Consider the following 57,671-nt stretch of genomic DNA (forward strand, 5'->3'; position numbering starts at 1 on the left):
GCGGGTGAGCTTGGCGGCCAGCGGATATTGCGCAAAACTGACGCGATCGATGATGGCCAAAGAGCGCGGATCGACAGCCACGGCGTCCACCTGCACCGGCCAACGGTGGTCGATTTCGCTGACCGTCCACGCTAACCCGGCTTTCAACGGCTGTTTGATTTCAATTTTTCCGGCATCAATCCCTGCCTGGCGGGCGCTGAGCAAGATGCGATCGTAGAGCGCGGCATCACCATCGCCCTCAACCGCAGCCATCGTCTGCATATCATGGCCGTGGTGCAGCGCATGTTCATCGGCCGGCGGCGCCGTATGCTCTCCCAATGCGGTCGACAACGTCGGCGTTGCCCAGCCGAACTGGTGCCGCCACGTCCCAATGTTGCCGCCGGCCCATTTCGACCAGGTTAACCCAGTGGCGGAAAAGAACAGCAGCCCAATCAGCAGCAAGCCCCCTGCCCGCGCATGCCACCGGCGCAGCCCCGTTTTCTTTCGCGCATGTTTTTTCCCGGCGCACCACTGCATCAATCCACCAAGCGCCAGCAGCCATAGCCAGGAAGCGGCAAGCTCACTGTAAATACGCCCCGGTTCACCTAACTGCAGGCTGCGGTGCAGTCGGTCCAGCCAGGTGCGCAGCGGCAGTATTCCGCTGGTGCCGTACGCCGCCAACTGCCCATGAGGCTGCGCCGTGATCGGATCAATAAACACCGCCAGGCGCTCAAACTCGCCTAATCCCGCCAACTGGAACAAAACGCGGGTGTTTTCACCGGCGGCAGGCGCCGGGCGCACCGCAGATAACAGCGCACCCGCCGGCGCCACCGCCTGGGCTGCCGCAATTTGCTGTGCCAACGGCAGTTCTTCACCTTGGCTGTGGTGGTAGAGCTGCGCGGCATAGATACGAGATTCAAGCTGCGGCGTCAGGGCGTATAAAATCCCACTGAGCGCGGCGATCAGCAAAAAAGGGCCGGCAAACAGGCCGATATAAAAATGAAGCCGCATCAATAGTGGAATAAACCCGCTCTGGCTTGCCCCCCGTGGTGCGGCATGAAATTGGGCGGCATCCGCCAACGGGGAACCCCGGCTTTCAGGCATGGTGACATTGTCCGTGTAAAAATAGGCGCCTGCGGAATTTATCCTATTCGGTTGGCATTAACAAATTAGCGCGCCGCAGCAACACTAGAAACCAAATTCGCCCAGCTCAGGAATATCCGCCGGGCGACGGCCTAATGGCCAATGGAATTTTCGCTCGTGCTCAGCAATGGGCAGATCGTTAATGCACGCATAGCGTTCGGCCATCAAGCCCTGTGGGTTGAATGCCCAGTTCTCATTGCCGAAACTGCGGAACCAATTGCCGGAATCATCACGCCATTCATAGGCAAAACGCACGGCGATACGCGTATCGTCAAAGGCCCACAAGCTTTTAATTAGCCGGTAATCCTGCTCTTTTGCCCATTTGCGCTGCAGGAACGCCACCACTTCATCGCGGCCATTAATAAATTCGGCGCGATTGCGCCAGCGCGTATCCGCCGCATAGACCTGGGAAACCAGAGCCGGATCGCGGCTGTTCCAGGCATCTTCCGCCATACGGACTTTAGCGATAGCCGATGCCAGGGTGAACGGCGGTATAGGGGATTTGATTTTCATAGCGGCACCTTATTTTTAGGTAGACAGAATTGTCTACCTATTTACGCTAGCGCAAGTAGACAGAGCTGTCTACAATAGACTGACATTCTTTTTGCCGGTAGCCACCATGCTTCACCCAACGGAAACATTACCTGCGCGCCAGCGCATTCTTTTGACCGCCCACGATCTTTTTTATCGTGAAGGCATTCGTGCCACGGGGATTGACCGCATCATCAAACAATCCGGGGTAACCAAAGTCACCTTTTACCGCCACTTCCCCAGCAAAAATGCCTTGATTTTGGCCTTTCTCGACTACCGCCATGCGCAGTGGTTGGCCTGGTTCCAGCAGACGCTGGCCAGGCAAATGCAACGGCATGGCGATGTGTTCACAGCGTTGCCCGGCTGCCTGGCCGAGTGGTTCAGCGATCCGCACTTTCGCGGCTGCGCGTTTATCAACACCGCGGTAGAGCTGGCCGATTTGCTGCCGGAAAGCCTGGCGATAGCCCACGGCCACAAGGCGGACATGGCGCAAACACTGGCGAGCCACCTGCCGGCCAACGCACACAGGCAGCCACGGGCCGCCACGTTGGCGATGCTGATAGACGGTGCGATCGTTAAGGTGCAAATAGACCAGCAAGCCGAGGAGGCGCTACAAGCGTTAGGTGAGGCGCTGCGGGCGCTGGCGTTAGCCTGGCATGAAGAATAGAAAAGAAAAAACGCGGCCCGAAGGCCGCGTTGCATGATAAACGCTTACGTTGCTGCTTAGAACTGGTAAACCAGGCCAACGCCAACCACGTCGTCGGTATTGGTACCGGTCGCACGGGTGAAGTCGTTTTCATCCAGCAGGTTGATTTTGTAATCAACGTAGGTAGACATGTTTTTGTTAAAGAAGTAGGTAGCGCCGACATCCACATATTTCAGCAGATCCTGATCGCCCCAGCCGCGTTCGATGTCTTTACCTTTCGACTGCAGGTAAGCCACTGATGGGCGCAGACCGAAGTCGAACTGATACTGTGCGACCACTTCAAAGTTTTGCGCCTTGTTAGCAAAGCCATACTGTGAACTGCTGGCGGAGCCAATACGGGTAGCGTTGTACGACTGGGTGTACATGGCAGCCAGGTACACGTTGTTGGCGTCGTATTTCAGACCGCCGCTATAGGCTTCAGCCTTGTCACCCTGGCCCAGAAGCGTTGCGGAGTTTTGATCGTTAGTACGATCGGACGAGAAGTAGGCACCGGCGGCGCTAACACCCCAGCCCAGATCGTAAGACAGCGACATACCGTAGCCGTCGCCGTTCTGCGCCAGTACGCTGCGGCCATTGTTGGATTCGGTGGCGCTGCCGTTTTTACCTTGATACTGAACGGCAAAGTTCAGGCCATCAACCAAACCGAAGAAATCGCTGTTACGGTAGGTTACTACGCCATTGGCGCGCTGGAACAAGAAGTTGTCCGCGCCGTAGGTATCGCCGCCGAACTCAGGCAGCACGTCGGTCCAGGAACCGACATCGTACAGGATACCGTAGTTACGGCCGTAATCCAGTGAGCCGTAGTCGCCAAAACGCAGACCGGCGAAGCCGACACGGGTGAAGGAGTTGTTTTCTGACTCGGTGTTATTCAGCTGAACCTGATATTCCCACTGGCCGTAACCCACCAGTTGGTCGGAGATCTGGGTTTCCCCTTTCAGGCCAAAACGCATGTAGGACTGATCGCCATCCAGCCCATTGTTATCCGAGAAATAGTGAAGCCCGTCGATTTTACCGTACAAATCCAGTTTATTACCGTCTTTGTTATAGATTTCCGCCGCACCTGCGGTGCCTGCGACCAGCAGTGCGGGTACTATCAGAGAGAGAACTCGGAGTTTCATCTTTATTATCCTCATTTATTACGTCGAGCTAGGGCCACTGCTCTTCTGAGCATATTAGCGCGACAGTGCATTACCATTCTGGCAACAGGTGGATATTAATCCATAAAGAAATTGATACCAAGCATCAAATAGTGTTTCATGACCTACGCAATTCGTTTAAAAATGTAAAAACACGGGAACTATCACAAAAGATTACAGTCATCAGAAATAGGGCACGGAAACACAAAAAATAAATTTAACAAACAAAATCAACAATTTATAAAGTTCAAACAAAAACTTTTCATAACTATACAAAACCGATAAAAATAAGCACGTAGTGATAAAAAAACTGACGAAAATCGGATCTATACTCAGCCTGCTATCATCATTATTTTCATTATTACCTTCATTATCTTATTCAGTACATTAACCGGCCAATGGCCGGTTTTTTTATTCCCTCATCACACACTGAGCGCCATAACCCCAGGCCGCACTTATTGCTAAAAAAAATAATAACATGCAGATATTATCCCACGAATAAACTGGCGCACAATATGTTAAAAAAAATACCAGCACGGATAATCAAACAATTCATAAAAAATAAAAATAACAACCCACTACGCATATATGCCAACGTCATTCACGCTGCAGGATAAAGGTGTTGAACCGCGTATGTGCCGGCTCTGTTTGGGTTAGGGCCCGATGATCTGTTATCCTGTTGTGGTTATTCACCCGGCCAGAAACCCGCAATGAAACTCGATTCCGAAGCACTTTGGCGGCGGCTGCAAAGTTCGCCGTTCCGCGCCAAATTCCGCCTAAACACAAAAGACCAACACTATTTTGCCGCTAAGGGCATGCCGATAATCCTCAGCCATGCGCGCGATTTTATCGATCGGCGCCTGGCGGCGGCATACCCTAAAAACGACGGTAAACAAACGCCGATGCGCGGCCACCCGGTATTTGTGGCGCAGCATGCCACCGCCACCTGCTGCCGCGGCTGCCTGGAAAAATGGCATGGGATCGCACAGGGAAAGGAACTGAACGAAACGCAGAAAGGTTACATTGTTCAGGTCATCGCACTATGGCTAACGCGCCGTGCCACAGACGGCGGCGGCGAGTAGAGCGAATCTTTTCGACCCGGATCGCGGTTTGTGATAAAAACAGGCTTCATTTTTAGCAAACTGCCGCTGTTGATGCCACGATTGAGCCCGGTTCACGCCCACGCGCGGCATCGGGCACGTATTGCCTACCGGGCAACGGCGTGCCAACGCGCCGCCATCATCGGCATTGTCAACACAGGAACGCACCGTCAACCATGCAAAACAAACAACTGACGATCAGCTCAACCAATCTGACCCGCTGCTTCCTGCTGTTTATCGTACTCCTGCTGGTCTCACTTGGCCTGTACGGCTATAACTACACCAATTCCTGGCTGGCGGAAAAAAAGTACGCCTTGAATGCCATCAGCAACAGCCTGCAGCAGCGCATTGACTATTACCGCTATGTGACCTACCAAGTCTACGATCGCTTTGGCAACGCTTCGGTACTGACGGCCACCCCAGATCTGCAGGAAACCCGTCTGCGCCCGGACGTGTATTACGTCGAAAAACCATATAAGAAAACCGACGCCGTGATTTTCGGCACCCATGACAGCAATACGCTGGCCATGATTGCCGGGGTTTCGGACTATCTGGACATGCTCTGGGGGGCGGAAAAAGAGCAGTACACCATGTACTACCTCAACGGCCTGGATAACAGCCTGAGCATGGTGACCACCCAACCGGTGAAAGAGCTGATTTCCCGTTATAAGGAAAACTACCTGGCCAATTCGGCCGAAGACCGCCGAGCGGAAATGTTGCAGCAGGCCAATATGCTCGACGAACGCGAAAGCTTCTCTGAGCTGCGTAAGCAACGGGCCCCCAACGCCTATTCATTCTCTATCCATACCACATTCAACCAACCGGGGCATTTGGCGACCGTCATCGCCTTTGAACTTCCGGTCAACGACATTATTCCCGCCAACATGGCGCGTGCCAACTTTGCGCTGCTGCCGAACAATGTCGATCCGGAAAGCACGGCCGAGCCAAACGCGGCCGCCGGCAGCACCGCCCTCACCGGCAGCTGGCTGGAATTCAATATCCCGTTGGCCAACGCGCCGCTGAAGCTGGTCTACCATGTGTCCAGCATCAGCCTGGCGTTCGATCTGCTGCACAACAATATTTGGCTACTCGCCATCCACCTGCTGCTGTTGCTGCTCTCCCTGCTTGGCATCTACTTTATTCGCCGCCAATATATCCACCCCAGCGAAAGCATGGCCGCAGAGCTGGAAACCGAACGCGCACTGTGTAAGGAGATCGTCGCCAATCTGCCTTCCGGCCTGTTGGTATACAATTTCGCCAGCAACACCGTCATCGCCAGCAACCAAACGGCGGAGCACCTGCTGCCCCATCTCAGCCTGCAAAAAATCGCGCATATCGCCGAGCAACATCATGGGGTGATCCAGGCAACGGTTAACAATGAAGTGTATGAAATCCGCCTGTTCCGCAGCCAGCTGTCGCCGGACATTTACCTGTTCCTGCTCAACGATCAGGATAAGGAAGCCATCGTCAATAAACGGCTACAGCAGGCGCGGCGTGAATACGACAAAAACGTGCAGGCGCGCAAGCTGATGCTGCACAATCTGGGCATTGAACTGAACCAACCGGTGCGCCAGATCCACGATCTGGCCGGCCAATTGCACAATCAGCCGGATCCGCAGCAACAACAGGCGCTGCTGGGCCAATTGTCCACCGCCTCCAGCGCGGTGCTGGCGCTGATCGACAACATTACCTTGCTCACGCGCCTTGAAACACAAGATTGGCAACCTTCGCGGCAATCATTTACCCCCGTTCAGTTGATCGACGATCTGTTGCTGGAAGCCTTGCCGATGATCAACCAGAAAGGGCTGGCGCTGTTCAACCATTGCCAGTTGGCCGCCGATCAAAACTATGTCGGCGATGTGAATGCGCTGCGCAAAATCCTCTCCATGCTGCTGCACTACGCCATTATCACCACCGCCTGCGGCAAAATCTCTGTGGTAGCGGAAACCGATCCGGCAAGCCCGGATCGCTTGATATTCCACGTTAATGACACCGGCGCAGGCCTTTCCAGCGATGAGCTCAGCAACCTGGATTACCCGTTCACCAGCCAGGCGCTGGCCGATCGTTTCAATCAGGGTTCCGGGCTGACGTTCTTCCTGTGTAACCAACTGTGCAAAAAGCTTAACGGCCAACTGGATATCCGCAGCAAACCAGACATCGGCACGCGCTATATCATCCACGTGACGATGGAAGCCGAGCAAAAGGAAGAAGAAGAGCCGGAAAAATTGCTGGACGGCGTCAAGGCGTTACTGGATATCACCTCTGAAGAGGTGCGCAGTATCGTTACCCACCTGCTGCACACCTACGGCGCGGACTGCCTGATTGCCGAAGAACATGCGGCCAACCACGACTACGACATTCTGCTGACCGACAACCCGCAGCGGGCTGATGACTATACCCTGCTGCTGGCCAGCGACGAACCCGGCTGGCAGCAGTTGGAAAAACGTTATATTCGGGTGAATTACAACCTGAGCAGCGCCATGCTCGATGCCATTCTGGTGCTGATGGAGCAACAAATGGCCGCTCTGGAGCAGGAGGACGATCTGCTGTCGTTAACGGCAGAAAATCTGCAACACTATGAAAAACAATTGAAATCAAGTGATTACTATGGCTTGTTTATTGATACAGTACCCGACGATGTCAAAAAACTGTATACTGAGGCGGGCAGTAGTGATTTCGAGGCTCTGTCACAGACCGCACACCGCCTGAAAGGCGTATTTGCTATGTTAAATCTGCTTCCGGGCAAGCAACTGTGTGAATCGTTGGAACAGCTCATCGCAGATGGTGATGCGCTTCAGATAGAGAACAACATCAGTCAGATTGATTTTTTCGTCAGTAGACTGCTGCAGCAAGGTAGCCAACCACATGAATAACCTGAACGTAATTATTGCTGATGATCACCCTATCGTGCTTTTTGGCATCAGGAAGTCACTTGAACAAATTGAATGGGTGAATGTCGTTGGGGAGTTCGAAGACTCAACGGCGCTGATCAACAATCTGTCCAAACTTAACGCCGACGTATTGATCACCGATCTCTCAATGCCGGGTGACAAGTACGGCGACGGCATTACGCTGATCAAATACATCAAGCGCCACTATCCGCAGTTGTCGATCATTGTTCTTACCATGAACAATAACCCGGCGATCCTGAGCGCCGTCCTGGATCTGGATATCGAAGGCATTGTGCTGAAGCAAGGCGCCCCGACCGATCTGCCCAAAGCGCTTGCCGCATTGCAGAAAGGCAAAAAGTTCACCCCGGAAAGCGTTTCCAAGCTGCTGGAGAAAATCAGCGCCAGCGGCTATGGCGACAAACGCCTGTCACCGAAAGAAAGCGAAGTGTTGCGCCTGTTTGCTGAAGGTTTCCTGGTAACGGAAATTGCGAAGAAGCTTAACCGCAGCATCAAAACCATCAGTAGCCAGAAGAAATCGGCGATGATGAAGCTGGGCGTCGACAACGACATCGCTCTGCTCAACTACCTTTCCTCCGTCAGCATGACGCCGGTGGACAAAGACTAACCCCAAAGGCCAGCCAACGCCGGCTGGCCGTTTTTAGCTACGCCCCACCGGGTTCAACACGCTTTCCCCCTGAAAGAGCTTATTGACGCACCGCGTTTACCCTCACGTCGTTGGTCTGCCACAGGCGGTATTTCACTTCCACATCTTGCGGCACATACACCACGATCGGCAGGCGGCTGTTGTAGCGTTGCATCGCGGCTTCACCCAGGTTTGCGGCGACAAACTGCGTGTGCTTGCTGCTATCCGGGCAGGCCATTCGAGTGGATGCCGGCGGCGAGAGTTTTTCCAGCACCAGATAATCGTAGCCCCATCCTTCCAGCGTGTTGCGCTCAAGGTTGCCCCCCATGAAATGGCGGTTGCAATCCACCTGCAGCGTTTTACCGATCAGCAATTCCACTTTCATGTTCTCTTCGTGCTCCTGCGGCGGCAGGAAGATCACCTGGCGGCTCATACCCTGTTCCGCCTGCGGATAGGGAGCAATACTTTCCAGCGACGGTTGGCCTGCGCCAGCCGTTGCGGCCGCATTCGCCCCTGCACAAGCAGCCATCAGCAGGCCAGTGAGAACCAGAGAAGTCGTTTTCATCCGCAATATCCTTATAATCTTGATAAATGGTAAAATTCAGCTAAAACGTTACGTTCACTGCACAGCCTACCACAAGCCAAATTAAATAAACCCTCAACAGCCCCCCAGATTAAGCGCCCTTCCCTTTACTCGCTGGCACCATACTTTTATGGTTAACCGCATTTTTGGCTTACTTGTCAGCGGGTTGCTACTTTCGAGCCATGCTGTTCGCTGGCAGCGCCTCGTGCCGCCAAGGGCAGCAGCGGGAATGGCTAATCAACTGGCTGTTTATTGGTGGGCAAACGGCAGGCAATACCCACTGTGAGGGAAACATCATGGAACAACTGAATCACGTGCTTTTCATCGCGATCGATGCCACCCCGGCATCCCCCAAATGGCTGATTGAATTCGCCCTGTTCCTGGCCCGCGATATGATTGCCATCGTACCGCTGCTGATCGTTGGGCTTTGGCTATGGGGTCCGAAGGATCACCTGGTATCACAGCGTGAAGTGGTCAGCAAAACCACCATCGCGCTGCTGTTTGCCATGGCCACCGCCACGGCGATCGGCATGCTCTTGCCCTATGAAAGGCCGTTTGTCCCCGGTTTTGGCTATACCTTCCTCGCACATAATCCGGATAGTTCATTTCCCAGCAACCACGGCACGGCCATCTTTACCTTTGCGCTAGCCTTCCTGTGCTGGCACCGGGTGTGGTCCGGCATTCTGCTGATGGCGATCGGCGTGGGCATCGCCTGGGCGCGGGTGTACCTTGGCGTGCACTGGCCGCTGGACATGGTGGGCGCGTTCTTGCTGGGCATCGTCGGCTGCCTGTTCGCCCAGTTGGTCTGGAACCTGTATGGCGATGCCATCGCCAGCACGCTCGGCCGCCTGTATCACGCCCTGTTCGCCTTGCCGATACGCAAAGGGTGGGTAAAAGAATAATCCGCAAACGGTCAGAATGTTAATATCAAAACATTAAATGTTATAAAAATCACAACTTAAGCGTTAAAAGCTATGTATATAAGCCTTTTTAGCGGTTGATGTATTATTTTCTCACGAAAATGTTATGATAATAACATCACTACTTCACCGTATCAGGGATCACAATGACGACCGAACACATTGATTATGCGCGCTATATCGACCACACCTTGCTCGCCATGGACGCCACGGAAACGCAGATCGCCAAGCTGTGCGAAGAGGCCCTACAGCACCATTTTTATGCAGTCTGCGTGAATTCGGGCTACGTCCCGCTGGCGGCGCAATTGCTGCAGGAAAGCGACGTGAAAATCTGTTCGGTTATTGGCTTCCCGCTGGGCGCAGGCCTGACCATTGCCAAAGCGTTTGAGGCCAAAGCCGCTATTGCCGCCGGCGCGCAAGAGATCGATATGGTCATCAACGTCGGCTGGTTGAAAAGCGGCCTGCTGGACGCCGTGAAGGCAGACATCGCGGCAGTACGCGAAGTGTGTGACGCAATCCCATTGAAGGTGATCCTGGAAACCTGCCTGCTCAGCGATGAGCAGATCGTTCAGCTGTGCGAAATCTGCCGTGCGCTTGACGTCGCCTTTGTGAAAACCTCTACCGGCTTCAGCACCGGCGGCTCCCGGGCCGAACATGTTGCCCTGATGCGCACCACCGTCGGCGAGCAAATGGGTGTGAAAGCCTCTGGCGCCGTGCGCGATCGCGCGACTGCCGAGAAAATGATCCAGGCCGGCGCCACCCGTATCGGCACCAGCTCCGGCGTTGCCATTATCGCCGGTGAAAAAGCTGCCGACGGCAGCTACTGACGTAACTTCGGCGCCCTTCCAGCAAGCGCCTCCTTACACAGGCATTTTTTGAGTAGCAGAAACCAATGGAAACCCGGCGCGCAGAACGTATCAAGCAGCTAAGCCTGGCCCTGAAAAAAGCGGACAAGCTCCATGTGAAACAGGCCGCCGCCCTCTTGGGCGTTTCGGAAATGACGGTGCGCCGCGATCTTAGCGCAGGGCATGCCGCTGTCACGCTGCTGGGCGGGTATGTGGTGGCCGATTTACGCCACAGCGCCGCCACGCGTTATTCGCTCACCGATCAGCAAACCCGGCGGCTGCCGGAAAAACGCCGCATCGGTGCCCTAGCCGCGGCTCTAATTAACAGTAACGATACGGTTTTCTTCGACTGTGGCACCACCACCCCAGCCATCATTGATGCGATTGACGACAGCCGGCCTTTTACCGCCATCTGCCATGCGCTAAATACCTTCCTGGCCCTGCAAAGCAAGCCCAACTGCCGCGTGATCTTGTGCGGCGGTAGTTTTAATCCCGGCAATGCCATCTTCAACAGTCTTGGCCAGCATAGCGAGCTGGATCATATCTGCCCAACGCTCGCTTTCATTTCTGCCGCCGGTCTAAGCCTGCAGCATGGCGCCACCTGTTTTAACTTCGACGAACTGGCCATGAAGCACCGCGCCCTACGCATGGCCCAGCAGAAGATCCTGGTGGCCGATCACAGTAAATTCGGCGTAGAAAAGGCCGCCGTCATCGCCCCATTGCCCCAGTTTGATCGGGTGATAACCGATCGTCCGCCAAACGCTGAATTTAGCGATTTCTTCACCGAACACGGCATAACGCTCCATTGCTAATGGCCATTGCGTTCTTCCCTGCGCGCAGTAGCAAAAGCCCCCTGCCCCGCATTGTATTTACATGCCATATTTCATGAAAACGTGACACCAATCACTAAAAAGGCTTAATCCGGGTTTTTAGCTAGATCTACACGAGCAGTTAAAATATATTTCCACCCATAAATAAAAGGGTAGTTTTTTGTATGGTTAATTATCCACCATGCAGAATGAAAAACAGGCAACAAACTTTCGCCCCCGCAAGATAAAACATCCGTTACCCGCGCCGCATAACGCACAAAAAAACGACAAAATAATAAATTTATGCACAAATAACGCACAATAGAGCAAGATCACAGTTGTTTATGCCAAAAGCAGCTATCTTGCGGCCATCAAAATCGGGCGCCTTCACCCTAGCGGCGATGGCGCCTGCGTTTTCGATTTTATGTTTCGCCTTGGACGTTAAAAAAACGTGTTCACTTCGGAGATATCTATGGACACCATACAGACCGGCACGATTGCCTCTACAACAGTGGAATCCAGCAGTACCTGGCGTAAAACAGATACCATGTGGATGTTAGGCCTGTACGGCACCGCGATCGGCGCCGGCGTGCTGTTTCTCCCGATCAACGCCGGTATTGGCGGCCTGATCCCATTGGTTATTATGGCGATTATTGCTTTCCCAATGACCTTTTTCGCCCACCGCGGGCTGTGCCGCTTTGTGCTGTCGGGTAAGAACCCCGGTGAAGACATCACCGAAGTGGTGGAAGAGCACTTTGGCATCAGTGCCGGTAAGCTGATTACCCTGCTCTACTTCTTTGCGATCTACCCCATTCTGCTGGTTTACAGCGTTGCCATTACCAACACCGTCGACAGTTTTATGACCCACCAATTGGGCATGACGGCACCGCCGCGCGCCATCCTGTCGCTGATCCTGATCACCGGCCTGATGACCATCGTACGCTTTGGCGAACAGGCCATTGTGAAAACCATGAGCATCCTGGTGTTCCCGTTTGTCGGCGTACTGATGCTGCTGGCGCTGTATCTGATTCCCAACTGGAGCAGCGCCATTTTTACCGATGCCATGCTGCCCGCCAGCGGCAATGCGATGGGCCACGGCCTGATGATGACCCTGTGGCTGGCGATCCCGGTGATGGTATTTTCCTTCAACCATTCACCGATCATTTCCGCTTTTGCCGTGGCAAAACGTAACGAATACGGCCCGGCGGCAGAAAAAAAATGCACGCGGATTCTGGCTTATGCACACATCATGATGGTGCTGACCGTCATGTTCTTCGTTTTCAGTTGTGTACTGAGCCTGTCGCCGGCGGAGCTGGCCGAAGCGAAAGCGCAGAACATTTCCATTCTGTCTTACCTTGCCAATCACTTTCACAACCCGATGATTGAATACATCGCGCCGGTGATTGCCTTTGTGGCGATTACCAAATCCTTTCTTGGCCACTATCTGGGTGCGCGCGAAGGTTTTAACGGCATGATTGCCAAATCGCTGAAAAGCCGTGGCAAGACCATCAGCACGCATCGGCTTAATCGCATCACCGCGGTGTTTATGCTGGTGACCACCTGGGCTGTCGCCACGCTGAACCCCAGCATTCTGGGCATGATTGAGACACTAGGCGGCCCGATCATCGCCATGCTACTGTTCCTGATGCCGATGTACGCGATCCGTAAAGTGCCGGCCATGCGCAAATACAGCGGGCATATCAGCAACGCTTTTGTGGTCGCCATCGGCTTGATCGCCATGTCGGCCATTCTGTATAGCCTGTTTAGCTAGTCAATTATCGGGGGGATCGACGGATTTGGTTCCCCTCACCCCAGCCCTCTCCCACCGGGAGAGGGAGCCCCCCGAGTCCTGCTGAAACATTAGCGTTCATTTGCCAAACCTGACGCAAACTATTTCCTCACCCTTAGGGAGAGGATTAGGGTGAGGGCGAAGTTAGCAGACCGTTGCCCCAACCGAGCTCGGACCGTCCCCTCTCCCTTGGGAGAGGGTCAGGGTGAGGGCGAAGTTAGCGCACCATTGCCCAAACCGGGCGCGAACTGTCCCCTCTCCCTTGGGGAGAGGGTCAGGGTGAGGGTGAAGTTGGCGCACCGTGGCCCAAACCGGGCGCGAACTGTCCCCTCTCCCTTGGGAGAGGGTTAGGGTGAGGGCGAAGTTAGCGTACCGTTGCGCAAACCGGGCGCGAACTGTCCCCTCTCCCTTGGGGAGAGGGTTAGGGTGAGGGCGAAGTTAGCGCACCATTGCCCAAACCGGGCGCGAACTGTCCCCTCTCCCTTGGGAGAGGGTTAGGGTGAGGGCGAAGTTAGCGCACCGTTGCCCAAACCGGGCGCGAACTGTCCCCTCTCCCTTGGGGAGAGGGTTAGGGTGAGGGGGTTAATCAGCCAAAGATACTGCTAAACCACTGGGTCACCGTCATCACGATGCGGTCCCAAATCCGGCTAAAGAAGTTGCCTTCTTTCACTTCCTGCATCACCACCAGCGGCCGCTGCTCAATCGTTTTGCCGTCCAGTTGAAAATCAATCGTGCCGACCACCTGGTTCTTCGCCAGTGGCGCTTCAAGCGTTGGCTGGGTCAACTTGTAGCTGGCCTTCAGATTTTTCATCTGCCCTTTCGGGATGGTGATCGCCGCATCTTTCGCCACACCCAACGGCGCTTCGCTCACCTCGCCGAACCACACCCGCTGGGTCACAAAGGGTTTGTCAGCCTTGATCGGCGTGACGGTTTCATAAAAACGGAAGCCCCAGGTCAGCAGCTTTTCGCTTTCACTAAAGCGCACGCGATCGCTCGGCGCGCCCAGCACCACGGAAATCAAACGCATGGGGCCATCGGTGGCGGAAGCCACCAGGTTATGCCCAGCGCCGCTGGTATAGCCGGTTTTGATACCGTCTACATTCAGGTTGGAGCTCCACAGCAGACGGTTGCGGTTTACCTGGCGAATCTTGTTAAAGGTAAACTCTTTTTCTTTATGCAGCGCATATTCTTCCGGCACATCGCGGATCAACGCCTGGCTCAGCAGCGCCATATCGCGCGCCGTGCTGTATTGCCCTTCCGCATCCAACCCGTGCACCGTCAGGAAATGCGTATTCTGCAGCCCCAGGCTGTTGGCATAGTTGTTCATCAAGCCAACAAAAGCGTCCTGGCTGCCGGCCACATAATCGGCCAATGCGATGCTGGCATCGTTGCCGGACTGTATCACCACCCCTTTGTTCAATTCAGACACCGGCACCTGATCGCCCGGCTTGATAAACATCAAAGAGGAACCCCGCAGCACTGGGTTGCCGGTTGCCCAGGCGTCTTTGCCCACGGTAACAATATCGGTCGGCTTAATCTTGCCGGCCTTAACCGCCTGGCCAATGACATAGCTGGACATGATTTTGGTCAGGCTGGCGGGATCCAGACGGGAATCAGGGTTGCCTTCGGCCAGAATCGTGCCGCTGTTATAATCCATCAGCACAAAGGCTTTTGCGTCAATCTGCGGCGCGGCCGGGGGCTCTGCAGCTTGCACGGCGGGTACGGCCAATAAAAGAACGCCGACGCAAAACGTCAGCCGTTTTAATGAGTGGGGAAAGTGTCTTTTCATCATGCGTCGCCAGAGTATCCATTCAACCTATTGAAGTAGCGTTAACTTTCAAACATGTTTACGTTTTCAGCCAACCAGCGAAAGCAGCCCGGTGCGCCTGCATCTGCCGCAGACTCCCTGCGGCCGCACTCAAAGAAAGGAGCGCACCCGAAACGCCTTTTAGTGAGTTTATTAGATTCATCTTATTTTTGCAGGGTTTAGCATCAATTTTCAGCATTTTTACATAACTGTACATGTGCAGAAAAATGGCCAGCCTGTTATGTGAATCGTCAACAAACTGCCGCCGAATTGTCATGCGCTTTTTTTATCATGACCAGAGCGCCGTTTAATCAGCATCTTTGCTGGCTGGCGGTAAGCGTTATCCGCTATGCTGAGTATTCACAGACAGCCGGAGAAAACCGATGGATTTAGCCCTGTTCGATCTGGATGAAACCCTGATAGATGACGACAGCACCAGCCTGTGGCTACGCTGGCTGGTGGCCCAGGGCTTTGCGCCTGAAGCCTTGCAGCAGCAGGAACAGCAACTGATGCAGCGCTATTATCAGGGGACGCTGGCGATAGAGGATTATATGCGCGCCACCCTGGCCCCGCTGGAAGGGCTCAGCGCCCAGACCGTTGCCGGTTGGATTGCCCGGTACGTGCAGCGCGACATTCTGCCACGCGTCTACCCAGCGGCGCGTGAACGCCTGCAATGGCACCGTGAACGCGGCGACTACATTCTGATCGTTTCCGCCAGCGGCGAACATCTGGTGGCGCCGATCGCCAGCCAATTGGGCGCCGATGGCGCACTGGCGGTTGGCGTAGAGATCAAAGAGGGGCGCTTTACCGGCAGCATCTATGGCACGCCAACTTATCAGCAAGGCAAGGTCACCCGCCTGCAACAATGGCAGGCACAACACCCGGCGTTACGTTTCGGCCATAGCCACAGCTATAGCGACTCGATCAACGATAAAGCGCTGCTGGCGTTCGCCGACAGCGCCACGGTGATCAACCCAGACAGCGATTTGCACGCGCTGGCGCTGCAACACGGTTGGGAAATCCGCTACTGGGAACGTTAGCCCACGGGTTTTGCCGGCGTGCGGGGCGCTGGGGGCAGCGGCCCGCACGCACGATTGCCGGCCAAAACCCGGGTTTACGATTCCCCCACGCGCAGCAGTTTGCCGTTTTCCTCGTCGGTCAGCAGGTAGAGATAACCATCCGGCCCCACGCGCACATCCCGGATGCGCTGCCCGCGATCGGCCAACAGGGTTTCTTCCGCCACCACCTTATTTCCCTCCAGCGTCAGGCGCAGCAGCGAACGATGGGCCAGCGCACCAATAAAGAGCGAATGCCGCCAGGCTGGAAAGCGCGTGGCGTTATAGAATGCCATTCCGCTCACCGCGGGGGAGGCCTGCCAATAGTAAAGCGGCGGCTCGGTGCCGGGCGCTTGCGGGCCCTGGGCTTCGGGGATCGCCAGCCCGGAATAGTTAACGCCGTGGGTCGCCAGCGGCCAGCCATAGTTCTTGCCGGCCTGGGGAATATTGATCTCATCGCCACCGCGCGGCCCGTGCTCGTGCAGCCACACTTCCCCGGACCACGGATTGAGCGCCATTCCCTGCGCATTCCGGTGGCCATAGGACCAAATCTCCGGGCGTGCGCCTGCCTGGCCGACAAACGGGTTATCGGCAGGCACGGCCCCCGTAGCCGTCAGGCGCACAACCTTACCCTGCAGTTTGTCCAGATCCTGCGCCGTTAGCCGTTGGTTATTTTCGCCCAGCGTAATGAACAGGTAACCCTGACGATCAAAAACCAAGCGCGAGCCAAAATGGTTGCCGGTCGAAAGCGCGGGTTGCTGGTGCAACAATACCCGAAAATCATCCAACTGCGTGTTGGCCGCGTTCAGGCGTCCCACGCCAACCGCGGTGCCCGCTTTGCCGCCCGGCGCCGCTTGCGCAAAGCTCAAATAGACCAGACGGCTGCTGGCGAAGTCCGGCGCCAGCGCCACATCCATCAAGCCCCCCTGCCCGCGGGCATACACCTGTGGCACACCGGTAATCGGCGGCGACAGCCCCTTGCCCGCTTGCCATAGCCGCAGCCGCCCTGGCCGTTCGGTGATCAATATCCCCTGCTCGCCGGGTAAAAATGCCAGCGCCCACGGGTGTTCAAGCCGATCCTGCAATTGCGTGACGACCGGCGCCGCGTACAGCAGGCCGCTGCTAATCAACAAAAGTCCGCTAATCAGATAATGACGAAGCATGGGCGCCTCCGGGGCGTTGGAAAACGGTCCCTGTCAGTTTAGCCCACGATATGGATAGGCGTGGCGTTTGGCCCGCGGCCAGCGCGCGCGGGCGAAAGTTCAGCTCACCGGCATCCGTGCCGGATCGGGATATTGATATTCAAACCCCAGTTCGCTACAAATCCGGTTGCCGTTGATCAGCCGGCCATCCTGTTCCACCTCATCCGCAAAGCGTGGCGGTTCCAGATGCAACTGCTCGGCCAGCGCCGGATAGAACGCTTTTTTCACCGGGTGGCCCGGCGCACACAGGTTATAGACGTGGCCGCCTTTCGGCCGCTGCAACAGCAGTTGGATCGCCGCGATCACATCATCCTGATGCACCAGGTTAACCCCCTGCGAGCCGCCCTTCACATCCACTTTTCCCGCCAGGAAGCGCCCCGGGTGGCGATCGGCTCCAACCAGCCCGGCCAGCCGCAGGATATCTACCGAGGTATTCGGCAGCTCATGCAGCCAGCGTTCCAGCTCAACCAACACCCGGCCGGAAGGCGTATTCGGCCGCAAGGGCGCATCTTCGCGCAGCGTGCCGGTGGTTTCACCATAAACGGAGGTGGAACTGGTGAAAATAATGCGAGGCACGCCAAAGGCCATGGCGCTATCCACCAGCATTCGTACCGCTTCAAAGTACCCTGCGCTGCCCTCGACCGTGCGCCGCGCCGGCAACGTGATCACTAACGCATCGACGCGCAGCAGTTGCTCCAGATCGTCCGGATCGCAAACCAGTTCCGGCGTCAGCTCCAGCCGGTAGCATTCAATGCCGCTCATCCGTGCGGCTTCAACGCCGTCCGGCGTGGTTTTACTGCCGACCACCTTATAGCCGCGCCCCATCAACGACAGCGCCAACGGCATACCCAACCAGCCAAGGCCAACAATGGCTACTTTTTTCATATCTTCCTCTCCTGAAGATCGCCGCGCCTAGGGGTTTCAGGCTACGCCTGTCCTGCGGGTGATACAATCTGCGGCGCGTAACGTTCGGTAAATCAGCATCCACCTTATATATGTCATATTACCAGCCGCAAAGGCATTGGCCGCCACGCCAGTTATTTCAGGGATTAATTCATACTGTTTCAATAAATTAAAATTATGCGGGCAAAAAAGGGTTGCATAAAACCCCCTGTATAGTTTAGGTTAATTAGCAATTCAGTCAGTACGGCATTTTCAAGAGAAAACACAATGACACGCATTCAGTTCAACCACCATCATCACCATCATCCTGACTAGTCTTTCAGGCGGATGTGTGCTGGAAGACGGTTTACGGATCTTCCAGTGGCTAGCAGAATGCAAGAGAGAGCCCTCGGAAGATTCCTTCCGAGGGTTTTTTTTTGGATCCGGACAGACAGATTAAGCGTTATTTTTAATAAATTCATAAAATTACAGGTTAAACAGAGGTTACCATGCTGGACAAAACACGTTTACGGATAGCAATGCAGAAGTCAGGCCGCCTGAGCGAAGATTCCCAGGAGCTGCTGGCGCGTTGCGGTATCAAAATCAATCTGCAGCAGCAACGCCTGATCGCCTTTGCGGAAAACATGCCGATTGATATTCTGCGCGTTCGTGATGACGATATTCCCGGCCTGGTAATGGATGGCGTGGTCGATCTGGGCATCATCGGTGAAAACGTGCTGGAAGAAGAGTTGCTCGATCGCCGGGCACAGGGCGAAGACCCACGTTACTTCACCCTGCGCCGCCTGGACTTCGGCGGTTGCCGCCTGTCGCTGGCCGCACCGCTGGATTGCGAATACACCGGCCCGCAAAGCCTGCAAGACGCCCGCATCGCCACCTCCTACCCACACCTGCTGAAACAATACCTCGATAAACAAGGCGTTCGCTTCAAATCCTGCCTGCTGAATGGTTCGGTCGAAGTCGCACCGCGCGCCGGCCTGGCCGACGCCATCTGCGATCTGGTCTCTACCGGCGCCACCCTTGAAGCCAACGGCCTGCGCGAAGTGGAAGTGATTTACCGCTCCAAGGCTTGCCTGATCCAGCGCGACGGCGAAATGCCGGAAGCCAAGCAGCAACTGATCGATAAACTGTTAACCCGTATCCAGGGCGTGATTCAAGCCCGCGAATCCAAATACATCATGCTGCACGCGCCAAGCGAACGCCTGGATGAGATCGTTTCGCTGCTGCCGGGCGCCGAACGCCCAACCATCCTGCCACTGGCCGGTTCGCAAAACCGCGTGGCAATGCACATGGTCAGCAGCGAAACGCTGTTCTGGGAAACGATGGAAAACCTGAAGGCCCTGGGCGCCAGCTCAATCCTGGTATTGCCAATTGAAAAAATGATGGAGTAACACGCCATGTCGAATTTCAATACCGTCGTCAATTGGGCAGAATGCAGTGCGGAACAGCGCACGGCACTGCTGATGCGCCCAGCGATTTCCGCTTCAGACAGCATTACCCGCACGGTGCGCGAGATCCTCGACAACGTAAAAGCCAACGGCGACAACGCCCTGCGGGAATACAGCGCCAAATTTGACAAAACGGCGGTCGATACGCTGCGCGTTACGCCAGAACAGATAGAACAGGCCAGCGCGCGCCTGGGCGATGAGATCAAGCAGGCGATGGCCACCGCCGTTGCCAATGTGGAAACCTTCCACAATGCACAGATTCTGCCGCCGGTGGATGTGGAAACCCAGCCGGGCGTGCGTTGCCAACAGGTTACCCGCCCGATCGAGTCCGTCGGCCTATACATTCCCGGCGGCTCCGCACCGTTGTTCTCCACCGTATTGATGCTGGCGACGCCAGCGCGCATTGCCGGCTGCCGCCGCGTGGTGCTGTGCTCGCCGCCGCCAATCGCCGATGAGATCTTGTATGCGGCGAAGCTGTGCGGCGTGCAGGAAGTGTTCCAGGTCGGCGGCGCACAGGCAGTTGCCGCCCTGGCCTTCGGCACCGAATCCGTACCGCGCGTGGATAAAGTCTTCGGCCCGGGCAACGCCTTCGTCACCGAAGCCAAACGCCAAATCAGCCAGCGCCTTGACGGCGCGGCCATCGACATGCCGGCCGGGCCTTCAGAAGTGCTGGTGATCGCCGACAGCGGCGCCACCCCGGCATTCGTGGCTTCAGATTTGCTTTCGCAAGCCGAGCACGGCCCGGACTCCCAGGTGATCCTGCTCACCCCGGACGCGGCCATCGCCCAAGCGGTCGCCGGCGCTGTGGAACAGCAGTTGGCGACATTGCCGCGTGCCGAAACCGCGCGCCAGGCTCTGGCCAGCAGCCGCCTGATTGTGGCGAAAGATCTGGCAGAATGCGTCGCCATCAGTAACCAGTACGGCCCGGAGCACCTGATTATCCAAACCCGCAACGCCCGTGAACTGGTCGACGGCATCACCAGCGCCGGTTCGGTGTTCCTGGGGGATTGGTCACCGGAATCCGCCGGCGATTATGCTTCCGGCACCAACCACGTGTTGCCAACCTATGGCTACACCGCCACCTATTCCAGCCTGGGGCTGGCGGATTTCCAAAAACGCATGACGGTGCAGGAACTGACGCCGCAGGGCTTTAGCAGCCTGGCTGCCACCATCGAAACCCTGGCCGCCGCCGAACAGTTAATCGCGCACAAAAATGCCGTGACCTTACGCGTCGCCGCCCTGAAGGAGCAAGCATGAGCATTGAACAACTGGCGCGCCAGAATGTGCGCGAGCTTACCCCTTACCAGTCGGCCCGCCGTCTGGGCGGCAACGGCGATGTGTGGCTGAATGCCAACGAATACCCACTGCCGCCGGCGTTCCAGCTCAGCCAGCAGACGCTGAACCGTTACCCGGAATGTCAGCCTGCGCAGGTGATCGAACGCTACGCCGATTACGCCGGCGTTAAAAAAGAGCAGGTGCTGGTCAGCCGCGGTGCCGATGAAAGCATCGAATTGCTGATCCGCGCCTTCTGCGAGCCCAGCAAAGATGCCATTTTGTTCTGCCCACCGACTTACGGCATGTACACCGTCAGCGCCGAAACGCTGGGCGTTGAGCGGCGCGTTATCCCGGCCAAAGCCGACTGGCAGTTGGATCTGGCCACCATCGCCGACAGCCTGGACCGGGTTAAGGTGATTTATGTGTGCAGCCCGAACAACCCCACCGGCAGCCTGATCAACCCAGACGATCTGCGCACGCTGCTGGATATGGCGCAAGGCAAAGCGATCGTGGCGGTTGACGAGGCGTACATCGAGTTCTGCCCGCAGGCGAGCGTGGCCGGTTGGCTGCGTGATTACCCGCACCTGGCGGTGCTGCGCACCCTGTCCAAAGCCTTTGCGCTGGCCGGGCTACGCTGCGGTTTTACGCTGGCGAATGCGGATCTTATCGCCCTGCTGCTGAAAGTGATCGCCCCTTACCCGCTCTCTACGCCGGTGGCCGATATCGCAGCCCAGGCGCTGAGCCCAGAGGGCATCGCCATTATGCGCCAACGGGTAGCGGAAGTTTCCAGCAACCGCCGCTGGCTGCAACAGGCGTTGCAAAACTGCGCTTGTGTTGAACAGGTTTACGACAGCGAGAGCAATTACCTGCTGGCGCGCTTCACGCCGGCCAGCAATGCGTTCAAGGCATTGTGGGATCAGGGCATTATCTTGCGCGATCAAAGTAAACAACCTGGGTTAAACGGCTGCCTGCGCATCACCATCGGCACCCGCGAAGAATGTCAGCGCGTCGTTGACGCACTTAATGCCCTGCCCGCGAAGTAATTCAGGGCGTTTAATATCATGGCTGTTGCCCGGTTGCGCGGCACAGCCTTAACTCGTCAGGAGCCAATGTGAGTCAGAAATTTCTCTTTATCGACCGTGACGGCACGCTGATTGCTGAGCCACCCGAAGATTTCCAGGTCGACCGCCTGGATAAACTGGCGCTGGAGCCAGACGTGATCCCTTCGTTGCTGGCCCTGCAGAAGGCAGGCTATACGCTGGTGATGATCACCAACCAGGATGGCCTTGGTACCGCCAGCTTCCCGCAGGAAACCTTCGATCCGCCGCACAACCTGATGATGCAGATCCTCACTTCCCAGGGGATCACCTTCGAAAATATCCTGATCTGCCCGCACAAGCCGGAAGACAACTGCGATTGCCGCAAGCCGAAAATCGCAATGGTCAAAGGCTACCTGGAGCCGGGCGTGATGAACGCCGCCAATAGCTATGTGATCGGCGATCGCCAAACCGATCTGCAACTGGCCGAAAACATGGGGATTCAAGGGTTGCTGTACCAACGGGACACCTTTGACTGGAAAGAAATCACCCGCCGCCTTACCCAGCGCGATCGCCATGCGCACGTTAACCGCGTCACCAAAGAAACCCAGATTGATGTTAACGTCTGGTTGGATCGCGAAGGCGGCAGCAAGATTAAAACCGGCGTTGGCTTCTTTGATCATATGCTGGATCAAATCGCCACCCACGGCGGCTTCCGTATGGATATCCAGGTGAACGGCGATCTGTACATCGACGATCACCACACGGTGGAAGACACCGCGCTGGCGCTGGGCGAAGCGTTGAACAAGGCGCTGGGCGATAAACGCGGCATTGCGCGCTTTGGTTTTGTGCTGCCAATGGACGAATGCCTGGCGCGCTGTGCGATGGATATCTCCGGCCGGCCGCACCTGGAATACAAGGCCGAGTTCAGCTACCAACGCGTGGGCGATCTGAGCACCGAAATGGTCGAGCACTTCTTTAGCTCGCTGTCTTACACCATGGGTTGCACCCTGCACCTGAAAACCAAAGGCAAGAACGACCATCATCGGGTAGAAAGCCTGTTCAAAGCGTTTGGCCGCACGCTGCGCCAGGCGATTCGCGTTGAGGGCAACACCCTCCCGAGTTCGAAAGGAGTGCTGTGATGAACGTGGTGATTCTGGATACCGGCTGCGCCAATCTCTCTTCCGTCACCTATGCGGTACAGCGGTTGGGCTATCAGCCCAAAATCAGCCGCGATCCGAAAATCGTGCTCAGCGCCGACAAACTGTTCCTGCCGGGCGTGGGCACCGCGCAGGCGGCGATGGATCAGTTGGAAGCGCGTGAACTGATTGCGCTGATCAAAGCCAGCACCCAACCGGTGCTCGGCATCTGCCTGGGCATGCAGCTGCTGGCTTCGGGCAGCGACGAGAATGGCGGCGTCAAAACGCTGGGCATTATCGATACCCCGGTGAAGCTGATGACCGATTTCGGTCTGCCGCTGCCGCACATGGGGTGGAACCAGGTGACGCCGCAGGCTGGCCACCCGCTGTTCCGCGGCATCGAGGACGATGCCTACTTCTATTTCGTTCACAGCTATGCGATGCCCCTATGCTCAAGCACCATTGCCCAGGCGAACTACGGCGAGCCCTTCACCGCCGCCGTGCAAAAAGACAATTTCTACGGCGTGCAGTTTCATCCAGAACGTTCTGGAGCCGCCGGCGCGCAACTGTTGAAAAACTTTCTGGAGATGTAGGCAGCATGATTATTCCCGCTTTGGATTTGATCGACGGCAACGTGGTGCGTCTGCATCAGGGCGATTACGGCCAGCAGCGCGCCTACGGCAACGATCCGCTGCTGCGCCTGCAGGATTATCAGCAACAGGGCGCGCAAGTGCTGCATCTGGTGGATCTCACCGGCGCCAAAGATCCGGCGGCGCGCCAGATCCCGCTGTTGCGCACGCTGCTGGCCGGCGTGAACGTGCCGGTGCAGGTTGGCGGCGGTATCCGCAGTGAACAGGATGTGGCCGCGTTGCTGGAAGCCGGCGCCAGCCGCGTGGTGGTGGGTTCCACCGCCGTGAAACAGCCGCAGCAGGTGCAAGGGTGGTTCGAGCGTTACGGCGCGGATGCCATGGTGCTGGCGCTGGACGTGCGCATTGACGCCGCCGGCAACAAGCACGTCGCCATCAGCGGCTGGCAGGAGAACTCCGATCTCACGCTGGAACAGGTGGTGGAGCAATACCTGCCGTATGGCTTAAAACACGTGCTGTGCACGGATATTTCCCGCGACGGCACCCTGGCCGGCTCCAACGTGGCGCTGTATCAAGAAATCAGCAGCCGTTATCCACAGATCGCCTTCCAGGCGTCTGGCGGCATCGGCAATCTGGATGATATCGCCGCGCTGCGCGGCAGCGGTGTGGAAGGGGTGATCGTTGGGCGCGCCCTGCTGGAAGGTAAATTTAGCGTTGAGGAGGCAATCGCATGCTGGCAAAACGGATAATCCCGTGTCTGGACGTCAGAGACGGCCAAGTGGTGAAAGGCGTGCAGTTCCGCAACCACGAAATCATCGGCGACATCGTGCCGCTGGCGCAGCGCTATGCGCAGGAAGGCGCAGATGAGTTGGTGTTCTACGATATCACCGCTTCCAGCGATGGCCGGGTGGTGGATAAAAGCTGGGTTTCGCGCGTGGCGGAAGTGATCGATATTCCGTTCTGCGTGGCGGGCGGGATTAAAAGCGCCGAAGACGCCAGCCAGATCCTGTCGTTTGGCGCCGATAAAATATCCATCAACTCACCGGCGCTGGCGTACCCAACGCTTATCAGCCGCCTGGCGGACCGCTTTGGCGTACAATGTATCGTGGTAGGGATCGATACCTGGCACGACAGCGCCACCGGCAAATACCATGTGAACCAATATACCGGCGACGAACACCGCACCCGCGTCACCCAATGGGAAACGCTGGACTGGGTGCAGGAAGTGCAAAAACGCGGCGCCGGGGAAATCGTGCTGAACATGATGAACCAGGATGGCGTGCGCAACGGTTACGATCTGGAACAGCTGAAGCAGGTACGCAGCGTGTGCAAAGTGCCGCTGATCGCCTCTGGCGGCGCGGGTACCATGGAGCACTTCCTGGAAGCGTTCCGCGATGCGGGCGTTGACGGCGCGCTGGCGGCTTCAGTGTTCCATAAACAAATTATCAATATCGGCGAACTGAAAAAGTTCCTGGCCGAGCAAGGCGTGGAGATTCGCGTGTGTTAACAGAACAACAAAAGGCCCAGTTGGACTGGGAAAAAACGGATAACCTGATGCCGGCAATCATTCAGCATGCCGTCTCTGGCGAAGTGCTGATGCTGGGCTATATGAACCCAGCGGCGCTGGCAGCCACCGAAGAAAGCGGCAAGGTGACCTTCTTCTCACGCACCAAACAACGCCTGTGGACCAAGGGCGAAAGCTCCGGCAACTTCCTGAACGTGGTGAGCATCACGCCAGACTGCGACAACGATACGCTACTGGTGCTGGCAAACCCGGTTGGCCCAACCTGCCACCAGGGCACCAGCAGTTGCTTCCACCCGGCGACCAGCGACTGGGGCTTCCTGTACCAGTTGGAACAGCTGCTTGCCGAGCGCAAAAACGCCAGCCCGGATACCTCTTACACCGCCAAACTTTATGCCAGCGGCACCAAGCGCATCGCACAAAAAGTGGGGGAAGAAGGCGTGGAAACCGCATTGGCGGCAACGGTGCACGATCGTGACGAGCTAACGAATGAAGCATCCGATCTGGTTTATCACCTGCTGGTACTGCTGCAGGATCAGGATCTGGATTTAAGTAAGGTGATCGGCTGCCTGCGCGCGCGGCATCAGAAGTAATCGCCTTTCGCCCTCACCCTAACCCTCTCCCGCCGGGAGAGGGGATCTCCGTGCACACATCGGCATCCATCCGCACTGGGTAGCCCCATGCCGCATATGCGCCCCCTCTCCCATTGGGAGAGGGCCGGGGTGAGGGGCAGCCTAATTAAGGGTTAGGGTACCCACGGCCCTTTTACCGCATCACCAGAAAAGCCGTCGGTCAAAATACGCAGCGCAACATCGCGGGGCGTATTATCTCCTTGCCCCTGAATACTGACGATATCCTGCGGACAAGCGGAGAACGCCACAAAACAGGCCATTTCCGCCCGCAAAATAATGTAATCACCAGGCTTGGTGACCGTTGGCAAGGTTTTCAGCGTAATGCCATTCGGCTGTACCTGAATATTCATAAAGATATTCAACGAGGCCAGGTTGCCATGCGGCAACTTAACCCCCAGTTCAGCCATCGCCTCATGCAGATTATCATGGCAGTTGCGGTGCGGTTCTGTGCACCCAAGCAGTTCATAACGCCGGGCATCGCAGGCCGCCATAAAAGTGTCGTGCACGCCCGGCGAAGTGTCTTCCACCAGCGTCAGAATCGGATTGCGTCGGTTGGTGATAAAGCTGTCGCCGACCTGCGGATTCAAACGTTGGTTCCATACACGGCTAGCTTCCATGCACATATATTCATTAACATCGTCAGCATTATAGGCCCAGCAATCCGCCACCTGAGTACCATGCAGATTGATTACCTGGACGGCTTCACCGGCAGCCAGACGAATCGCCTTGCCAAAACGTGCGGGAACCAACTGCTCATCGCGGCAGCTGTAAGACTTAGTCATTATATTCTCCTGAATATTTTCTTGGTTAATGGGGTAAGCGCTGGCTATACCGCGTCATTCGCTGCTCTAACCGGCGCGCCAAAAAATCGATAAAACTACTGATAACCCAGTAGCACAGAGCGACCGTGAGATAGATCTCCAGCGGCGCATAGGTAGCAGAGATGGCCTGTTTCGCTTCGTACATAAACTCCTGCACGGAAACAATCGACAACAGGGCCGAATCCTTGAGTAAGCCGATGAGTAATCCCATCAAGGGCGACAGCATTTGCGGCAACGTTTGCGGCAACACCACATCGCCTAGCGCCCTAAGCCGGCTTAGGCCCAACACACGCGTTGCCTCCCACTGGCCACGGGGCAATGCCTCGATAGCGGCACGAATGACGTGAGCTATATAGGGCGCATAGTAAAGCGTCAGCGCCAATACTCCGACGACGGGCGACGAGAAGGTGATGTTGTATTCCGGCAACACGAAATAGAGCAGGTAAATCACTACCAACAGCGGCAACCCCAGCGTCAAGGCCGTCCATACACGCACCAGCGCTTGCAGAAAAGCTGGCGCACGCATCAGCAACAGCGCCAGAAATGCGCCCAGAGCTAAAGCACAAAACGCAGCGATAGCGCAAAGCTCCAGCGTGATTTGCAGCCCCTGCCAAAGAGACGGCACAGAGGAAATTACCGCTTGCCAGTCCATTATGCCCACCTCCCTTTGCCTTCGAGATAACGCGCCAGGCCAATCATCGGCAAGGCAATCAGCAGATACCCCAACGCGACCAGCAACAGTACCTGAGTGGGCTCATAACTGCGGGCGATCACGATCTGCCCGGCATAAGTCAGTTCCGTCAGTGCGACAACCGAGGCCAACGGCGTTGTCTTGAGTAAGATGGTGAACTCATTAACCAACATAGGAAGACTGGCGCGCATCACCTGTGGGTTAACCACATACCACCAGGTTAACCAACGCCCCAATCCCAAGGTACGACAGGCTTCCAATTGTCCTGGCGCCACCAAGCGGCGGTTTACACGTAAGATCTCGGCAACGTAAGCGCCACTGTTCATCCCGATGGCGATCACCGCGGCCAAAAGCGGCTGCCCGCCAAGCCCTATACGGGGCAAGGCGAAAAACACCACAAACAGCTGAACAATGGCCGGCGTACCGCGCATCAGGCTGACGTATAGCCGCCCCAGCATGCGCGGCAATCGATGGCGGCGCAGTTGCAAATAACAGCCAAGCTGGCCCAACACCAGACTCAACAACGCCGCCAGCACGGTCAGTTCCAACGTGACCAACAGCCCTCTTGCCAACTCCGGCAATCCGGCGCTGACCTGTGCATCCAGCCACATTAGCGCCTCACTCAGATGGGAATCCCATCAGATCTTCTGCCACCGAAAGCCCAAGCGGCGCGGGACGATCGTTACCCTCGATCCCGGTACAGCAGGCTGAAACAATAAAATGCATATCCGCCACCACACGACAGATAACGCTATCCCCCCACCGGGTCAGATTTTCTTGCGGCATAAGGTCGCCATTGCGGGCCAGGCCAACGTGCATAAACAGGTTGATAGGGTCAGGCAATTTCGGCACGTTCAAACCGACACGCGCCAGTTCCAGCGCCAATGACTCCATGCAACCCTGCTGGCCAGCATAGCCTCGTTCGGCAAGCCATGGCGTGGTAGACCCCGGTAACAACAGATCGTGGTGGCGCACGCTGTCCTTGCCCAATACCATTACCGGGCGCCGACGGTTATTCACCATGCGCATGCCCGCCCCCAGCAAATAGCTGTTGCTGAATACCCGGGTGTGATGTACCGACAGCCACACGCCCGGATCGTCAAGACTGAAGCCGAACAGCGACGCAACCGCGCCATCGCCAAGGGCCGTAATACATAGCAACTGCCCGCGCAGCACGCGGATCGAACCGGCTGTTCCGGGTGCCACGACAACGCTGGGCGCCAGGCTGCGTTGCGCGTTTGCACCCACCAAACCGTCTTTCATCAATAACATTTCAGGCCTCCAGCGGGTTCACGTCGCCAATGCGAACGTCAATAGGCGTTACCTGCAGCCCATTGCCGGGAATAATGTCCTGCGGGCAAGAAGAAACCGCACACACCAAATCACACAGCGCCAAAAAGGTGATGCTATCACCCGCACGGCTTTGCGGATCGGTCACTTCCATATGGCCGTCGGGCGTAACAGGGCCGTTTTGGAACAGGTTAAATGGCTCCGGCAGGGTGTAGTAATTCACACCGTAAGCGCTCATGCCCTCCAGCAGGTTGTCCACGCAGTTGCGGTGCCCTTCGACGCCGAAATCAACGCTAAACCGCGTACGATCGCAAGCCGGAACATTGGCATCATGAATACCGACCGTATCGGCAATAATTTGCAGCATGGCGCGGTTTTCGCTCGACCAGAGCGCGTCCCCCGGTTTGAAGAACAGTGAACGCAAATGCTGGCGCGTATGAACCGGTGACAATTTCTCGCGGATATTCGCCGCATTGACCGCCACAAAATCCGCGGCCTGCTGCCCCTGCGTATCAACAATGGTCAAATATTGCCCCTGGCGCACGGCGAATGCCTGGCCGTGCCCAGCCTGAATATGAATGTGTCGCTGGCACACAGGCTTACTCCTGAGGGATAAAATTATCGGCAGGAACCGTAAACGTGGTGCCCAGATAGCGAGTTTGCAGCTTGCTCAGTTCTCCAGAAGCCTGCATCGCGAGGATCCGATTGCTTATCGCTTTATTCAGCGCGGTATCCTCTTTGCGGGTGGCCCATGCCATCCACTGTGAAGGCCCGATTTCGCTCACCAGCGATACTTTTTGTGGGTATTTCTTCACAATAGGCGCCAGAACGGCGATATCGTCGATAACAAAGTCGGCGCGTTTGGTCATCAGCGTGCTGACTGTTTGATCCAACGTGTCCACGCTAATAATGGTGATGGGCTTCAACCCTTTGCTTTTCAGCGTTTCATTAAAGGTTTTCAACAGAGATTCCGGCATGCTGGCGCTTTTTGCCGCCCCGCGTAGGCCAGCCAGATCTTCCACTTTCAGCGGTTTACTGGCGAGCTTAGCGTTTTCATTGCCGCTACGAACCAGCACGCCGTTTACGGTTTTGCTGTACGGCACGGTGAACAATACTTTTTTCGCCCGTTCCGCCGTCACATTCAGTGAAGAGCCTTCGGCATTGAAAGATCCCGCGATCAAGCCAGGTATGATTCCGCTGAAGGCTGTCTTTTGAAATTCGAGTTTCACACCCAGTTCCTGAGCAACAGCGTTCATTATTTCAACGCTATAGCCCACGACCTCGCCTTTTTCATTGGTGTATTCATAGGGGGGAAAGGTAGGATCGATACCCACGGTCATCACCCCGCTGGCTTTAATATCATCCAGCGTGTCAGCCTGGGCCTGGCTACAAAGCGAACCGGCCGTGATTAATGCGGCGATAAGTAATGTAATTTTATGCATTTTAGGTGATTCCCTGGTATTGGTGAAAGACACCAGGAGTAAAGCATCATCCGTGCCATTTCATCGTGATGGCACTCCAGGGAACACCTTGAGAGATTTAATTTTCGTTAAGAATCATCAAGAAATTATTGTTTCATAATGATGTTAATTTTTTTCTTTGGTTTCACATCACTCTGTTTTAGATCTGCCCGTGGGCCAAGCATTGCACCACCATCAGGCAATTCAAGCACTCCACCGCACCGTTTTAGAACGTTTTAGCTGCAACAAGTGAAACATCATTCCAGTTCATCAAGCCACTGGTGAGCAGATTCGATCAGCATCAGTTGGTCATTGCCCGCCTTCCCTCGCGCCCGCGCCACCAGTGAACACAGCAAATTACACACGCCGGAAAGAGAAACCGTGCTGTCAAAAATCAGATCCCCTTCGGTGTGGCAGCGGATCACCCAATCAGCCTGTTTTGAAGGCTTGCCGGAGAGCACATCCGACAAGTAGAGAATAGGCACGTTAAGTTCCGCCAATGCGTGCATGGCCGCCTGCAGGGCTGGCATACGGCGGCGCAACCCGACGCAAATAGCCACATCTTGCGGCCCGGATGTCGCAAGGTATTCCGCCAGTGAATCCCCGGCGCGCGGCAGCAAACGCACATCCGGATGGATATGCACCAGATCGCGGTAAATCAGCGTGGCGAACGTATGGCTGGTGCGCCAGCCGAACACCAGAATCCGGCGTGCGGCCGCCAATGCCTTCACCACTTCATTAAGTTGTTGAACATCCAGGGCACGGTACGAATTCACCAGATTGGCGACTTCGCGCTCCAGATGCCCCTGAACGATCACATCCAGCGGTGATGAAGACTGGAAATGTTGCAGATAGAGCGGCGAGCCGCTATTTTGCATTTCTCGCGCCTGGCGGCGCGCAGCCTCGTAGTTTTCATACCCTAGATGGCGGAAAAAACGCGTGGTGGTAGCCTTTGATACCCCTGCGCTGAGCGCCAGTTCGGTGGCGGTATTCATCGCCAACTGGCCAGGTGCGGCAAGAATAACGTCCGCCAACCGTTGTTCATGGCTGGAAAGCTCATCCCAGCACTGGCGAATGCGGCTTTCAAGAGATGGCGCTTTTACACTCATTGGTATCCCCTGGAAAAAAATATCATCCTGCACAGAGTGTGCCGCCTTGTCATGCTGAAAATGCGAAAGTTCGAGTTGCAGGACAAAGCGTTGCCTTTTTGTTTTGTGCGGCGCAAAGAATGGATGAAGAAGGCGTGTAAAGCGCATTAGTGACGACGGTTCACGATCGTGACGAACCGACGAATGAAGCATCCTATCTGATTTATCACCTGCCGCCGTAGGATCTGGATTAAAGCAAGGTGATCGGCTGCCTGCGCGCGCGGCATCAGAAGTAACCGCCTTTCGCCCTCACCCTAACCCTCTCCCGCCGGGAGAGGGGATCTCCGCGCCCCATGCCACATCTGCGCCCCATCTCCCTCTGGGAGAGCGCCGGGATGGGGGGATCACCGCGCCCCCATCGGCGCTTGCCAATAACACCCCCTATGCCACATCTGCGCCCCCTCTCCCATCGGGAGAGCGCCGGGATGAGGGGATCTCCGTGCCCCATCGGCTCTTGCCAATAACACCCCTATGTCACATCAGCGCCCCCTCTCCCATTGGGAGAGCGCCGGGGTGAGGGGATCTCCGTGCTCCCATCGGCTCTTGCCAATAACACCCCCTATGCCACATCTGCGCCCCCTCTCCCATTGGGAGAGCGCCGGGGTGAGGGGATCTCCGAACCCCTTAGCTCTTGCCAATAACACCCCCTATGCGACATCTGCGCCCCCTCTCCCATTGGGAGAGGGCCGGGGTGAGGGGCTGCGCCCCCAGGGCATGTGATACAGGCTTGACGTTTTTTCCGCCAGACTATTTTACGCTGACCACCGCAATATAATTCAGCTTATGGCGGTTGCGGCGAAAGTGATGAAACATATGCCAAAATGGCTGACGGTTCTCTTTTTTCAATGCATTGCGGATGATGGTCAACGCGCCGCCCAGCCCTTCATCGCGAATCAAACCTCGCGGTGACAACAGGCTCATCGGGCCTGAGATTGTGGTCACCTGGCGAAAACCCGCCGCTTGAAACAATTCAACCCACGCCTCCTTTAGCATCGGCTGTGCTTTTACGTGGATCGCCTGATGCATCTGCGCCAGCAAATCGGCGCGATCCTGTGCCGTTTTCAGCGAAATATCGTGGGTTAGCAAGCGCCCGCCGGGCTTCAGCACCCGCAGATATTCCTGCAGCAAACGGGCTTTGGCTTTATCCGCATACATAGTCAGCATCGCTTCATTAATCACCACATCAAAACTGTTATCGTCAAAAGGCAGCTGTGACGCATCCGCCAGTTGGGTGGAAACCAGGTGGGAGAGGCCCCGTGCAGCGATATTTTTCTCCGCACGGGCAAGCGCCTGTTTATCCATGTCAATGCCGACGATATAGCACTGAAAACGATGGGCGATATCAATGGCCGTGGTGCCCATATTACAGGCGATTTCCAGTACCTTTGCGTCTGCGTTCAACCCAGAATGCGCCAACAGCCATTCCGTTGCTTCCCGCCCGCCGGGGCGCAGCCGCTTTTTACCCAGCCGCGCCAGGAATTTATGACCAGCCTCGTGGTGCGTAGTGGCGTTATCCATAGTGCGTTCCTTATTTCCCATTGGGTTCGCGTAACATGATCAGCAGCATTTTTGCCCGCTCTGGCGCATCGACGGCATGGGGGATATTCGCGGGCATACGCACAATTTCACCCGGCAACGCCGACATAGGCAGACAAATTTGCCGGTTTGCTATATCGCTAAATTCAATAGTGCCCCGCACCATCTCAGTTGCGGCTCTGGCTATGACAATCATAGGAATAATGCATTTTAATATTCTGATTTTCATAGGGTTATTCGTAGCGGGATGATAACAATTACATTGATAATGCGTGCCATTATCACTTATGATCACTTAATTCTAGGGCAAGCTAACAAGGATGACCTATGACATTTGTCAAACACACACTGCCCAGAGAAGCGCAACTGCGCTGCCTTAAATCATGCCCGTTATTCAGCGCACTCCCGGACGTAGGGCTGTCGCTAGGGCTTGAAAACAGCGCTTATGTGCAGTTCAACAACGGCGATATGCTGAACCATGACGGAGATGCCTTTAAATACTGCCCGCTGTTAATTTCCGGTCAGATAGAGGTCTTACGCCATGGCTTTCTGGGGGAGGAAAAAGTATTTGGCATTTTTAACCCAGGTGAGATTGTCGCGATTGCCGCCGTCTTTATGCCACACAATCGTTACCCGATGAACTTGCGAGCAAAAACCGCCGGCGATGCCTTGTTGCTGGACAAACGGGATATACTGCAACTCTGCCACCGCTATCCCATTGTTATGGAGAGGCTACTTTCCCGCTTCAGCCTGAAGCTCTATGAGCATATTAACTACATCGATTGGCTGACTTCCAGTTCCGCAGAACAACGGCTAGCTGCCTATTTACTGGATCTCCGCAAAAACCAGCATAGTGATTTGGTGGCATTACCCCTATCCCGCGGGCAACTAGCGGCTAAATTGGGAATGAGCTATGAAACGCTAAGCCGGTTGTTCTCCGGGTGGCGGCGCAAGGGGTTTATCGATGTGCATAAAGATGCTGTGCATATTAAGGATGATGCCTATATAAACCGGCTGGCAACTTCAGCACAGCGGCCGTTTTAACGCCCCTCAATACGGGGGCCTGTCGATGGTTGATGAGCCCCACCCCATGCATAGAAAAATAATCACAGCATCACAATTCAAAAACCTGTAAGTCAGTAAAAAAAGCATATGTTTTATAAAATGTTTTTTATTCCTATGATTTTCATCCTATTTTTACCCTTATCACTGGTATATGAATGGTAAGTTCATTTTTATTGAACTTATATTCAAGATGAACATCTTGCCGCCTTTGATAATGGAGCGGATATTAAATAATAGTTATCAACCAGACATTATCCAGTATTCAATACAATTCATTGTTATATTTTTACGTAACAAAATAGCAACAAAAAAGCAAATAAACCTAATTAAACACACCCTACGACAAAAAATTTAAAAACCGAGGATAAAAATGAAAACAAACGCACCAAATAACGATAGGTAAGGCATAAAAAACAAACTTTCAATAAAAAGGTTGCATTGTTTTATTGTAAAAATCCATGCTAAATGGAGGAAAAAATGGCTGAGAAAAAACCAAAAAACCAGGCTCAGCGGCTGATCGGGTTTGGTGGTGCAGCATTTCTTATTCTACTGATCTGTTTGCTGCCAACGCCAGAGGGCTTAACGCCGGAAGGGCAAAAAGCATTAGCATTATTCGTTGGGATAATTTTCCTGTGGGCCACAGAGCCAGTACCGCTGGCGATCGTCAGCCTGATTATGGTACCGGTTGTCGTTTCAATGGGCTTGTTGACTGTCGGCAGAACGCTAAATAACTTCTCGACATCATCTATCTTCCTCATCGTTGCTGCGTTATTAATGGCACCCGCGATGTCAAAAAGTGGTTTTGCCGACAGGTTAATATACTGGCTGCTTTCTAAAGTGGGCTGTACCGCCGTTCGTATCACATTTGGGATCACCGTCGCGAACATTGTGCTGGCATTCATTATTCCTTCAACCGCAGCCCGAACCGCAGCGCTGCTGCCCATTTGCCTGGCAATCATCGAGCTTTTCAGAAAGAACAGTAAACAACCGAAGGGGAGCCGAAGCAAGTTTGCGGTGGGGTTGCTCTTAACGCTGGCCTTCACCAATTCGATCATCAGCGCCGGCATACTCACCGCGACGATCCCTAACCCAGTCACCGTAGACTTTATATTTAAAGCCACCGGGCACTCAATATCTTATGCAGAGTGGTTTATGTATGGATTCCCACCGGCGTTAATCATGACGATTTTCGCATGGTGGCTCATCAAGACCGTCTTTAAAGCTGAAGCGAATGAAATACCCGGCGGGAAAGAGATTATCGCAGAGAAACTGCAAACAATGGGGAAAATGTCCCTAGATGAGTGGAAAAGCTGCCTGATTTTCTTATTTGTGGTTTTACTCTGGATGACCGGTAGTATTACCAAAATAGATACCACCATCGCAGCCATCATCGGTGTTTGCCTGATGTTTTTGTTTGGCGTGATCAATTGGGCGGATGCATCAAAAACGGCGGCTTTTCAGTTCATGTTAATCATGGGGGGTGGTTTTATTATCGCAGACCTGTTGATCGTCACCGGGGCGGCCAAATGGGTAGCGACCAGCCTATTTAGCCTGCTGAAATTTGATGGTGGCATATCGATTATTGTCCTGTTGCTGATCGTGATTTTTATCGTGCAATACATGCATATTCCCTTTATGGGAACAACAAAAATGACCACGATGTTGATCCCTATCGTAATTAGTATTGCAGAAGCCGCCAATATCAACCCCATGATATTAGCGATGCCGGCCGGCATGATCATTGGGGGGTTCCCCCTGTTCCTGTTCTATAACACCATTTCCAGTTTATTGGTTTACGGCACAGATGAATTGCGAATGAGTGATTTCCCTAAAGTCGGCGTGCCTATCTGTACGGTTGCGGTGCTGGTTTATAGCCTGATGGCAGCGACATATTGGCGTTGGCTGGGGCTTTTCTAACAACATGCTGATAATGATTTAATCTGAGGAGACTTGAAATGAGTAATATCGGATTTAGAGTTTTTTCAAAAATTAATCGCCCCGATGCAAACCTGGTCAGCAAGTTCAAAGCATTGCCCGTGGCCAATATCGCGGACATGATGAACCGCTCAAATGTTCTGGACGCACGGTTGCGTAAAATCGGCACAAACAATCTTTTGGGGGTGGCTTTTACCGTTAAAACCCGCACTGGCGACAACCTGATGGTGCATAAGGCACTGCAAATGGCGCAGCCAGGGGATGTTCTTATCGTCGATGCCCACGCTAGCCTAACCAATGCCATTATGGGGGAACTGATGGTGCGTACGGCGGAGCAAAGAAACCTGGCCGGCATCATTATTGACGGCGCAGTGCGCGACGTAGCGGTATTATCCACCCTCAAGATCCCTGTTTATGCCTCTGGGGTCACGCCGGCCGGGCCCTACAAGGACGGCCCGGGTGAAATCAACACCCCGATTAGCGTTGGCGGCGTAACGATTCACCCCGGCGATATTCTGGTGGGCGATGACGACGGCATCGTTGTGATCCGCCCCGACGTTGCGCAAGATATCTATGAAAAGACGCTGATAAAAAATAAAAAGGAAGAGGAACTGGTTCGCTTAATCAAGGAAGGGCGCCGGGATAACTCATGGATTGATCGGGCGCTGAGTGAAAGAAAATGTGAGTTTATTGATGATGTCTATACCCAATAGGCGTTTGACCACAAATCCTCAAAAACGCCATTAAACATAGCGGGAATATCACCCAATCCCCTCGCAACGCCCGGCCATGGAAAAGCCGGGTTTGCTCCGCTTTCATGCCCATCACGCACGCCGCGAACATGATGTTATTCTCGGCACTTTAAGATTTCTTTAATTTTCGTGTGCGAGACTCTGCTTAAACCCAGAGGAGCGTTATATGAAACAGAAAAAAGTATGGTCAATCAGTGAATACGTTACGGTGATTTTCTGTACCGCTATAGTCCTGCGTTTCTTGCAAATATGGTTTACGACGTAAAGATTTTTCGTTTTTCACTTAGGGATGTTGAATCGCACCCATGCCCGGCAGCCGGAGCCATGCCTGTGGAGTACGCAGTTCATGGGCCACATCTAAAACAGATCAGGTAGTGAGTTTTTTAAGCTGTTCAATAAATATGGCAATATAGGGGTTGTTGTTTTTGGGGTTATAAACCGCATAAATGCAGCAAAGACAGCGGAAGTCTTCTATTGGCAGGAAAACAATATCCTGGCGATTATTGGGTATCGTCATTTTCCCAACCAGGGTCACCCCTAAACCCGCGCCGACCAACGCAAGCGCCGTATGAATTTCCAAAGCATGGTGGGAAATAGCAGGAACAATACCGTGCTCTTTAAACTTCTCAAAGAGCTTACCGGAAAACCCACTTTTTTGGTCGTTCGGGAAAACGATAAAAGGCGAGTTACAAAAATCGCGTAATGTAATAAATTTCTTGCGGCTAAGGTAGTGATTCTTAGGGATTGCCGCTATCAAAGGATCAACCAGGATGAGTTCATGACGTAGCCCTTCGTCAAGGATATTATCGTTATTCATTTTCCTGATAAAGCCGATATCAATGATGTGATTTATCAAAAGTTCTGGCTGGTATGCCGATAACACCTCCTTAAGATTGATATCAATATGGCCGTGGCTTTCAGAGAAATTTTTTATCGCTTCCGGCAGCAGATTGAACATAACCGAACGGACAGATCCCAGCGTGAGCGTTGTTGATTTCGCATTAACATGCTGCCAAACGTCCCTTTCCAGCTTTTCAAAACCAAATATCACCTCCTGCGCCCGGTGGTAAACAAACTCACCAAGCTTGGTGAGCGTCATTGGCCTGGAGCTACGGTTAAACAAAGCACCGTTAAGCTCCTTTTCAAGCGCCGTTATTTGCATGCTGATGGCTGTGGGAGCAAGCAATAGCGTTTTCGCCGCCTGGCTGGCACTGCCCGCTTCAACGACGCGACAAAAATACTGCAATTGTTTTATGTTCACCGTTAATGAACCCCATCACAGACTGCGAAAACGCCCTGAATACCTGCACGATCACGCTGATGCCAGGCAGCAGGTTACCATGCTGGGGCTGGCTACACCGTTATTCTTCCCACACATTACGCATTTGCCGCTGGTATCCGCCAGCCCAGATTGTGGGCAAAAAAAAGGCCGCCAGGTGTTAGCCGGCGGCCTTTTTATCAACGATCAAACTAAAGCATTATTCCAGCCATTCGGTATGGAATACGCCTTCTTTATCGATGCGTTTGTAGGTATGGGCACCAAAATAATCGCGCTGCGCCTGGATCAGGTTAGCCGGCAGCACCGCAGAACGGTAGCTGTCGTAGTAAGCGATAGCGGCAGAGAAGGTTGGCGTTGGGATACCGTTTTGCACCGCATAGGCCACCACGTCACGCAGCGCCTGCTGGTATTCGTCAGCGATTTTCTTGAAGTACGGCGCCAGCAGCAGGTTAGCGATGTCGGCGTTTTCAGCGTATGCATCGGTGATTTTCTGCAGGAACTGCGCGCGGATAATACAGCCGGCGCGGAAGATCTTGGCGATTTCGCCGTAGTTCAGATCCCAGTTGTTCTCTGTAGAAGCCGCTTTCAGCTGTGAGAAGCCCTGAGCGTAGGAAACGATTTTCCCCAGGTACAGTGCACGGCGCACTTTCTCGATAAATTCGGCTTTGTCGCCAGCAAAGGCAGCCACTTTCGGGCCGCTCAGCACTTTGGATGCGGCAACGCGCTGATCTTTGAGGGAAGACAGGTAACGTGCGAACACCGATTCAGTAATCAGCGACAGCGGTTCGCCCAGATCCAGTGAGCTTTGGCTGGTCCACTTACCGGTGCCTTTGTTAGCGGCTTCGTCCAGGATCACATCAACCAGGTAGTTACCCTGCTCATCTTTTTTGGTGAAGATGTCTTTGGTGATGTCGATCAGGTAGCTGCTCAGTTCGCCCTTGTTCCATTCGGTGAAGGTGTTGGCCAGCTCTTCGTTGCTCAGGCTCAGCGCCTGTTTCAGCAGAGAGTAGGCTTCCGCGATCAGCTGCATATCGCCGTATTCGATGCCGTTGTGCACCATTTTCACGTAGTGGCCGGCGCCGTCTGCACCGATGTAGGCAACGCATGGCTCGCCTTCAGCCACAGCGGCGATTTTCTTCAGGATTGGCGCCACCAGCTCATAAGCTTCTTTCTGGCCGCCAGGCATGATGGAAGGCCCTTTCAGCGCGCCCTCTTCACCACCGGAAACGCCGGTGCCGATGAAGTTGAAACCTTGGTCAGACAGTTCGCGGTTGCGGCGAATAGTGTCTTTGTAATAGGTGTTGCCACCATCAATCAGGATATCGCCTTTATCCAGGTGCGGCGTCAGTGAAGCGATGGTTTTGTCCGTGGCTTCGCCCGCTTTCACCATCAGCAGAATGCGACGTGGTTTTTCCAGGGATTCGACAAACTCTTCAACGCTGTAGTACGGCACCAGGTTTTTGCCTGGGTTCTCAGCAATAACTTCGTCAGTTTTGTCGCCTGAACGGTTAAAGATGGAAACGGTATAGCCGCGGCTTTCGATGTTCAGCGCCAGATTGCGGCCCATTACCGCCATGCCGACAACGCCGATTTGTTGCTTGGACATTTAGTAACTCCTGTCTGAAATATATGTCAACTTCGAGAGAAAATAACCTGTTGAAAGAAGAGGTTATTTTGCATCCAAAGCTGTGATAGCGATCCTAACCATTGTACATGAGTATAACGGAGCATGTACCTATCATAGTCATAACATTCTTCACACATACGGTGGCGACGTCGATTCGTATAACCACCGCACTTGCTCTTAACCGCCCACTAGATTACCGGTAACATTGAGAAATGTAAGCATTAGGATGTGCCACTCATCCAGCCAGGCTTTCACTCCCCTGACATTACGATGATTTTTCTGATGGTAAATTCGCCAAGCAACGTTTGTTTAGTTGATTACGTTGGCGATCATGTAACCACCCCCACTTATTGAAATACCGAATCGCGGAAGTGATATGGTAAAACAGAAAACGGAAGTTAGTGTATGAACGGCGCTGTGATTCGTGAACAACCAACGCGTCCGGGCAATAAGTTACCGGGCATGAGGATTGACATACCCTTCGGGACAAATCGACGTCTTCAAGATACAAGAAGAAACGCGGATCAAACCCTTTCACTTCACGCAACGCCTGGCGGCTAATCAGCATAAAACAGCCGGATAATGAAGGCGCGAAAAAAGGCTTGCTGTAATCAGCCTGTCGCAATTCATAGTCATCATTGATAGCGTGCGAAAAAGTGGACAGAAAGCGCCGAATCAAAAGCTGATACGGGGTTGGCAACAGCTTAGTACCATGCTGCAGGCTACCATCGGGGTAAACCACTTTCGGGATCGATAATCCCGTTTTGTGCTGCAAGCTAAAACGGTAAAGCTTATCGACTTCACCTTTTGCAAAGAAAATATCCGGGTTGCAAATCAGTATAAAATCCGCTTTGTCGCCATATCGTTCAAAGACGACATTGTGCCCAGCGCCAAACCCCTTGTTCTCGGGTAAACGGATTACCTCCAACTTTTCATGGGTGAAGTTGGAAAGCCAATCGCAGAAGCTACCATTGTCAATGAGTACAACCTTCGACACGCTCTCCTCGCCAAAAAGCGAGGATAAAGTCTGCTTAACATCTTGATACTTATGCTTATAAAGCACAAGCGAAGCTATGATTTCCACAGGTTACACCAAATTATATTTTATTAAGCAGCACGTAAGTTAACGTTGTCACACTACCCAGCAACTGCTGGTGATAAATGCCCGATTCACGCATTAAACGCAGTCGGCCTAACAGGCCACTGTTGCGGATACGGCGAAAAGCCCCAAGCGACCGTTTAGCTTTGGGTGTCAAATCATCCGATACACAGTTTAGCACCTGCCAATTTTGATCATTCCATGTTGCTGTACGGCCACCATGGGCAGCAATAAAATTACGTAAACGTACCCAGGGTGCCATGCTATTACCTATCACATTATGGCTATGCTGCCGATAAAGCACCGTTGATTGCGGATCATAATGAACTACCCCGCCACACCCAGTGACAATCTGGTATAAAGACCAGTCATGAATCACCATCGGAGCCAAGCTTGCCTTACTTAACAACATTCTCGCCCGATGATTAAACACCATCGTATTTCCGCTCGCGATATTTTGTAACAGCGCATTCCCAAAACCCGGGGCCTTGGCGTAACCGGGTGAGTATCCCACTGGAGTACCATTACTGTCGATCAACCGCGTCCGCGAGCAATACAGGGCAGGTTTGTCTGGAGGTACCGTGCTTAACCACGCAACGGCACGTTCTAACTTGTCATCAAGCCAAACATCATCTTGATCGGAAAAGGCATAATACTCCGCCTGGATCGCCGTATTAGTAACCAGCGACATGAAATTCTGGCACACCCCCTGTTGCGGACCAGTCAGTAAGTGAGCATTTTGCTCCAACGACCGTATAAAGTTGGCGGCAATGGTTTGGCTGCCATCGGTGGAACCATCATCGGAGATCCATAGAGCCCAATGGTTATATGTTTGGCGACGAAACGACTCTAATTGCGCTTTAAAATACTCAGCACCATTTCTTGCACCAAGAAGGATGGCGACGGTATCACACTGCTTATTCATGTGAACTCATTACGTAAACCCTACAGACACTGGCCGCAGGCTCCCCTGCGGCCACGCTTTTAGCTAATTAAGCCACGGCCACAATAATCATCATCAAGGATGAGTCGTTCCAGCACTTTGCTTTGCAAGCCTTGGGAGTGAATGGTAAACCCTTTGTAAAGTTCATCGGCAAAAGTCAACGATGGTTTGTAGCCGGGGTAAATCGCTTCACGGACTTTCACTGCAGCAGCAACAAATGCAAAACCACCAGCCTGCAATTCATCCCTTACTGGGCGCGTAGAAAGCTCACCTTCTCTCAATGTCTTATAGATCGGTGCTAGCTCACGATCATCCGAAAGAACATACTTCACTATCTGCGGATCGCTCGCGCTCAACAGTTTTTCCAGGTTAAAACTGTCAGAGAAAATACGAGAGTCATTGAAGCAAGCCTCAGACTCATTGACATAACAGCCCTGCGTTCTTGCCAGGGGAGCCATACCATCCCGAACGTTGTTTGCTGTAGCAAAGTAATAACCATGAACAGGCCCCTCAACCAAACGATTAAGGGCTTTTTGTATGGTCCCGGAGTACCCGACATCCACGACAGCGAGATTTTGCTTTGATGTAAACCCGCAGCTCGCCAGATACTGCATCATCGCCTGCTTCTCCTGCCGGGCTTCGTTGAGAATATCCGGCAGCAAGAATTGAAGCAGTGGCTCGATATGCTGAACATTTTTCTGCTGAATTTCCAACAATCGGCCTTTAGCCCACAATCCCTTGTTGTAGATCTCCTGCCAGCGTTGCTCACTCAACTCAAGGCCAAAACGTTCGTAAAGGAAATTGCATATTTCATTCGCGAAGTAATCGGATTGACCAATAGACTTAACATCATCAAATGAAACAATGTTAGGCACGTTAACAGCACGGCGGGACACTTGTAAGTAATGACTCTTAGGCGCGCCAGGAACAGATACGGACCATTGATCATAAATCTCTTTGATGAGCTTACCTTCACGCGCCAAGAAATATAAATTATCGACTTTATCTGCTTTAGCAGCTTCAATAAGCCATTGGCAAAATGCAGATACAACAGGCCCAACAACGTTGAAACCTATTTGATGGGGCTCAGAACCGAACAAGTTAATATCATTCTCAGTAAAATCAGCGATTTTGTTCAAGTTCTCTTTAACAAGTAGACCTGCCGTGATCTCAGTATCAATATTTCCATCGATAACCTCTGGGGAAACATAGGATTCATAAGCAGGCAAAGAGCGCGCCAAGTCATTAGCTCGGAACAAGTGAATACAACGAATACCAAAGAAATCGGCTGGCAACTGTAAATCTGAGCGTTCGTTGTCACCAATCATAACAACTTCACTACCCGTCACAGACTCCTCGGCCATCATCAGCTTATAAAGCTCCCCGGTATCTTTCCTAACGCCCCGATCAGAAGAAAGATAAAGCTTATCCCATCCTTCAATGCCATTATTTTCCAGCATCGCTTCAATCGTGGGTTTTGGCAGGAACATATCGCTAATCAGTACAACGCGCTTACCAGCATCTTTCGCAAGTGATATTAAATCGACAGCTTCTTTCCTTGCGCTAACGGAGCCAAGTTCTACCTGTTCCTCAAGTGAACGAATACGCTCTACCTGATCTTTTGACATCCCGGACACACGCGAAAATTCTACGTAAATATCACCCAGATCTACATCTTTACCTTTTTTATTTCGAGCTTGAGATTCAGCGACAACACGATATTTATCAAAATATTCTCTCGCCACAGGATCCAACTGAAGCGAGACCAATTGCTTCGTGTGTTCAGGGTTAAGCAAAGGCCTGACTAATAAAGTATCAAAGATATCAAAAGCAACAACTTTAGTGCCGCCATCCTCTATCAGATGATTATAAGTTCCTTTATTACGGGGCAGGTATTGGTGATCCAGGCGGAACGGAGACCAAGATAGTGTCTGCATATCTTTGATAATACAAGTTTCATAGCCCGTTGCCGTAGGAACTATACCTAACAGACGTTCGATAGCGTGTGCTGTCGTGCCATCGGTTTGCCCTGCCTCCTCCGGAAAATCGTCCCAGCTCAGGTTGAGCTCAAAGAGTGGACGCATAGCATCCATTCGTGCCCAAAACATTGAACCAGCCGGGAAGTTAAAATAACTCTCCGGCATGGCAACGCCCATACGATGGCAAAGCCGCGCCCCTTCGGCACGGTTTGCCAACCAAGTAAACGCCGCGTAAGGCACCTGAGTAAATACTTGCGGATAAACAATACCTAACTGTGGATTTTTCTCGAAATGAGAAAAAATGCGTTTTACATTGCTTGTTGAGCCTAATAGCGCATTGAATAAGTACTCACGCCACCCAAGAGTCGTCCCTCCATTATAAAGCGACTTTTTGCTCTGGATATGCCCGATATAATCGTACTCTTTTAATTCCTCACCGAAGGCTGCAAACATAGGCGCAATATCTCGGCCACGGTTAGGGACAATCTTAACCACCAACTTACCTATGTGGGTAACTTTCCGCAACTCATGAACACAAACATCGTGGGCTTCCTGAGTGGTCACCGAAACAAATACATCAAAAGTAAACGGCACCGTCGATAAATGTTGTCGAAACTCATCGATCAGATCGTAATAAAAGATATGGCAATGAATTGCCACTTTGCCTGGGGCACCCTGAAGATCGTCACTCAACGTATTGATATCAATCATCAATCCCTGAGTTTTCCCTCCTTGCTCGCCAGAAAAACCTTTCGCCTGAAGAAACTGCGGGTGATGCTGGAACCAGCTCGGCCTAACCTTGAATGCAACCTGCAGCAATGACGCACGAAAACGCACCGGCGTTTTATAATAAAGCTGCTTTAGCTTCTCGCGAGCTATCCCCTTGACCGGTTGCAAGGCAACATGATATTGCCCTCGTAGCAGACGGAAAATGAAACGTAATGGTTTAGTTATTTTCCATGAGCGAGTACTCAGCAGTGCATCTAATTCCCTTTGTTTTTGAATTAATGCAGAACTCAATAACTCTACTTTATCAGAGTGCTTTGATAGATTTATCTGATGGATCGCATCCTGGCTGCTCACTCGTTCTTGATGAGCCATAATTTCTGCAGCCATTTTTTCAACATCAGCGTGTTTTTCCTCAATAATTTTACTCTGAGTCTCAAGTAAATCAGCCTGCTGCTGACACTGTATATTTTTTTGTTCTATTTCTTGCAGGCGCTCGTGGGCTACAGCCTCTAGATGTTGAACATGTTTTTCAAGGCCAGCGGCATGCTCACTTAGTTCAATCTGTACTTTATTGAAATCTTCACGTTCTTTGTTTATCGAGGCGTGTAAAGTAACCAACTCACCAAGACGAGCAAAAACATCATGAAGAATTTCATCACCAGCAATCGCATTTAATTTTTCACTGAGAATCGTATGGCTTTCTTTACCAACAAACAGCACACCTAGCCCATGTGAATGCTTAAACTCAAAGTGGGGATACTGTTTGCATAACTCTTCCCACAATTTCCATACGCCAAAATTACGTTCATGAACGTTGGTATCATGGAATAAAACAATTCCACGATCAGACATCTTTGGCAGCCAATTGTCGAAGTCGTTCTTAACCGCTTCATACGTATGAAGGCCATCAATATGAAGAAGATCAACGCTCTTATCGTTAAAATAGTTCGTTGCCTCATCAAATGTCATACGCATCAGATTAGAGAATGAAGCATAATTTTCCTGATTGTAAGCAAAGAGTTCATTATAGACATCTTCGCCATAATTCCCTGCATGCTCATCGCCCATCCAAGTATCAACCGCATAACACTTTGTTCCAACGGCATTCTCAAGAACAGATTGACACATAGCCAGGTATGAGTTCCCAGAGTGCGTACCTAACTCAACTATGGTTCTTGGCCGTTGTTCTTCGATCAACCAACCGACAAAAGGAATATGACCGCACCAACCAAATGGCCAGGTGAGTTTCCGCGGACGATATAGCATAGTCTTATTCATTTTAAACATTAGTTTTAACACTCTGTTGTTTAGCCGTGAGTTTTATATTTTTCATTGGGATACCAACTAGCCCAGTTACGGTACTAGATGCGTGAGACTTAAACATCACAGCATCATGAATCCAATGATGTTGTACATGATCTTGTTGCGTCCCCTCAGCAACAGCAACACAAATACTGTACGTACCCACAGGCAAAATAGGCATACGGAAATCAAATTCGCATTCTAGCATTTCGTCTTCAGAGAACGAAAGAGGCTGTTCTAAATAGGTCAGGAATGTATTATCACCAAATAATGTTTGCCCTAATCTGTCTTTCACAAAGAAACCAACTATTGGGCTATAAAGTGATTTAATACAATGCGCGGAAACTTTCAAGCAAACGTCCTCACCACCAATAACCCACGATAAGGTTTCTCCTTGGGCATCGTATAATGCGACATTTACAATTTCTACACCTTTGGCACCAAAGTGCTTACCTTCATCGCTAAAGGTAAACAATTCAATATCGTTGCGCAGATTTGTCTTATTAATAAAGTCAAGACGCATATCCTTAAGAGGATGATCATTTTTAAGAGATCTTTCTTCTCCTTTTTTATGCCCAGTGACATTTTTTTGCTTAAACAATGCGGCCAAATAAGATTCAGAAACATCTTTAGCTGGCCCTTCCATTTTTTTCACGCCATGGCTAATCCAAATAGCACGATCACATAAATTAACAATGGAGGCAGTATCATGGCTAACGAACAAAACCGTTCCCCGGCTCATGAAATCACGTAAAAAACGCATACACTTTTGTACAAAGAAAGCATCACCCACTGATAATGCCTCATCAACTATAAGCACATCTGCATCAACATGGGCTATAATCGCAAAAGCTAAACGCACAAACATACCGCTAGAGTAATTCTTAACGGGCTGATCGATAAAATCGCCAATCTCAGAAAAATCTACGATACTTTGGAAACGCTCTTTTATCTGATCGTCAGAGAGACCCATTATTGAAGCAGAGATAAATACATTATCCCGCCCAGTGAATTCTGGATTAAACCCAGCCCCCAGTTCTAACAGCGCAGCAACCCGCCCTTTCACTGAGACAGTTCCCAGAGTTGGCGCCAATGTACCACAAATAATTTGCAATAATGTTGACTTGCCAGCACCATTGGCCCCGATGATACCGACCGTTTCACCCCGCTTGATAGTCAATGAAACATTGTCTAGTGAGCGAAACTCCCGATGAAAAGCACACGGTTTAGCGCCCAACATGCCTCGAATACGATTTACAGTAAACTCTACTAACCGATCTTTCGGTGACTCATAGATACGGAAAACCTTTGAGACATGGTTAACGTCAATCACATTGTCCATAGTTTGCTCAATTTTATTATCAAATGACATCTGCAAACCCTTTTTTAGTTTTTTTAAAAACATAGAAAGCGAAAGCAAAAAAACAAACGCTAATGATATAGAGCATAACAAAGCTCATTAACGGAATAACATTACCCATGATTAGCAATTCACGTGTATTCTCAATAAGAAATGCTAATGGATTTATTGCCATTATTGGCCTGTACGCTTCAGGTATAGCACTTAACGGATAGAATATTGGTGATAAAAACATCAAAAAAGTAATAATAATCGGAACTGCCTGAGAGATATCACGTAAATAAACACCCAAAGAAGATAGAATGAAAAGGAGTGCTATACCAATAATAAATATTGGCAAGAAAAAAACCGGAAATAGTAGAGCAGAGAGAGGAATATGTCCAAAAACAATCAACTCTGCAATCAACAAAATAATAAAACTTACGAAAAAATTAAACAAAGCTGACAATGCAGCACTGATAGGCAAACAGCCAAGAGGGAAAACAACTTTTTTGACATAGTTAACATTACCAGTAAAAACAGAAGGCCCACGCCCAATACACTCAGCCAAAAAGTTAAAAATAATCAAGCCGGCGAAAAGAACAACAGCAAAGACACCTTTGCCTTGAGGCAAAGCCCCCCACTTAGCTTGAAAAACAACTGAAAAAACAAAAGAATACACACACAGCATGATAAGAGGATTGACAACGGCCCACACCGTTCCCATTGCAGACCCTTTGTAACGCGATTCGATATCGCGCTTTGTTAATTTATAAATCAACGATCTATTTCTAACTACAGATTGGAACATGTTTCAATCCTATCAAAGCTTTGCATTAAGAATTTTTTACAATTAAGATTAACAACAACCACTGACTGCACTCGTGCCAAGCACTTAGTAATTACATTGATTAATAAGAAGCAACGAGCGCTCATAGCAATCGCCAACACGCAGACCATGCAATACGTAGCAAAATCAGGATAGCGAGCAACGCCGACTGGCCATAGCACTAATGCTTCCTTGCCCCCACCGTGAGTTCTTATTGACATAATCTCCATTACTTATCATGTAGTTATCTAAAGCAGAACGCAATTATCTGGCACGGATGATATACAAACCACAGTACATGCCAAGACCAGAACCCCCAACAGAGCAGCAAAACAGGCCACTACTCACACCGGGCAGCCTCTCCCCAATGGCCTGATTTTCCAAAGGACATTTTACCCCGTTCCTGGCATCATTCCAAATCAGCTTCCCTCTACCATAAAGTGAGATAGTCGCTGATAAGATCAGTACACGAAATCAGCTAACTCTGAAAATGCTATGGGCCGTAATATACGGATGATAAAGGAAAAATTACAGGAAATTGATAGGAATGGATATATAATCACTGTTAGTTAAACGTCATTACGTTTATATATACTTTCCAAATGAGACATAACGCACTAAATAGTAAACGATTCTACCATTCAATAATACTGTGGGATTAGGCAAATACGATAAATTCTGAAAACTCTCTACTAAATAAGTCGTATGGTGAAATCCAATACTATGATGATATATGCGTTCGTGAACCATTCAATAATCACCATCAATGAAGAAGTTGCATTCATCATATTTATGATTTCTGTTCACTGACTTTCCTTGCCCCGGAAACTTACTGGTGAAAAAATCTCGGGACTCGCTGAATAAAGGGTATGATAACTTATACTCAAACGAACCCCCATATTCAGGTGCTGTAAGCAGCACCTGATAAGTTACAGGATGAAAAGCCAAGCCTATTTATATTGCAGAAATCACATCCACGACTTTAGCTTCCCAATCAGACAAGATAATCCCCAGCGCTTTGATTTTCTCACAATTTAGCACAGAGAATGCCGGCCGCTGCGCTGGCGTTGGGTACTGTTCCGTGGTAATGGCATTTACCCTCGGCACGCGGGCCAATTTTCCCTGTTTCAATGCCGCGGCAAAAATCGCTTCGGCAAACTCATTCCACGCCACTTCCTTATCACCACAGAAGTGATAAATCCCACCCTCGGCTTCTTTCTGCAGCAAATCAATAATCGCCTGGGCGATATCACCGGCATAGGTCGGGCAGCCGTATTGATCGGCTACAATACCCAACGTATCGCGATCTTTCGCCAGGCGCAGCATGGTTTTCACAAAGTTATTGCCATACTCACTGAATACCCAGGCGGTACGGATAATAATCGCTTTCGGCAGTACCTCTGCAACCGCCAGCTCACCGTCCAGCTTGGTTTGGCCATACACGCCCAGCGGGTTGGTCACATCCGTTTCCACATACGGGGTCGTTGCTTTGCCGTCAAAGACATAGTCCGTGGACACATGCACCAGCCGCGCACCCGCCTCTTTTGCCGCCAGCGCCAGGTTCTTCGGCCCGGTGGCATTTATCAAGGCCGCCAGTTCCGGCTCGGTTTCCGCCTTGTCCACCGCGGTATACGCCGCCGCGTTCACGATAACGTCCGGCTGATACTGCGCAACCGCCTGTTTCACCTTGTCCAGATCGGTAATATCCAGCGTGTCCGAATCCGTCGCCCACACATCCCAGCCCGCCGGCAGGCGGTCCTGGAAACAGCTGCCCAACTGCCCTTTTGAACCGGTCAGTAACACTTTCATTTCGCCAGCTCCTTCAGGCGCTTGCCCACCTTGTCTTTTTCGGAAAGCAGCGGGTTATCAATCGGCCAGTCAATACCCACGTCCGGATCGTTCCACAACAGGCAGCCTTCATGTGCCGGGTTGTAGTAATCCGTGCATTTGTATTCAAAATCCGCCGTGTCGGAGAGCACCACAAAACCGTGCGCCAAACCTGGTGGCACCCAGAACTGGGTTTTGTTTTCTTCAGACAGGAGCACCCCTTCCCAGGCACCATACGTGGGCGAATCCGGACGAATATCCACCGCCACGTCAAACACTTCACCACGGACCACGCGCACCAGTTTGCCCTGCGGGTTCACCTTTTGAAAATGCAGACCACGCAGCACCCCTTTGGAGGAACGGGAATGGTTATCCTGCACAAAATCCAGATCGATATTCAGCATCTCCTGGTAGCGTTTCTTCTCAAAGGTTTCCAGGAAAAAGCCGCGCGCATCACCAAACACCTTTGGCTGGATGATTTTTACACCATCAATTTTTGTATCAGTAACCTGCATGTTATTTATCTCCAACCAAATTCGCCAAGTATTGCCCATAAAGTGTTTTGCTCAGCAGTTTAGCTTCGGCAGCAACCTGTTCCCGTGCCAGCCAGCCCTTACGGAAGGCAATTTCTTCCAGGCACGCCACTTTAAACCCCTGGCGTTTTTCAATGGTGTGGACAAACTGCGAAGCTTCAATCAGACTGTCGTGCGTGCCGGTATCCAGCCAGGCAAAACCACGGCCCAGCAATTCAACGTTCAGGTTGCCCTGGTCCAGATACATCTGGTTCAGGGTGGTGATTTCCAGCTCACCGCGATGGGAAGGCTTCACCTGCTTCGCCATTTCCACTACCTTGTTGTCATAGAAATAAAGCCCGGTCACCGCCCAGTTGGATTTCGGTACCGCAGGTTTTTCCTCGATAGACAGCGCGCGGAAATTCTCATCAAAATCCACCACGCCGAAACGCTCGGGATCCATCACCTGGTAGCCAAATACAGTGGCGCCTTCTTCACGGGCCACCACATTTTCTAACTTGCGACCAAAGCTTTCGCCGAAGTAGATATTATCGCCCAATACCAATGCGCAACGGTCGCCATCAATAAATTCCTCGCCAATCAGGAATGCCTGCGCCAAACCGTCTGGGCTGGGTTGCACTTCGTAACTTAAATTAATGCCAAACCGGCTGCCGTCACCCAACAGACGTTGAAAAGACGGCATATCTTCAGGTGTAGTGATAAGCAAAATATCGCGGATCCCTGCCAGCATCAGCACGGAGATGGGATAATACACCATCGGCTTATCGTAAATCGGCAGCAGTTGCTTGGATACGCCGCGTGTAATCGGGTATAGGCGCGTTCCAGAACCACCCGCTAAAACAATGCCCTTCATAGGGTTTTCTCCTGATTATTTAACGGGTTAATCCTAGGCGTTCGCCAGCGTAAGAACCGTCTTTAACCCGGCTCCACCATTTTTCGTTTGCCAGGTACCACTCCACCGTTTTACGGATGCCGCTTTCAAACGTTTCCTGCGGTTTCCAGCCCAGTTCTGCCGCAATTTTAGAAGCATCGATCGCATAGCGCATATCGTGGCCGGGGCGATCGGTTACGTAAGTGATCAGATCTTCATAGTGGCTGATACCCTGCGGTTTGTTGGGCACCATCTCGTCCAGCAGGCGGCAAATGGTTTGCACCACTTCAATATTTTTACGCTCATTGTGGCCGCCGATATTGTAGGTTTCCCCCACTTCGCCTTCGGTAACCACTTTGTACAGTGCGCGGGCATGATCTTCCACATACAGCCAATCGCGGATCTGGGCGCCATTGCCGTAAACCGGCAACGGTTTGCCATCCAGCGCATTCAGGATGATCAGCGGGATCAGTTTTTCCGGGAAGTGATACGGCCCATAGTTATTCGAGCAGTTGGTCACGATGGTCGGCAGGCCATAGGTACGCAGCCAGGCGCGCACCAGATGATCGCTGGCGGCTTTGGAAGCGGAATACGGGCTGCTCGGGGCATAAGGCGTGGTTTCGGTGAACAGATCGTCCGTGCCATGCAGATCACCATACACTTCGTCGGTAGAAATATGATGGAAGCGGAAGGCTTGTTTAGCGTCTTCACCCAGCGTATTCCAGTACTGGCGCGCTGCTTCCAGCAGCGTATAGGTGCCCACGATATTGGTTTCGATAAAGGCCGCCGGCCCATCAATGGAACGATCAACGTGGCTTTCCGCTGCCAGGTGCATTACCGCGTCCGGCTTGAACGCATTGAAGACACGATCCAGTTCACTGCGGTTACAAATGTCGACCTGTTCAAATGAATAACGTTCGCTGCCAACAATCGGGGCCAGCGACTCAAGATTACCGGCGTAGGTCAGACTATCCATAACCAGGATCTGGTCTTGTGTATTGCCAATGATATGCCGTGCAACGGCAGAGCCAATGAACCCGGCACCGCCAGTAACGATAATTCTCATAAATCCCTCTGAACAACAAATTACGGTTATATAAACCATAAATTTTATGTTTAGCAATATAAAATCATGCCGATGACTGCTCGTCAGGGCTCTTGCCACGAACAGATAGCTTGCAATCCCGTAGAGAAAACCCGGAATAATACGCAAAATGATAAACCATCGCTACCTGTCGTTTCTTGATAACGTTACAAAATGCCTCAGCGATAACCCTGTGGGTTTTTGCTTTGCCAGTTCCAGGTATCACGCATCATCGCATCAATACCGCGTTGCACTTCCCACCCCAGTTCCTTTTTCGCCAGGCTGGCATCGGCCCAGAAAGCGGGCAGATCGCCGGCGCGGCGCGGCAACACCTGGTAAGGAATGGTTACCCCAGAGGCCTTCTCAAAGGCGTGCACCATATCCAGCACCGAGTAGCCAACCCCGGCCCCCAGATTATAGGCCCTGAATCCGTTGATTTTCGCTACGTGATCCATCGCCGCCAGGTGGCCTTCCGCCAGATCCATCACGTGGATGTAATCACGCACCCCGGTGCCGTCCTTCGTAGGATAGTCACCGCCGAACACGCCCAGCTTTTCCAGTTTGCCGATAGCAACCTGCGCAATATAGGGCAGCAGGTTATTAGGGATGCCGTTAGGATCTTCACCAATCAGCCCAGACTCATGAGCGCCCACCGGGTTGAAATAACGCAGAGCAATGATGGAAAACTGCGGCTCGGCCTTGGCGAAGTCTTGCAGGATCTGCTCTACCATCAGCTTGGAGGTACCATAAGGGCTGGTGGTGCCACCGATAGGCGTGGTTTCCACATAGGGCACCGGCGCATTTTCACCATACACCGTGGCGGAAGAGCTGAAGATAAACTGGTGCACGCCTGCATGGCGCATTGCATCCAGCAGCACCAGGGTGCCCGCGACGTTGTTTTGGTAATATTCCAGCGGCTTGCGGGTGGACTCCCCCACCGCCTTCAAACCGGCGAAGTGAATCACTGAAGAAATTTTATGCTCCGCGAAGATACGGCCCAGGCACCCGGCATCCTGCACATCCCCTTGGTAAAACACCGGCGCTTTGCTGGCCAACTGCTCCACACGGTGCAGGGACTCTTCGGATGAGTTGACCAGGTTATCCAGCACCACCACATCTTCACCACGCGCCAACAACGCCAATACGGTATGGGAACCAATGTACCCGGCACCGCCAGTGACTAAAATCGCCATTATGACTCCTTAATGTGCGCCACGCCTGTAGCGTGAAAACAATGAGTTAGTGGCCTATTTTACGCCTTAATCTCTCTGCGGCCATCCCCAGGCGGCAAGAACAGAATAAAAGCGCGGCCAACTGATTGCTTAACATACCCGAACGCATAACGAAAAACCGGTGTAACCCTGCGCTTTCAGAAAAGACCTAATCCCACTGGGTTCACACACTGGCGGCACATCACCTGATACACTCTTTGCCAGTATCCCATCTCACCGGAAAAGGAGCAAAGCCCATGGGGAAATACTACCTGTTGCGCATTGAACTGGCAGACATCACCCCGGCAATCTGGCGGCGTATTGTGGTGCCCGCCGCCATTACGCTGGATCGCCTGCACGATGTTATCCAGATCGTGATGGACTGGGAGGAACAGCATTTGCACCAGTTCAGCTACAAAAAACGCTACTACCTTGAAATGCCAGAAGCCCCTGAAGAAGAGAGCGAAGCGGCTGTCAGATTAAACCAACTGCTCACCCGCCGGGGGGCTACGCTCCACTACATGTATGATTTTGGCGATAGTTGGCTGCACACCCTCACCCTGGAGCACAGTAACTACCCGGAACAAGAGCTGTTGCTGCCTATTTTTTGCCTTGATGGCGAACGGGCGGGCCCGCCAGAAGATTGTGGTGGAGCAGCAGGCTATGCCAATTTGCTGGCCGCCGTTGCCGATCCGCAAAGCGAAGAACACGGCAATTATTGTGATTGGCTGGGGCTAGAGGAAGGCCAGCAGGCCGTAGAGGCGATAGCAGAAATTATTTCGTTCTTTTCCGCAGATGAAGTAAACGACCAACTGGCACTCTATCTGCGTTGGTCAAGAGACCGGCAACTGCCGCTATTTGAAAAATAAGATAACGCACCCGCGGGGAAACGGTTTTCGGCAGCGGGTGGTTTTACCCACCTGCCAGCCCCACGCAGACCGGAATACTCTGAATCCCCTCTGTCACACCCCGGCCTTGCTTGACAAAGAAAATCTTTGCATCAAAATATAACCAAACCGTTCAGTTTTAATATGCAAGTAAAAAAAGGTTTAACACATCAGCCAGACCAACCGACTGGGGTTAAACCATCCACCGTTATACGACAAACAATTCAGGTTACGCAGAGCGGTAACCTAAACGTTGGCAGGTATAACGATCGCTTTAGAAGGAGCGCCACTATGAAGAAAATCATCACAACCAGTTGCCTGCTTGCCGTTTTCCTATTGAGCGGATGTATACATGTTGGAAGGCACGGGCATCCAGATAGACACGATAACGACAGACATGGTCAATACGATAAAAGCCATCGCAATGACAGGCATGACAGACGCTAATATCGCTCCCGCATCTATATCCTGTGCAGCAAACGCCGCCCCTTCTTCCACTGAGAGGGGGCGGCGGCAAAAAACCGCCGCCCCAGCAATGTTGAACCATTCCCTATAGGCATTATTGTTGCGGGACAGTGCGCTTGGGCACAACCCAGGTTCAATGCCTAAACGAATAGGCGCTTAGTGGGAGCCGATGTTACGTAGCGGCTTACCGGCCATCAAATTACGTTCAATATGTTCCAGAGAAATGTTTTTGGTTTCCGGGATCAACGCCAGCGTAATGAAGATAAACAGCACGTTAAGCCCCGCGTAAACCCAAAAGGTATGCGCATTGCCGAGTGAATTCAGCATTGTCAGGAAAGTTGCGCCAACGATCATGTTGGCGATCCAGTTGGTCGCGGTAGAGCAAGTGATGCCAAAATCACGGCCTTTCAGCGGTTGGATCTCAGAGCACAGTACCCAAATCAATGGCCCGGCACTCATCGCAAACCCCACAATGAACATCAACAGCATAATAATGGCAACGTATTGCATCACCAGCGAGTTCATTCCGATGCTCATCATGGTGCCCAATGCCCCCATACCCAGCGCCATAACGATGAAGCCCAGGATGAGCGTGGGCTTGCGCCCCCAGCGATCAACCAAGCCAATCGCGATAAACGTGGCCAACACATTCACCAGGCCCACCACCACGGTGCCCCACATTTGTTGCTCCGTACTGGCAAACCCAGCCAGGCCGAAGATCTTCGGCGCGTAGTACATGATTACGTTCATCCCAGTAAACTGCTGCATCACCTGCAGCAACACGCCGAGAAAAACCGCACGCCGGAAGTTTTTATTACCTTTGAATAGCGCCCAACCGCTTTGCTTAAGCTTGAGGCTCTCACGAATTTCATTCAATTCATTATGGGCCTGGGCACTGGTGTCGCGCAGTTTTTCCAGCACCTGGCGCGCCTGTTCATGGCGATTACGTGAGGCCAGCCAACGCGGGCTATCCGGCAGGAAGACCACTCCGACCAACAACAACAAGGCGGGAATTGTGATAACGCCCAGCATCCAACGCCAGGCGCCGGTATAGCTGAATGCGGTGTCAGAAAGATAGGCCCCGAGGATCCCGATAGTAATCATCAATTGGTACATTGAGATCATGCTGCCGCGAATTTTCTCCGGCGCAATCTCAGAAAGATAAATCGGCGCAGTATAAGAAGCGATCCCCACAGCCAGCCCGAGCAAAACGCGCGAAATTAACAGTATTTCAACGTTAGGCGCCAGAGCGGAACACAGTGATCCGACAACAAACAGGATTGCGCCAATCATCAAGCTGTATTTTCGCCCTAAGCGAAAGTTCATCCAGCCACTGCCCACCGCCCCGACTGCCGCGCCGAACATCATTGAGCTGACCACCCACTCCTGTTGAGAACTGGTGATATTAAATGAATGAGTGATAAACGGCAGCGCACCAGCAATAACGCCGATATCCAGGCCAAACAACAAACCGGCTAACGCAGCCAGGAAGCAGACGAAAAAAGTCATGCCGGCATTCGACTGGCTTTTTTCAGCCGCTGAAACTTTGATGGTAGCACCCATACAGCCTCCAATCGGTAGTCTTCATCCACAAGTCAAGTCACTCCTTATGATAGGAAGCCATACCAAGGATATAAGTGAGCGCGATCACACAAGTGATAACGGTTACACAAAAACGGCGAACCCAACGCCGCTTAGAACCAAAAACAAAATACATAATAACATGAAAAATATAAAATAAATTAAGTATCCAATACCTCCCCACAAAACACAAAAATACACCAAAATAAAACAAACCAAAAACCCATTTAAAAATGTAACCGATTACAATAATGAGATACGGCCCAGAACAGCATAAAGCACAGATGCAGGCTTCAAGCGCACTTCCCCCCTCACCGGCACAAAGTTCAAAAAGTGAGCAGCCGATCACGGTAAGCCTGAACCTTCACGCTATATTTGAGTAATCGATTACCCAAAATAAATTAAACATGAAAAGTAAACTTGCAATTCGTGATATTGCTCAGATGGTGGGGGTTTCTACCGCAACTATCTCGCGCTATCTAAATGGGAAATATCACTCTATGAGTAATGAAACACGCCTGCGGATTGAAAAGACCATTGCTCAAATGGGCTACCAACCCAATAACGTGGCCCGTTCACTACGCAGCACGCAGAGCAAGACCATTGCGGTAATTATGGCTGATATTTTCAACCCTTATTCGATGGATGTTCTTAAAGGCATTGAAGAAATATGTTCTAGCTGTGGCTACACCATTTTTATTTGTGATGCCAGAGATTCAGGGGAACGTGAAAGGACGCTGATTGAAGAAATGACCGCTAAATGCGTCGATGGTTTTATTATCAACACCACCGGCGAAAATGACGATTATATTATGGGGCTTTCTCTTGAATACCCCGTGGTATTGGTTGGCAGGAAAATCCAGAACACGCGGATCAACTCTGTATCGGTGGATAACCTTCGCGGCATTACGTTAGCGATGGAACACCTGTGCAGCAAAGGTTGCACCGCCATCACTTTTTTATCGCCCACACCAGGGAACATTTCACCACGTCTTGAACGTATAAAAGCCTTTACCACGCTGGCACAGCAGGCCGAATTTACCACGATTGATTGCCGCCTGGAATTGCTCACGCAAATTGATGATGCCGCGGTGGCCCACATCATCCACCAACTGGGCACGCAGCGCACGGCCAGGCCGGCGCTGATAACCAGCAATGGCAAGCTGTCGCTGCATACCGTAAAAGCATTTAAAGCACTCAACAGGCGAGTGCCTGAAGACATTCTGATGGTTGGCTTTGATGATACCGATTGGGCGCAGATATTGCGAAGCCCCTTAACCGTTATCGCTCAACCGACTTATGAAATAGGCCAGGCCGCCGCCAATAAATTAATCCCCATGCTCACAAAAGAAAAAGGCTTGAAAGAAACTACCGATACCGTACTGCCCCCTACCCTTATTGAACGTGAATCAACATGATTCCGGTGAGGTAATGATGAAAATAACAGAGATTAAAACCTGGGTTCTGAAAGATAAACTAACCGAGAAATTTGGTATGTCCCAGTGGTTTTGGGATACGCGCGCCATTTGCATTGTGGAAGTCCTGACCGACGCAGGCATCAGCGGCTGGGGAGAATGCTTTGGCCCTGCCCACGCCAACGCCGGCTTGATCAACGAACTCTTTGCTCCGCTCCTGGCCGGCCAGGAGCCACTTCGCCGCCGTAGCCTGTGGGAAACCATGTACAACCGCACCCGCGAATTCGGCCGCAA

52 protein-coding genes, 1 pseudogene and 1 other annotated feature (2 of these 54 running past the window's edge) are annotated in these 57,671 nt (G+C 52.4%); of the genes and pseudogenes, 24 read left to right on the forward strand and 29 right to left on the reverse strand.

The window, feature by feature from the left end:
• Window positions 1–1,083 carry the 5' portion of a PepSY-associated TM helix domain-containing protein gene (locus AC559G_RS15675; protein ID WP_498913166.1) on the reverse strand. It extends 336 nt beyond the left edge of the window, so the window shows 1,083 of its 1,419 coding nt (coding positions 1–1,083); it begins with the start codon at window positions 1,081–1,083; its stop codon lies beyond the left edge, outside the window.
• 84 nt (window positions 1,084–1,167) lie between these two features.
• Window positions 1,168–1,635 carry a nuclear transport factor 2 family protein gene (locus AC559G_RS15680; RefSeq protein WP_498913167.1) on the reverse strand — a complete coding sequence of 156 codons (468 nt, stop codon included), beginning with the start codon at window positions 1,633–1,635 and terminating at the stop codon, window positions 1,168–1,170.
• 106 nt (window positions 1,636–1,741) lie between these two features.
• Between AC559G_RS15680 and AC559G_RS15685 the strand changes: the two genes are divergently transcribed.
• Window positions 1,742–2,320 carry a TetR/AcrR family transcriptional regulator gene (locus tag AC559G_RS15685; protein WP_498913168.1) on the forward strand — a complete coding sequence of 193 codons (579 nt, stop codon included), beginning with the start codon at window positions 1,742–1,744 and terminating at the stop codon, window positions 2,318–2,320.
• A 56-nt stretch (window positions 2,321–2,376) separates the two neighbouring features.
• On the opposite strand, the gene AC559G_RS15690 is transcribed toward AC559G_RS15685, so the two are convergent.
• Window positions 2,377–3,477 carry a porin OmpC gene (locus AC559G_RS15690; protein ID WP_438599056.1) on the reverse strand — a complete coding sequence of 367 codons (1,101 nt, stop codon included), beginning with the start codon at window positions 3,475–3,477 and terminating at the stop codon, window positions 2,377–2,379.
• Between the two features lie 728 nt (window positions 3,478–4,205).
• Between AC559G_RS15690 and AC559G_RS15695 the strand changes: the two genes are divergently transcribed.
• The 3 genes from AC559G_RS15695 to rcsB all read left to right on the forward strand — a co-directional run bounded on the left by AC559G_RS15695 (window position 4,206) and on the right by rcsB (window position 8,111).
• A complete protein-coding gene (locus AC559G_RS15695) occupies window positions 4,206–4,577 on the forward strand; it encodes a DUF4186 domain-containing protein (RefSeq protein ID WP_498913169.1) in 372 nt (123 codons plus the stop codon).
• Between the two features lie 194 nt (window positions 4,578–4,771).
• On the forward strand, window positions 4,772–7,468 hold the full coding sequence (gene rcsD / locus AC559G_RS15700; RefSeq protein WP_498913170.1) for a phosphotransferase RcsD: 2,697 nt from the start codon (window positions 4,772–4,774) through the stop codon (window positions 7,466–7,468).
• Window positions 7,461–8,111: a response regulator transcription factor RcsB gene (rcsB, locus tag AC559G_RS15705; protein WP_279024511.1), complete on the forward strand. Its 651-nt coding sequence runs from the start codon at window positions 7,461–7,463 to the stop codon at window positions 8,109–8,111. Before rcsD ends, rcsB begins: the two co-directional genes overlap by 8 nt.
• A 79-nt stretch (window positions 8,112–8,190) precedes the next feature.
• On the opposite strand, the gene eco is transcribed toward rcsB, so the two are convergent.
• A complete protein-coding gene (gene eco / locus AC559G_RS15710) occupies window positions 8,191–8,694 on the reverse strand; it encodes an ecotin (protein ID WP_498913171.1) in 504 nt (167 codons plus the stop codon).
• A gap of 314 nt (window positions 8,695–9,008) precedes the next feature.
• On the opposite strand from eco, the gene ybjG reads away from it, so the two are divergent.
• The 4 genes from ybjG to AC559G_RS15730 all read left to right on the forward strand — a co-directional run bounded on the left by ybjG (window position 9,009) and on the right by AC559G_RS15730 (window position 13,057).
• Window positions 9,009–9,614, forward strand: coding sequence for an undecaprenyl-diphosphatase (gene ybjG, locus AC559G_RS15715; protein WP_498913172.1), 606 nt, complete (start codon window positions 9,009–9,011; stop codon window positions 9,612–9,614).
• 164 nt (window positions 9,615–9,778) lie between these two features.
• Window positions 9,779–10,459, forward strand: a complete 681-nt coding sequence (gene deoC, locus AC559G_RS15720; RefSeq protein ID WP_498913173.1) for a 2-deoxyribose-5-phosphate aldolase — start codon at window positions 9,779–9,781, stop codon at window positions 10,457–10,459.
• A gap of 65 nt (window positions 10,460–10,524) precedes the next feature.
• On the forward strand, window positions 10,525–11,289 hold the full coding sequence (deoR, locus tag AC559G_RS15725) for a DNA-binding transcriptional repressor DeoR (RefSeq protein WP_498913174.1): 765 nt from the start codon (window positions 10,525–10,527) through the stop codon (window positions 11,287–11,289).
• A gap of 469 nt (window positions 11,290–11,758) precedes the next feature.
• Window positions 11,759–13,057 carry an HAAAP family serine/threonine permease gene (locus tag AC559G_RS15730; RefSeq protein WP_498913175.1) on the forward strand — a complete coding sequence of 433 codons (1,299 nt, stop codon included), beginning with the start codon at window positions 11,759–11,761 and terminating at the stop codon, window positions 13,055–13,057.
• 604 nt (window positions 13,058–13,661) lie between these two features.
• On the opposite strand, the gene AC559G_RS15735 is transcribed toward AC559G_RS15730, so the two are convergent.
• Window positions 13,662–14,867 (reverse strand): serine hydrolase, encoded by a 1,206-nt coding sequence (locus tag AC559G_RS15735; RefSeq protein ID WP_498913176.1) that lies wholly within the window; start codon window positions 14,865–14,867, stop codon window positions 13,662–13,664.
• 398 nt (window positions 14,868–15,265) lie between these two features.
• Between AC559G_RS15735 and AC559G_RS15740 the strand changes: the two genes are divergently transcribed.
• Entirely contained in the window at window positions 15,266–15,922 is a 657-nt protein-coding gene (locus tag AC559G_RS15740) for an HAD family hydrolase (protein WP_498913177.1), read from the forward strand.
• Window positions 15,923–15,996: 74 nt separating this feature from the next.
• Here the strand turns inward: AC559G_RS15740 and AC559G_RS15745 are convergent, their stop codons facing one another.
• A complete protein-coding gene (locus AC559G_RS15745; protein WP_498913178.1) occupies window positions 15,997–17,100 on the reverse strand; it encodes a PQQ-dependent sugar dehydrogenase in 1,104 nt (367 codons plus the stop codon).
• 99 nt (window positions 17,101–17,199) lie between these two features.
• Window positions 17,200–18,024, reverse strand: coding sequence for an SDR family oxidoreductase (locus tag AC559G_RS15750; protein WP_498913179.1), 825 nt, complete (start codon window positions 18,022–18,024; stop codon window positions 17,200–17,202).
• Window positions 18,025–18,309: 285 nt separating this feature from the next.
• On the opposite strand from AC559G_RS15750, the gene hisL reads away from it, so the two are divergent.
• From hisL to hisIE, 9 genes are all read left to right on the forward strand, one after another.
• Entirely contained in the window at window positions 18,310–18,357 is a 48-nt protein-coding gene (gene hisL, locus AC559G_RS15755; RefSeq protein WP_110605893.1) for a his operon leader peptide, read from the forward strand.
• Window positions 18,333–18,460, forward strand: a sequence feature (His leader region). (Overlaps the previous gene by 25 nt.)
• Before the next feature lie 70 nt (window positions 18,461–18,530).
• The gene (hisG, locus tag AC559G_RS15760; protein WP_279028106.1) at window positions 18,531–19,430 is read left to right on the forward strand and encodes an ATP phosphoribosyltransferase; all 900 of its coding nucleotides are present in this window, start codon (window positions 18,531–18,533) and stop codon (window positions 19,428–19,430) included.
• 6 nt (window positions 19,431–19,436) lie between these two features.
• Window positions 19,437–20,744: a histidinol dehydrogenase gene (gene hisD / locus AC559G_RS15765; protein WP_498913180.1), complete on the forward strand. Its 1,308-nt coding sequence runs from the start codon at window positions 19,437–19,439 to the stop codon at window positions 20,742–20,744.
• On the forward strand, window positions 20,741–21,805 hold the full coding sequence (gene hisC, locus AC559G_RS15770; protein WP_498913181.1) for a histidinol-phosphate transaminase: 1,065 nt from the start codon (window positions 20,741–20,743) through the stop codon (window positions 21,803–21,805). Before hisD ends, hisC begins: the two co-directional genes overlap by 4 nt.
• Before the next feature lie 68 nt (window positions 21,806–21,873).
• Window positions 21,874–22,941 carry a bifunctional histidinol-phosphatase/imidazoleglycerol-phosphate dehydratase HisB gene (gene hisB / locus AC559G_RS15775; RefSeq protein WP_498913182.1) on the forward strand — a complete coding sequence of 356 codons (1,068 nt, stop codon included), beginning with the start codon at window positions 21,874–21,876 and terminating at the stop codon, window positions 22,939–22,941.
• Window positions 22,941–23,531 (forward strand): imidazole glycerol phosphate synthase subunit HisH, encoded by a 591-nt coding sequence (hisH, locus tag AC559G_RS15780; RefSeq protein ID WP_438596587.1) that lies wholly within the window; start codon window positions 22,941–22,943, stop codon window positions 23,529–23,531. Before hisB ends, hisH begins: the two co-directional genes overlap by 1 nt.
• 5 nt (window positions 23,532–23,536) lie before the next feature.
• Window positions 23,537–24,274, forward strand: coding sequence for a 1-(5-phosphoribosyl)-5-[(5-phosphoribosylamino)methylideneamino]imidazole-4-carboxamide isomerase (gene hisA / locus AC559G_RS15785; protein ID WP_121525643.1), 738 nt, complete (start codon window positions 23,537–23,539; stop codon window positions 24,272–24,274).
• Window positions 24,256–25,032: an imidazole glycerol phosphate synthase subunit HisF gene (gene hisF / locus AC559G_RS15790; RefSeq protein WP_498913183.1), complete on the forward strand. Its 777-nt coding sequence runs from the start codon at window positions 24,256–24,258 to the stop codon at window positions 25,030–25,032. Before hisA ends, hisF begins: the two co-directional genes overlap by 19 nt.
• A complete protein-coding gene (gene hisIE, locus AC559G_RS15795) occupies window positions 25,026–25,640 on the forward strand; it encodes a bifunctional phosphoribosyl-AMP cyclohydrolase/phosphoribosyl-ATP diphosphatase HisIE (RefSeq protein WP_462615597.1) in 615 nt (204 codons plus the stop codon). Before hisF ends, hisIE begins: the two co-directional genes overlap by 7 nt.
• 152 nt (window positions 25,641–25,792) lie before the next feature.
• On the opposite strand, the gene AC559G_RS15800 is transcribed toward hisIE, so the two are convergent.
• The 9 genes and pseudogenes from AC559G_RS15800 to AC559G_RS15840 form a co-directional block, all read right to left on the reverse strand.
• Window positions 25,793–26,461 carry a DUF1989 domain-containing protein gene (locus tag AC559G_RS15800; RefSeq protein WP_498913184.1) on the reverse strand — a complete coding sequence of 223 codons (669 nt, stop codon included), beginning with the start codon at window positions 26,459–26,461 and terminating at the stop codon, window positions 25,793–25,795.
• A gap of 25 nt (window positions 26,462–26,486) precedes the next feature.
• Window positions 26,487–27,152: an amino acid ABC transporter permease gene (locus tag AC559G_RS15805; RefSeq protein WP_498913185.1), complete on the reverse strand. Its 666-nt coding sequence runs from the start codon at window positions 27,150–27,152 to the stop codon at window positions 26,487–26,489.
• Window positions 27,152–27,802, reverse strand: coding sequence for an amino acid ABC transporter permease (locus AC559G_RS15810; protein WP_498913186.1), 651 nt, complete (start codon window positions 27,800–27,802; stop codon window positions 27,152–27,154). Before AC559G_RS15810 ends, AC559G_RS15805 begins: the two co-directional genes overlap by 1 nt.
• A 7-nt stretch (window positions 27,803–27,809) precedes the next feature.
• Window positions 27,810–28,463, reverse strand: a complete 654-nt coding sequence (locus AC559G_RS15815) for an urea carboxylase-associated family protein (protein WP_498913187.1) — start codon at window positions 28,461–28,463, stop codon at window positions 27,810–27,812.
• A 1-nt stretch (window position 28,464) separates the two neighbouring features.
• Window positions 28,465–29,076, reverse strand: a complete 612-nt coding sequence (locus AC559G_RS15820) for a DUF1989 domain-containing protein (protein WP_498913188.1) — start codon at window positions 29,074–29,076, stop codon at window positions 28,465–28,467.
• 4 nt (window positions 29,077–29,080) lie between these two features.
• The gene (locus AC559G_RS15825; protein WP_498913189.1) at window positions 29,081–29,923 is read right to left on the reverse strand and encodes a type 2 periplasmic-binding domain-containing protein; all 843 of its coding nucleotides are present in this window, start codon (window positions 29,921–29,923) and stop codon (window positions 29,081–29,083) included.
• Between the two features lie 275 nt (window positions 29,924–30,198).
• Window positions 30,199–31,050: a MurR/RpiR family transcriptional regulator gene (locus tag AC559G_RS15830; RefSeq protein WP_498913190.1), complete on the reverse strand. Its 852-nt coding sequence runs from the start codon at window positions 31,048–31,050 to the stop codon at window positions 30,199–30,201.
• Window positions 31,051–31,836: 786 nt separating this feature from the next.
• Window positions 31,837–32,607 carry a class I SAM-dependent methyltransferase gene (locus AC559G_RS15835; protein WP_498913191.1) on the reverse strand — a complete coding sequence of 257 codons (771 nt, stop codon included), beginning with the start codon at window positions 32,605–32,607 and terminating at the stop codon, window positions 31,837–31,839.
• 10 nt (window positions 32,608–32,617) lie between these two features.
• Window positions 32,618–32,737, reverse strand: a pseudogene (locus tag AC559G_RS15840) (cupin domain-containing protein); the annotation flags it as partial.
• A 215-nt stretch (window positions 32,738–32,952) separates the two neighbouring features.
• On the opposite strand from AC559G_RS15840, the gene AC559G_RS15845 reads away from it, so the two are divergent.
• From AC559G_RS15845 to AC559G_RS15855, 3 genes are all read left to right on the forward strand, one after another.
• Window positions 32,953–33,669, forward strand: coding sequence for a Crp/Fnr family transcriptional regulator (locus AC559G_RS15845; protein WP_498913192.1), 717 nt, complete (start codon window positions 32,953–32,955; stop codon window positions 33,667–33,669).
• A gap of 498 nt (window positions 33,670–34,167) precedes the next feature.
• On the forward strand, window positions 34,168–35,607 hold the full coding sequence (locus tag AC559G_RS15850) for an SLC13 family permease (RefSeq protein WP_498913193.1): 1,440 nt from the start codon (window positions 34,168–34,170) through the stop codon (window positions 35,605–35,607).
• A gap of 38 nt (window positions 35,608–35,645) precedes the next feature.
• Window positions 35,646–36,338 carry an RraA family protein gene (locus tag AC559G_RS15855; protein ID WP_498913194.1) on the forward strand — a complete coding sequence of 231 codons (693 nt, stop codon included), beginning with the start codon at window positions 35,646–35,648 and terminating at the stop codon, window positions 36,336–36,338.
• 406 nt (window positions 36,339–36,744) lie between these two features.
• On the opposite strand, the gene AC559G_RS15860 is transcribed toward AC559G_RS15855, so the two are convergent.
• The 12 genes from AC559G_RS15860 to galE form a co-directional block, all read right to left on the reverse strand.
• Complete coding sequence (locus AC559G_RS15860; protein WP_498913195.1) at window positions 36,745–37,638, reverse strand: LysR family transcriptional regulator; 894 nt, start codon at window positions 37,636–37,638, stop codon at window positions 36,745–36,747.
• 217 nt (window positions 37,639–37,855) lie between these two features.
• Window positions 37,856–39,262, reverse strand: coding sequence for an NADP(+)-dependent, decarboxylating phosphogluconate dehydrogenase (gene gnd / locus AC559G_RS15865; protein ID WP_498913196.1), 1,407 nt, complete (start codon window positions 39,260–39,262; stop codon window positions 37,856–37,858).
• A gap of 286 nt (window positions 39,263–39,548) precedes the next feature.
• Window positions 39,549–40,367: a glycosyltransferase family 2 protein gene (locus AC559G_RS15870; protein WP_498913197.1), complete on the reverse strand. Its 819-nt coding sequence runs from the start codon at window positions 40,365–40,367 to the stop codon at window positions 39,549–39,551.
• A gap of 13 nt (window positions 40,368–40,380) precedes the next feature.
• Window positions 40,381–41,307, reverse strand: coding sequence for a glycosyltransferase family 2 protein (locus AC559G_RS15875; RefSeq protein WP_121525625.1), 927 nt, complete (start codon window positions 41,305–41,307; stop codon window positions 40,381–40,383).
• 59 nt (window positions 41,308–41,366) lie between these two features.
• Entirely contained in the window at window positions 41,367–45,299 is a 3,933-nt protein-coding gene (locus AC559G_RS15880) for a rhamnan synthesis F family protein (RefSeq protein WP_498913198.1), read from the reverse strand.
• A 13-nt stretch (window positions 45,300–45,312) separates the two neighbouring features.
• On the reverse strand, window positions 45,313–46,707 hold the full coding sequence (locus AC559G_RS15885) for an ABC transporter ATP-binding protein (RefSeq protein WP_498913199.1): 1,395 nt from the start codon (window positions 46,705–46,707) through the stop codon (window positions 45,313–45,315).
• Window positions 46,697–47,485, reverse strand: coding sequence for an ABC transporter permease (locus AC559G_RS15890; RefSeq protein WP_121525622.1), 789 nt, complete (start codon window positions 47,483–47,485; stop codon window positions 46,697–46,699). The genes AC559G_RS15885 and AC559G_RS15890 overlap by 11 nt, the downstream gene beginning before the upstream one ends.
• Window positions 47,486–48,457: 972 nt before the next feature.
• The gene (gene rfbD, locus AC559G_RS15895) at window positions 48,458–49,312 is read right to left on the reverse strand and encodes an SDR family oxidoreductase (protein WP_498913200.1); all 855 of its coding nucleotides are present in this window, start codon (window positions 49,310–49,312) and stop codon (window positions 48,458–48,460) included.
• Entirely contained in the window at window positions 49,309–49,845 is a 537-nt protein-coding gene (gene rfbC / locus AC559G_RS15900; RefSeq protein WP_095845203.1) for a dTDP-4-dehydrorhamnose 3,5-epimerase, read from the reverse strand. The genes rfbD and rfbC overlap by 4 nt, the downstream gene beginning before the upstream one ends.
• Before the next feature lies 1 nt (window position 49,846).
• Window positions 49,847–50,716: a glucose-1-phosphate thymidylyltransferase RfbA gene (gene rfbA, locus AC559G_RS15905; RefSeq protein ID WP_121555637.1), complete on the reverse strand. Its 870-nt coding sequence runs from the start codon at window positions 50,714–50,716 to the stop codon at window positions 49,847–49,849.
• A 19-nt stretch (window positions 50,717–50,735) separates the two neighbouring features.
• Window positions 50,736–51,800 carry a dTDP-glucose 4,6-dehydratase gene (gene rffG / locus AC559G_RS15910; RefSeq protein WP_498913201.1) on the reverse strand — a complete coding sequence of 355 codons (1,065 nt, stop codon included), beginning with the start codon at window positions 51,798–51,800 and terminating at the stop codon, window positions 50,736–50,738.
• Between the two features lie 197 nt (window positions 51,801–51,997).
• A complete protein-coding gene (gene galE, locus AC559G_RS15915) occupies window positions 51,998–53,011 on the reverse strand; it encodes an NAD-dependent epimerase/dehydratase family protein (protein ID WP_498913202.1) in 1,014 nt (337 codons plus the stop codon).
• 275 nt (window positions 53,012–53,286) lie between these two features.
• Here galE and AC559G_RS15920 point away from each other — a divergent pair, with 275 nt between their 5' ends.
• Window positions 53,287–53,898, forward strand: coding sequence for a plasmid pRiA4b ORF-3 family protein (locus tag AC559G_RS15920; protein ID WP_498913203.1), 612 nt, complete (start codon window positions 53,287–53,289; stop codon window positions 53,896–53,898).
• A gap of 639 nt (window positions 53,899–54,537) precedes the next feature.
• Here AC559G_RS15920 and AC559G_RS15925 read toward each other — a convergent pair.
• Window positions 54,538–55,944: a sugar porter family MFS transporter gene (locus tag AC559G_RS15925; RefSeq protein WP_498913204.1), complete on the reverse strand. Its 1,407-nt coding sequence runs from the start codon at window positions 55,942–55,944 to the stop codon at window positions 54,538–54,540.
• A 425-nt stretch (window positions 55,945–56,369) separates the two neighbouring features.
• On the opposite strand from AC559G_RS15925, the gene AC559G_RS15930 reads away from it, so the two are divergent.
• Complete coding sequence (locus AC559G_RS15930) at window positions 56,370–57,380, forward strand: LacI family DNA-binding transcriptional regulator (protein ID WP_498913205.1); 1,011 nt, start codon at window positions 56,370–56,372, stop codon at window positions 57,378–57,380.
• Between the two features lie 76 nt (window positions 57,381–57,456).
• Window positions 57,457–57,671, forward strand: partial view of a mandelate racemase/muconate lactonizing enzyme family protein gene (locus tag AC559G_RS15935; RefSeq protein WP_498913206.1) — the 5' end (the start) only. It continues 847 nt past the right edge of the window; 215 of the gene's 1,062 nt are visible here — the first part of the coding sequence; it begins with the start codon at window positions 57,457–57,459; the stop codon falls past the right edge of the window.

The sequence above is a fragment of the Gibbsiella greigii genome (assembly GCF_039540155.1).
Classification (GTDB): Bacteria; Pseudomonadota; Gammaproteobacteria; order Enterobacterales; family Enterobacteriaceae; genus Gibbsiella; species Gibbsiella quercinecans.

Coding starts and splice junctions, on each gene's coding strand:
- AC559G_RS15800 (WP_498913184.1), bottom strand. CDS start 26,461: ATGACTAAGTCTTACAGCTGCCGCGATGAGCAGTTGGTTCCCGCACGT.
- AC559G_RS15920 (WP_498913203.1), top strand. CDS start 53,287: ATGGGGAAATACTACCTGTTGCGCATTGAACTGGCAGACATCACCCCG.
- AC559G_RS15835 (WP_498913191.1), bottom strand. CDS start 32,607: ATGGATAACGCCACTACGCACCACGAGGCTGGTCATAAATTCCTGGCG.
- AC559G_RS15810 (WP_498913186.1), bottom strand. CDS start 27,802: ATGTGGCTGGATGCACAGGTCAGCGCCGGATTGCCGGAGTTGGCAAGA.
- hisA (WP_121525643.1), top strand. CDS start 23,537: ATGATTATTCCCGCTTTGGATTTGATCGACGGCAACGTGGTGCGTCTG.
- galE (WP_498913202.1), bottom strand. CDS start 53,011: ATGGCGATTTTAGTCACTGGCGGTGCCGGGTACATTGGTTCCCATACC.
- hisH (WP_438596587.1), top strand. CDS start 22,941: ATGAACGTGGTGATTCTGGATACCGGCTGCGCCAATCTCTCTTCCGTC.
- AC559G_RS15745 (WP_498913178.1), bottom strand. CDS start 17,100: ATGCTTCGTCATTATCTGATTAGCGGACTTTTGTTGATTAGCAGCGGC.
- AC559G_RS15740 (WP_498913177.1), top strand. CDS start 15,266: ATGGATTTAGCCCTGTTCGATCTGGATGAAACCCTGATAGATGACGAC.
- rfbC (WP_095845203.1), bottom strand. CDS start 49,845: ATGCAGGTTACTGATACAAAAATTGATGGTGTAAAAATCATCCAGCCA.
- eco (WP_498913171.1), bottom strand. CDS start 8,694: ATGAAAACGACTTCTCTGGTTCTCACTGGCCTGCTGATGGCTGCTTGT.
- hisD (WP_498913180.1), top strand. CDS start 19,437: ATGTCGAATTTCAATACCGTCGTCAATTGGGCAGAATGCAGTGCGGAA.
- AC559G_RS15890 (WP_121525622.1), bottom strand. CDS start 47,485: ATGTTCCAATCTGTAGTTAGAAATAGATCGTTGATTTATAAATTAACA.
- AC559G_RS15925 (WP_498913204.1), bottom strand. CDS start 55,944: ATGGGTGCTACCATCAAAGTTTCAGCGGCTGAAAAAAGCCAGTCGAAT.
- AC559G_RS15735 (WP_498913176.1), bottom strand. CDS start 14,867: ATGATGAAAAGACACTTTCCCCACTCATTAAAACGGCTGACGTTTTGC.
- rcsB (WP_279024511.1), top strand. CDS start 7,461: ATGAATAACCTGAACGTAATTATTGCTGATGATCACCCTATCGTGCTT.
- AC559G_RS15875 (WP_121525625.1), bottom strand. CDS start 41,307: ATGAATAAGCAGTGTGATACCGTCGCCATCCTTCTTGGTGCAAGAAAT.
- AC559G_RS15850 (WP_498913193.1), top strand. CDS start 34,168: ATGGCTGAGAAAAAACCAAAAAACCAGGCTCAGCGGCTGATCGGGTTT.
- AC559G_RS15880 (WP_498913198.1), bottom strand. CDS start 45,299: ATGCTATATCGTCCGCGGAAACTCACCTGGCCATTTGGTTGGTGCGGT.
- rfbD (WP_498913200.1), bottom strand. CDS start 49,312: ATGAAAGTGTTACTGACCGGTTCAAAAGGGCAGTTGGGCAGCTGTTTC.
- AC559G_RS15695 (WP_498913169.1), top strand. CDS start 4,206: ATGAAACTCGATTCCGAAGCACTTTGGCGGCGGCTGCAAAGTTCGCCG.
- AC559G_RS15855 (WP_498913194.1), top strand. CDS start 35,646: ATGAGTAATATCGGATTTAGAGTTTTTTCAAAAATTAATCGCCCCGAT.
- AC559G_RS15805 (WP_498913185.1), bottom strand. CDS start 27,152: ATGGACTGGCAAGCGGTAATTTCCTCTGTGCCGTCTCTTTGGCAGGGG.
- hisF (WP_498913183.1), top strand. CDS start 24,256: ATGCTGGCAAAACGGATAATCCCGTGTCTGGACGTCAGAGACGGCCAA.
- AC559G_RS15830 (WP_498913190.1), bottom strand. CDS start 31,050: ATGAGTGTAAAAGCGCCATCTCTTGAAAGCCGCATTCGCCAGTGCTGG.
- AC559G_RS15680 (WP_498913167.1), bottom strand. CDS start 1,635: ATGAAAATCAAATCCCCTATACCGCCGTTCACCCTGGCATCGGCTATC.
- ybjG (WP_498913172.1), top strand. CDS start 9,009: ATGGAACAACTGAATCACGTGCTTTTCATCGCGATCGATGCCACCCCG.
- AC559G_RS15815 (WP_498913187.1), bottom strand. CDS start 28,463: ATGTTATTGATGAAAGACGGTTTGGTGGGTGCAAACGCGCAACGCAGC.
- AC559G_RS15690 (WP_438599056.1), bottom strand. CDS start 3,477: ATGAAACTCCGAGTTCTCTCTCTGATAGTACCCGCACTGCTGGTCGCA.
- rfbA (WP_121555637.1), bottom strand. CDS start 50,716: ATGAAGGGCATTGTTTTAGCGGGTGGTTCTGGAACGCGCCTATACCCG.
- deoC (WP_498913173.1), top strand. CDS start 9,779: ATGACGACCGAACACATTGATTATGCGCGCTATATCGACCACACCTTG.
- hisC (WP_498913181.1), top strand. CDS start 20,741: ATGAGCATTGAACAACTGGCGCGCCAGAATGTGCGCGAGCTTACCCCT.
- AC559G_RS15845 (WP_498913192.1), top strand. CDS start 32,953: ATGACATTTGTCAAACACACACTGCCCAGAGAAGCGCAACTGCGCTGC.
- AC559G_RS15885 (WP_498913199.1), bottom strand. CDS start 46,707: ATGTCATTTGATAATAAAATTGAGCAAACTATGGACAATGTGATTGAC.
- rcsD (WP_498913170.1), top strand. CDS start 4,772: ATGCAAAACAAACAACTGACGATCAGCTCAACCAATCTGACCCGCTGC.
- rffG (WP_498913201.1), bottom strand. CDS start 51,800: ATGAGAATTATCGTTACTGGCGGTGCCGGGTTCATTGGCTCTGCCGTT.
- AC559G_RS15685 (WP_498913168.1), top strand. CDS start 1,742: ATGCTTCACCCAACGGAAACATTACCTGCGCGCCAGCGCATTCTTTTG.
- gnd (WP_498913196.1), bottom strand. CDS start 39,262: ATGTCCAAGCAACAAATCGGCGTTGTCGGCATGGCGGTAATGGGCCGC.
- AC559G_RS15730 (WP_498913175.1), top strand. CDS start 11,759: ATGGACACCATACAGACCGGCACGATTGCCTCTACAACAGTGGAATCC.
- AC559G_RS15825 (WP_498913189.1), bottom strand. CDS start 29,923: ATGCATAAAATTACATTACTTATCGCCGCATTAATCACGGCCGGTTCG.
- AC559G_RS15750 (WP_498913179.1), bottom strand. CDS start 18,024: ATGAAAAAAGTAGCCATTGTTGGCCTTGGCTGGTTGGGTATGCCGTTG.
- hisG (WP_279028106.1), top strand. CDS start 18,531: ATGCTGGACAAAACACGTTTACGGATAGCAATGCAGAAGTCAGGCCGC.
- deoR (WP_498913174.1), top strand. CDS start 10,525: ATGGAAACCCGGCGCGCAGAACGTATCAAGCAGCTAAGCCTGGCCCTG.
- AC559G_RS15930 (WP_498913205.1), top strand. CDS start 56,370: ATGAAAAGTAAACTTGCAATTCGTGATATTGCTCAGATGGTGGGGGTT.